Genomic DNA, 57,671 nt, shown 5'->3' on the forward strand with positions numbered 1-57,671 from the left:
TGATGGAAAGTTTTAGGTCGAAACCAATTTTTTTGTACTCAATTTTTGGACAGTGTCCATTTTTTGTGGGTTCCATAGTTTGCTAAAAGTGTTTAATTTTTAGTCAACCTATTTCAGGATTTGTCATTTGGCAACATAGCCCATAACGTCTTGGCGCTTGGCGTGGTTGGGGACTTTTGAAACCGAGTATTTTCGACTTAACGTAAATGTAGTGAAAAAACGCTAATTCCACTAAAACCCCAATCTCGCCAAACGGCTGTTAGGCGTAGTACTTTATTTTATTCATCAACTTTTTCAAAACAATTGTTACAAATATTCTGTTTTATGTAAGCCAAATGATTTATATCTATTGTTTTTGAGCATTTTGGACATTTAATTCCTTGCCCTGTTTCTAAATTAAATTTTTCGAAAAAATCGTCTTCGATAGAAAGTGACCTTGTTTCCCTTATATCTTCTACCGTATTTAAATTTGTAATTAATTCAGAAAAATCAGTATTTAATGTTGTTTTGTTAATATCAAGACTTGTATAGCTACCATAATCAATTGAATAAACATCATATGTTTTATTTGCAATGTGTTTATGAGAAATTCCTTTTTGTCTAAGATGCAATACACGTAAATCTACTAATTTCTTTATAAATTTATTCTCTGAATATTTTTGGGGCAGAAGAAAATGTGTTTTCTTTTTTATTAGTATAACTTGGTTTACAAGTTCTTCAAATAAATGTTTCGTTGTTTTATCTTTGTCAATTTCTTCTTTTTTATCTGAAGTGTACCATTCAGTAGTTGAGTTGCGAATATTTTTTAAAACAATTCTTTGTGTTGTATTATTTCTATTATTATAAGATAAAATAAAAAGGTTTATAAAGTCTCTTGGAATACCAGCTGATGCGATTAGTATTTCTGCTAATGCTTGATTTGCGAAAAAATAATTTATGAATTTTAATTCATCAACACCAACAAATATGTCAGAATTAATTTCTTTTAAATGATTAATAAGAAGCTCATTGTAAAAATTTTTTGTTCCAATTTTATCAACTTCATATATATACCTGTTATCTATAGAAATTGGAAAAATATCCCCTCCTTCTTCAAGTCCAATTTTTATTTCATTATGAATTGTTTCTCTAAATCTAGAACGATAAGGAATTGCGGCTATTTTAAAAGTATAATTTGAACTTATAAAAACTCTTTTAATTAATTCTGCTAAATAAGGTTGCAAGTCAATAGGAATTTCAGACCATTCATCTAATAAAAAAACAATTTTAGTCTCATTCAATTGACAAGATAGTTCCTCTAATAATTTTGAAATTTTATTGAATGATAAATATTGAACATTAGTTTCAGCAAATGCATTTTTTTGTTCTTTTTTACCAGCAATATTAACTTCTGGTTTTTCATTCAATTTCAAACTTCCAGAAATATTTTTTATTTCCTCTTTATTGAATTCAACAGAGCCTAATCGTTTAAATTCTCTTCCATTGAATTCAATATTCAATTCAGCTAAAATTGTTTTTAATTTTTCAAGTCTTTTTTCTTCAAACAAACTAAAAGTACCGTATTCACTAATATCGAATATATATTTTAAGTTGTTGGTAACATCTTCAATTAAATCATTTATCAAAGCTTGGAATATTAATATTGCTGATTCAACATTAATAGAATTAGAACTTGTAAATAGAGGCAAATATTTTCTTAAATCAATATAAACGGAAAATCTTTTTGCTTTATTTGGTGAATTCTTGTCAAATATTAGATTTTGAAAAGCAAATAGTAAATGAGTCTTTCCAGTACCTCTTCGACCATATACAATTTGATTATTGTTATTATCTAATCTATTTATTATCGATTTGTCAGCATAGATGTTAAAAAGATTTTGAACAGAACTTCTTTCAGTTCTAATATTATTTGCCAAATCATTGATTGCATTTCGTACTTGCAAAGAGTTAATGTATTCAATTTCATTCATTTAGTTCTGTTTTTTTAGTATTACGCCTAACGTCTTGGCGCTTGGCGAGGTTGGGGAGTAAAGATGCGAGATTTTTCCATTAAACACAAATTTTACAAGTACAAAACCATCTTTAAATTAAGCCTAAAACCCCAATCTCGCCAAACGGCTGTTACCTGCTGGCTCTTTTATTTTTGCCAATGTTCAATTCTGTAGTTCAATAGAGTTGAGTCTTTTGTCAATTTTATCTTTAATGTTTTCACTTCTACAGGGTCAATATCCAAACCATAATCCGTCATTAATTCATAACTAATTGTATTTTGTTTTTCATCATTTAAGTTTTGGGGTTTTCCCAATAAGGAAATGATTTTTTCGTATTTTATTCCTTTTTTTAAATAATTTTTTGTCAAATCTTCAACCATATTTTCACGGTATAAATAAAATCCATCTTCACTTTTATTCCATTTTATTTTCTCAAATTTTTGACTTTTACTTATACAAGAATTGAATAATGAAATAATTAAAATAAGAAGCAAAATCCCAAGTAATACTAAACAACCATTTTTCTTTTTTGCATCAGATTTCTTGAAATTTTCAATATGTACTTTAGCTTTATTTTCAGTTAAAAAATATCCACGCCACGCATTTTCGGGAATTGAAAGCCACCAATTTATTTTACAATTTTTGCAAGTATAAGCGTAATGACAATCATTTAAATATTTGTGTTTTGAGTTTATAAGCTCAATGAATTTCGATTTTTCTTCGAGTTTTTTTTCAAATGCCGAAAAGTCAGATTCACTTTCAAATCTGAAAATTTCTTTATCAAAACATTTTTCACACATACTTTTATTGTTGTTAATTCTCGGTTTTTCGGTGAGCTTGCAGGTAACGTCTCGTGGCTTTGCGAGGTTGCGAACTTCGGAACCGAGATTTTTCTGCTAAGTTAAGATTTCTTGCGAAAGATAAACGTGAGTTTACCACATATTTCGCAATCTCGCAAAACCGCTGTTAGCGGTAGGCTTTATTCTATTGAACGGGATTCTTTTTCAGGTATTGATAACGTTTTCGCTACTCCATTATTTGTATATTCTATCGTTAGCCTTTTTCTAACATTATTCATTGGGTCTTTTCCATCAACTAATTCATTTCCTGATTTTATTACAAATATATTTTGTTTAATCATTTCTGAAATTTTTTCTGTTACATCAATAAATTGTCCTTTAGCTCCGTAAAGTGCAGATTTTATAATTATATCTTGAGCGATAGTTTTATTTAAATCTTGGTAACGTTCTTCAATAGTTGTCATAAAATCAATTACATCTTCTTTTGATTTGTTTTGTATTTTTCTTTGTTCTCTTCCAAAGAAAAATGCAAATGCACCACAAATTGCTGTAATAAAAAATGCACCCCAGCAAATCCAAGAAGCTTTTTCGGTTTTAAATTCCCCAATTAAAGCGGTTATTAATGCTGGAACTGCTGTTCCAATTAAAATTGAACCAATTGTGTGCCAAAGGTTGGCATTATCTTGTATGCCTGATATTTTTCCTTTAATTAAAACCCATTCAGTTGTTGAAATTGGATATGAACGTTGTTTTTGCGGTGGTATGATTTCATAGTCTTGCGAAAAATTGTAATTGTTAGCCATACTACTTTTTATTAGGTTCTATTAATCCAGCTTTTATAGCATTTACAAGTACTGTATTTCCACAATTTTCACAAGTAACAGGTACTATTGGAATTATTGGTCCTGCACCAATTACCATATTACCTTGATTATATTCTCGTAATTCAAATATCGAATCAGATACGTTCCATTTTCCAGTGCCACACATTTGGCAAGTTCTGCCTTCCCATTTTGAATTTAAATGAGAAATTATTTTATCGAATTCAATTTTTTGCCCCATTATTTTAATTTAAATTTCTTTAGTTTTTGAGTTTTTTCGGAAGCTTACCGCTAACGTCTTGGCGCTTGGCGTGGTTGGGGACTTTTGAAACCGAGTATTTTCGGCTTAACGTAAAAGTAGTAAAAAAACGCTAATTCCACTAAATCCCCAATCACGCCAAACGGCTGTTAGCTACAGTTTATTTTTTTCAGTACAAGCACTGATAAATAATTCTCCTAATTCAGTTAAATTATAGTATTCATAATCTTGGTCAATGCCAATTTCTAAATCTACTTTAATATCTTCTTCATATTCATATTCATTGCGACTTGGGATTGTTATGGGCTGAGAATGAATATAATGCTCAATAATATTTTTAATTAAGCCTAATCTAACAAGGTTTGATATTTCAAACTCTTTTATATCTGAATCATTTAGTGATTCGGGTTCTTTAATTAAGTTTAATATTTTATTTTCAGAATCTTTTAATTCTCTTAACTCTTTTTCATATTTCCATTTACTAAAAATATCTTCTTTATGTTTTTCAATATTTTCAATTATTTCCTTTTCTTTAGAAGGATATTCTATTTTAGAAATTTCAAGTTCTTTTTTTAACTTGTTTACTCTAACTTGTTTTTCTAAAAAGGATTTTTCTAACGAATCATATTCATTTAAAGAAATTTGACTCAATATATAAGGAAATACGTGATTTTCAATATTCTGTTCTGAATCTACAAGATTTGAAATTAGAATAGCCCATTTATCTTGCAACTTTTCATCTTCTTCTAAACTGGCATATTCTAATAAAGGACATATTAATTTAAAAGATATTTCTTTAGGTTTTATATTATGTTTTTCACAAAATTCTTGAGCTCTATTTAAAGTCTTTATTTGATTCTTAAATCTCCACGAAGCTATTTGGTCTTTAATTAATAGACCTGTTTCTTCGATAGCTGGACTTATTAATTTATCTAAAAAATCTTTAGCTAAATCTATTCCTTTTTCAACTGCAGTAGAAGATATGTCAACTTTCATATTTACGATTTTTTTGTTAAATTGTAGCTAACGTCTTGGCGCTTGGCGAGGTTGGGGACTTTATAGCAGAGTATTTTCTGCCGAAACGAAGATATGAATAAAAAACGCTAATTCCACTAAAACCCCAATCTCGCCAAACGGCTGTTGGCAGATGTTTTTTTAGCTAATCCAAGTTTCCCATTTCTCAACTATTTTCCACTTTCCATTAATTTTTTTCAAATAAATACCTTTTCCATTTCCACATAAAACTCCGCAACTATGATTTAATTCTACATAGACCTTCTGTTTATCAAGCGAAAATATAGGAATTGTCATTTCATAAAAAGCATATCCTTTTCCTTTTTTCTGTTTAATCATTTCTTTTTCAAAAGTAGTTGTGTTCAATTTTTCGGTAATACTTTCTTTTAATTTTATTTTTTCAGGATTTAAATTCTGAAGCATTATAGCTAACGAGTCTTTACTTGAAAAAAATAATTTACCATTTACTTTATCATTCAATAAATTGTTTATAAAAATATTTCCTGGAGCTGGAGGAAATATAATTCCATTTTCCTGTTTTATTGGAATTTCTATTGTGATTTTCCTTAATTCTGTACATAACGATATAGATTCCGAATTGCTTTTTAATACATTCAAACTGTCTTGAATTATTATCGCTTGAACAATTTCGTTTATTTCTTCAATATCTTCAATTTGCTCTATTTTAAAATCTTTTTTCGAATCAGATTTTTTATTTTGGCAATTGAAAAAAGTAAATGTGATGATTATTAAAATAATTATTTTTCTCATCTTATTTTGTTGAAAGTGTTTGTTTTACGTCATTTTTTCTCAAAATATCTGCCAACGTCTTGGCGCTTGGCGTGGTTGCGAAATTCGTAACCGAGTTCTTTCGGCTAAGATAGAATATCTTGCGAAAGAAAAATATGAATTAACCACTAAATTCGCAATCTCGCCAAACGGCTGTTAGCGGTAGTGCATCATTCCAGGATATTTTTATAATTCTGTTCTCCTAATTTTCCAAATCGATAATAAGTTCTAAGTTCATCTGAAAACATTTGTATATTTTCTGTTTTAGTCTGAAGGAAAAAATATTTTTTATATTCTCCGTTTTTTTTATAGATCTCGATATAATTCTTAACACCATTTGATTTTTTACGTTCCCAAGCTCTTATATTTCCGTTAAATTTTCCAAGAAAATAATCACTTAGTATTTGTATTTTTTCAATTTCGTAAATTGTATAAACATCTAAATCACAAATAATTTTTTCGGAATCTATTACCAAATATCCACTTAATTCTCCATTAGCGGTTTCGCATTTAAAAAAGTTACTTATGATGAAATAAAGGGAATACACAACAGCAATTATTACAACAAAAACCCCCAATGAACTAAGGACTTCTTCATATCTTGGAAATATTGATTTTGCAAAATTAAATAAAAAGGAAAGTAACCATAAAATTAATGCCGTTAATAAACTCTTATCAATTTCAAATGAATTCTTTGGATTATATATTTGTAGTTTTTTTTCCATATTTTCTAGGCTGTGCGCGGGCATTACCGCTAACGTCTTGGCGCTTGGCGAGGTTGGGGAGTAAAGATGCGGGATTTTTCCATTAAACACAAATTTTTCAAGTACAAAACCATCTTTAAATTAAGCCTAAAACCCCAATCTCGCCAAACGGCTGTTAACTGCCGTTTTTTTTATTTTATTATTGCTTCTATTAAATATTCCTGCATAATTTTTTCAATTTGTTTTTCTCCGTATGGAGTATTGTATGCTGTCGAAGTAATTACAATTACGATAGGTTGGTCTTTGAAAATAAAAATTCTATTTCCACCATTTCCGCTAGAGTAGTAAACTTCATAATCCAATCCATTTATTTTGTAGGTCTTATTCCAAAATAGATATCCATAAAACTCATTTTCCGATATTGTCATTTGATGTGAAAAACTTTTTGTTATCCATTCTTGTGATAAAATTTGTTTTCCATTCCAAGTTCCTTGATTTTTGTATAATTGCCCATATTTGGAATAATCCAATGAACTCAATTGTAAACTTCCTGCCGTATTTACTACTTTTTGCGGTGTAAATTGCCATTTGTATTTTGTTATATTTAATGGACGAAATAGATTTTTCTCAGCATATTTTTCTAAACCATTTGGTACAGATTTGTCAATTATATCGCCCAAAACTATGCAACCTGCTGTAAAATAATCCCATTGTTTATTTAGTTGTTTTGTTTTATCAACAGGAAGATTTAATGTAAAGTCAACCCAATTTTTAGTAGGATACATATTTTCTTCGTGACCAATGGATTCAGAGTTCATATCAGAACCTTCAAAAGTTGAACTCATTGTAAGTAAACTTTTTAAAGTTATGCTGTCTTTTGATATAGAATAATTTTTAAAAGATTTTAAATTATAAAAATCTTTTAAAGTTTGGGTTTCACTTTTTATGTATTTGTCATTTATTGCAATGCCTAAAAGAGTTGAAGCAAATGATTTTCCGACAGAACGTGTGTCGTGAAGCGTTTTTCTATTTGCGCCATTGAAATATTCTTCAATTAAAATTTTTCCGTCCTTTATAGCAACTATACTTGTAACATTTTTATATGTTTGTTTTGCAATCTTTCTATTCAATTCCTCAATTTTAGCAATATCAATTTTATCAGAAGAAATCTGCCAATCTTTGGTTGGTTTAATCAATTGAACTTTTACAAGTTTTTCGTTAATTTTTATTTCAGGAACAATTATTTTTAATTTTCCTTCAGCAATAATATTACCTGTTTGAAATTCGGCGAGTTTTAAATATGGTCTGATTTCGATGTGAAGAATATGTTCTCCTTCAAAAAGTGCATCTTGTCCGCCATTACCAAAAAATCTATTCCAAAGGAATTTACCCCAAGAATCTTCATTTGTAGAATTTATTAACGGAACTCTGAAAATTGTTTTTTGATTTTTACTTTCTGCACTTCCTGCTCCAATATTTAGGTTTTCAACATAAATTTTTTTGTTGTCGACATAAAATGTAAATTGATAATTTCCATTGTTTGTCAATTCTTCAACAGTTGAATTCGGAGATATTAAATGAAGATAATTGGTCAAAGATTTGCCTAAAAAAACTCGAATGTTTAGGTCTGTTTTTTCTTTAAGTTCAAATGTTTGTAAAAAGTCTGTTTGCTTGAAATTTTCTATTGCAATTGTTTGTGACATAAATGCAACTTTACCAATGTTTGAATTATGTATTGGATAAATAATACTATCCTGTCTTACAAATTCGTTTTTTTGTGCAGATACATTTAAGTAAGTCAAAAGACTTAAAACGATGGTTGAGATTTTTGATTTCATTGATTATGATTGATGATTGATACTGTTAGTACAAATAAGTTGTAATTTGTTACATAGTATCTTGTATCCGTCTCGTTTTTTTAAAATGGCAGTTAACGTCTTGGCGCTTGCCGTGGTTGCGGACTTTCGAAGCCGAGTATTTTCTACCGCAACGAATATATGAATAAAAACGTTAATTCCACTAAACCCGCAATCACGGCAAACGGCTGTTATGCGTTCGGCAGTATATGTTGTATATTTGTCCATTCCAATTTATTTCAATTGGCTTTTCCGAATTTAATTATTTTATTCAGTTTTAAACATCTATTTTGACCTTAAAAATCAAAAAAAAATCGCAAAAATTTTACTTTTCAAGTTTCTAATTTCCATTTCAATATTCAGCCAATTTTATTAAGTTTCTGTTTTCCAAAATCTTAATCAGATTCCAATATTCAAGTTTCCACATTCTATAAACTTAATCAAATTCAATTTTCAGGTTTCTGCTTTCCGCAAAGTTGATCAAGTTTCATTTTTCTTTTTTAAAAGCTAAAAAAAACGATAAAAATTACGCTTTCAAAGTTTTGCATTTCCGTTTTCAAGCTTTAATTTCTTCTTTTTCTGTGCGATCCAACCTGCTGACGCATAACGTCTTGGCGCTTGACGTGGTTGCGGATTTTCTAGCAGAGTATATTCTACCGAAACGAAGATATGAATAAAAACGTTAATTCCACTAAACCCGCAATCACGGCAAACGGCTGTTATGCGTTCGGCAGTATATGTTCTATGTTTGTCAATTCCAATTTATTTCAATTGGTTTTTCCCAATTTAATTATTTTATTAAGTTTTAAAAATCTATTTTGATCTTAAAAATCTAAAAAAAAATCGCGAAAATTTTACTTTTCAAGTTTCTAATTTCCATTTTAGTATTCAGCCAATTTTATCAAGTTTTTGTTTTCCAAAAACTTAATCAAATTCCAATATTCAAGTTTCCACATTCTACAAACTTAATCAACTTCTAATTTTCAGGTTTCTGCTTTCCGCAAACTTGATCAAGTTTCATTTTCAAGTTTTAAAAGCCAAAAAAATTCGATAAAAAATTCGCTTTTAAAGTTTTGCATTTCAATTTTCAAGCTTTAATTTCTTCTTTTTCTGTGCGATCCTGTCTTGTCCTGATATAGGTTGACTATTTTTGGTTACTTAATAATTTCAAAAATAGTTTATTATTGACGTAATATTGATAAGTTTAGAAAAAATCTTTGAAGGGATTTTTTTCCAAACTTGTCAACATTCCTACGTAGCTAAAGTAGTATTTTTTTTGTTTTTATAAGACTTGTATTTGTGTGTTTGATTTTGATGTGCATATTGTGGAGTTTTCATTTCAAGGGAGCAATGTCTACGCTCATTATTGTAAATTTCGATAGCTTGTTTAACCATTTTTTCAGCTGTTTTTAAATTAGGAATAGTCTTGTTTAGTCCAAATTCATGTTTTAAAATTCCGTTAATTCTTTCTACTACTGCGTTTTCATAAGGGCTTGAGTTTTGAGTTGTACTTAAAATAATATTCTTAGATTTGGCAAATTCAGCAAAGTCTGGACAGCAATATTGTATCCCTCTATCGGAATGATGTATTAGATTTTCGTTGTTATAAATTCTATTTTTAACTGCCATTTTTAATGCGTCTTTGACGAGTTGAACTCTCATATTTGTATCAATTTTGTATCCCATAATTTTCTTGGAATACACGTCAGTAACCAGGGCTAAATAGGCATGTTGCGAAGCCAGTTTGATGTATGTTATATCACTAACAAATACTTGTTCTGCATGCTTTATTTCAAGATTAATAAGTAAGTCTTTTGACTTATAAAACCCATGTTTTGAATCGGTTGTTATATGATATAGCTTTGTTTTTTTGATTAATAAATTGTGATATTTTAAAAAGTAAAAGAATTTATCTCTCCCTATTTTTATATCATTTTTTAGAAAGTCATCTTGCAAGTCTAGGTATAATTTTTTTGCTCCATATCGTGCCATTTTTTGACGAATAGGAGTGATGAGTTCTTTGATTATATGAGCCTGTGACTCTTGCGTTTTTTGCTTGTTAATTCGTTTGTAATAAGCCTGTTTGCTTATTCCGAAGCATTGTGAGAACCATTTGATTTTAAAAGGTCTTTTTTCTTTTTCTCCACTTCTTTTAGTAATGCTTCGGGTAATGACTTTTTTGCGAAATCAAGATTAGTACTGACTTCAAAATCAGCAATTATCATTTGTTGAAAGTCTTTAACGAACTCGAGTTCTTCGATACGTTCTTTGAGTTTTTTGATTTCATCGTTTTTGCTCATTGTTTTAGAATTTTGTTCAAAGGAACGCAATTTTTTCATCCAATAGGTTATTGAAGAGCGAGAAATTCCATGTAATTTAGAAGCGTGATTTACTGAAATTTGACCGTTTGAAATTTGGTCAATGATGGAAAGTTTTAGGTCGAAACCAATTTTTTTGTACTCAATTTTTGGACAGTGTCCATTTTTTGTGGGTTCCATAGTATGCTAAAAGTGTTTAATTTTTAGTCAACCTATTTCAGGATTTGTCATCCAACCTGCTGACGCATAACGTTTCGCGGCTACAAGAAGTGGCGAACTTCGGAACTGCGTATTTTCTGCTAAGATAAAATTTATTGCGAAAGATAAACGTGAATTTTGCACATTTCTCGCCATTTCTTGTAACCGCTGTTGTGCGTTCGGTTTTTTATTCGTTCCAATATTCTTCCATAATCGGAATTCTATTTATTACATTTTTAGATATGAGTTCAAATTTGTCTTCAACACTCAAATTTTTATTTTGGTCATACCTAAACCAACTCTCTGTGCCATTTTCTTCTGACTTAGAATTCGGATATATTCTTTTTCTCTCAAACAAATCGTGAGCGGTCAATTTATTCAACGGAATCAATTTTCCCCAATGCGTTTTAAATTCCGTTTCTTTCCAATTAGCTAATTCAATTATGAATCCACCACTATTTCTATCAAATTGAAACGTCAACAAATTTGTCTTTCCGTTTTCAGTTTTTCTAAAATGCGGAAAACTACCTTTAAAATTTCTATTTCGTAATTCAGGAATAAAAATTTCATTAAGTGACTTAATCATTTTATCTTTTTCTAAACTCATTATTCCATATAATTTAGTGAATTCTATTTCGTTCCGCCAAACTGACGCACAACTTACATATATGTATGACAAAATCATACTCATACAACCGATTTTTGGTGGATTTGTATGATAACGGTTATACTTTATTAACAACGAATATATAATTATTTTTTTACAAATCGTCAAACGGGCTTTTTATTTGTTGTAAACTTTTTGTACTCACATGAGTATATATTTCAGTTGTTCTGCTGCTATTATGTCCTAATAATTCCTGAATATATCTTAGGTCTGTTCCGCTTTCTAATAAATGGGTAGCATAACTGTGACGCAACCAATGTAGTGTTACTGGTTTTTTTATTTTTGCCTTTTCTAATGCTTGCTTCAATACACTTTGTAAGCTTTGTTCGGAATAAATTGTGCCTAATTCAATTCCCTCAAAGAGATATTTTACCGGTTTGTGTACTTTGTAATATTCTCTTAGGAGTTCTAATATCTTTAGTGATAAAGGGGTTATTCTATCTTTTTTTCCTTTTGCTTGCCTAATATTTACTATGTATCTTTTAGAGTCGATATCAATAAGTTTTAAATTTAATAATTCGCTTCTTCTTAATCCACAACTGTATATTATTGATAGCATAGCTTTGTGTTTTAAGTTGCTATGTGCATCTAAAATTGATTTTATTTCTTGTTTGCTTAATACATTAGGTAGAATTTTTTCTCTTTTTGGCCGATGTATTTTTTCTACATCAATTTTTGTTTCTTGTACTGTTCTAAAATATAATTTTATAGCATTTACAATCTGATTTTGATAAGAAGCAGATAATTTTTTCTTTAACAAATATTCATTGTTGTAGATGATAATGTCATCATTGGTAATATCTTTTATGCTTTTTTCTCTATAAAACACTAAAAATGATTTTAGAGCTTCGGTATAAGTTTTTATTGTGTTTGGACTGTATCTTTTGGAGGATAGCCACTGATTGAATTTATGCATTTGTTCGATTCCTTCAACAGACGGAATCGTATTTTCATATTGGATGATCTTGAAATGATCTCTGTTTTCATGGGTGTCTGGAAGATGCCAAACACTTTTTTTTGTACTCCATCTAGCATCTTCGAATTCTTTAATTCGATTAATTAAAGCACTATTTTTTTCAAATTGTACTGCAATTCTATTTTCTTCTCTATGCTTTATCAATTTTGCTGTCCAGATCATAATAATTTGGTTTTGTAGCTTAAAGATAATTATATTTTTTTTAATCTCAATTTTTAAGACGCTCTATTTGTTCGTGTTACGAGTTTTGCGTAAGGGATAGCAGCGATATCCTTTTATGGAGCTTTGCGTAATAAAAGATTTAGCGTAAAGCCCGACCCCAACTCTATTTCCCCAGAGTAGGGAAATAGAGTTGGGGATACGCCCTAAAGCTTTTTATTAAAAATATTGGATTTAATAAGTGTAAATGAATTTTATGAAATGGTAGTAACTAATTTATTATACATTATAATGTTAACAGTCAGCCATATTTACGGCAATTGCCAATCCACCCTCAGAAGTTTCTTTGTATTTATTGTTCATGTCCTTTGCTGTTTGCCACATCGTATCTACGACTTTGTCTAGCGGTACTTTAGCATTTTTAGGGTCAGTTTCTAGCGCTAATTCGGCAGCATTTATGGCTTTTATTGCGCCCATAGTGTTGCGTTCTATACAAGGAATTTGCACTAATCCGCCAATTGGATCGCAGGTAAGACCTAAATGGTGTTCCATGGCAATTTCTGCAGCCATTAGTACTTGTTCTGGAGTTCCGCCCATTAATTCACATAAAGAAGCAGCTGCCATTGCAGAGGAAACGCCTATTTCTGCTTGACATCCGCCCATTGCTGCGGAAATGGTAGAGCCTTTTTTGAAAATGCTACCTATTTCTCCCGCAACCATCAGGAATTGTTTGATCTCTTTAGGTCCAGCTTGATGATTCTCTATGACTAAATAGTACATCAAAACGGCAGGAATAACACCTGCGCTTCCGTTGGTAGGTGCTGTAACAACACGACCTAATGCTGCGTTTACTTCATTGACTGCAAGTGCAAAACAAGAAACCCATTTTAGTATTTGTCGAAATTTAACTTCGGTTTTTCTAATTTCTTCAAGCCAAGTTTGTGGTGAATCGTAATTGGCTAAACCAATAAGATTTTGATGCATGTCGAAAGCACGGCGGCGTACATTTAGTCCTCCTGGAAGAATTCCTTCTGAATGACAACCAATGTACATACACTCTAACATGGTGTTCCAAATGCGCATTAGCTCATGATCAATTTCGGCTTCTGTACGCATTGACTTTTCGTTTTCTAAAACAATTTCAGAAATGGATTTATTTTCTTTTTTACAGTATTCTAATAATTCTGCTGCCTTGTCAATCGGATAAGGAAAAGCACATTTTATTTTTGTTTTTGTTTTGGCATTATCGCGCTCTTCTTTGATAACAAATCCGCCACCTATAGAATAAAAAGTTGATACATAGGAGGTTTTATCGTTCCTGTATGCTGTAAATGTTAAACCATTAGCATGATAGGTGAGGAAGTTTTTGTTGAAAACTATGTCTTGAGTAGGATGAAAAGGAATGATTTTTTCGTTTCCTAAATTAATTTCATTTTTAGATTTAATAGATTTTATAATCGAATCAATATTCTCAATAGGAATGTATTCTGGATCTTGACCACTAAGTCCTAGCATCACCGCTAAGTCTGTTGCGTGTCCTTTTCCTGTTAAAGAAAGTGACCCATACAAATCTATTTGTATTCTGTCTATGTCCAGCATTAAATTTTCATTTCTCAATTCGCCTAGAAAGCGCTCTGCGGCTCTCCATGGGCCAAGTGTATGAGAACTCGAAGGTCCTACACCAATTTTTAGCATGTCAAAAACTGAGATACATTCTTCCATTTTTAAAGTACATTTTGTTATCCGCAAATATAGTAGAATGTTATTAGGATACGAATGATATCGCCAAGATTATTATTTATTTAATACTCGGAAGGCACAATTTTATAGTTTTAGATTATAAAAAATGTTCGATAAATGGTAGAAATACCTCTAAGTAATTTAGTATTATTCGATTAAATATGTTGTACAAGAATGGGTAAAATGCTATTTTTGAAGCATAACTAACCAAATGAATAATGAAAAAAATATTTTTCTCTTTTTGTATAGTCTTGACTTTGGCTTTGAGTGCTACTGCACAAGTGCAAAGTCCTGCAGAATTTTTGCCTACTTATGGCAAGCAAATAACGCATTACCATCAAGTAGAAAATTATTTTAAGCAGCTTACTGAAAAATCTACTTTTATAAAACAGCAGAAATACGGAATTACACCAGAACAAAGAGATTTAAATGTTTTCTTTATTTCTACTCCTGAAAATTTAGCGAATTTAGAGCAAATTAGAAACAATAACTTGGCCGCTATTGGTTTGTCTAAAGAGGGAAACCAAACCATAGGCGATAAGGTGATCGTTTGGTTGAGTTTTAACGTACACGGAAATGAATTTGCAGGAACCGAAAGTGCTATGACAGTTGCCTACGAATTAGTCAATCCCTCGAATACCGAAACTAAAAAGTGGTTAGAAAATACAATCGTAATTTTAGACCCTTGTATTAATCCAGATGGCTACTCTAGATACGGAAACTGGTTAAGAGAAATATCAGGAAAAAAAACACATCCAGAAGCTACTGATAGAGAACACATGGAGGTTTGGCCTGGAGGAAGATACAATCACTATATTTTTGATTTAAATAGAGATTGGGCATGGCAAACACAACCAGAAAGTAAGCAGCGTATTGCATTGTATAACCAATGGATGCCACAAGTTCATACAGATGTTCACGAACAAGGATATGATTCTCCATACTTTTTTCCGCCATCTGCAGAGCCAATACATAACTATATTGAAAAATACCAAAGAGATTTTCATGCTACTTTAGGCGCCAATATTTCAAAAAAATTTGATGCTCAAAATTGGTTATACAACACCAGTGAGCGTTTTGATTTGTTTTATCCTAGTTATGGTGACACTTATCCTGCTTATAACGGAGCAGTAGGAATGACAATGGAGCAAGGAGGAATTGGAGCTGGAAGAGCCGTAATGATGAATAATGGAAATATAGTTACCATTCAGGATCGTATTCTACATCATGCCACTGCAGTTCTTACGGTTGTAGAATCTGCCGCTAGCCAAGCCGATGTTTTGCTAAAAGGTTTTAGAGGTTTTATGAATAATTCTAGAAAAACGGTTAAGGGAAATTATAAAATGTATGTAATGAAAAACAATCCCAAGTTGATTCAGCTTGCGGATTTGTTGAAAAAAAATAATATCGAATATAGTTATGCTGATGCAAGTGTAAAAACTTCGGGTTATAATTACAGCACCAAAACAGATAAAGGTTTTGCCATAGAACCCAATGATCTAATTGTAAAAGTAGATCAGCAAAAAGCAGTTTTTACGCAAGTTCTTTTTGAGCCTAATCAAAAATTAAATGATAGTTTGTCTTATGATATTACTGCTTGGGCACTTCCTTTAGCATACGGAGTTGAGGGTTATGCACTAAAAAACAGTATTGCTATTAAAACGAAAGCTACGATTGAAGTGGTTGAAAAAAGTGTTCCTGAAAAAGTCTATGCTTTTCATATTCCGTGGAATAATAGAATATCAGCTCAGGTTTTATCCCTATTACATCAAAATAATATCAAAGTGAGAGCTGCGATGAAGAAAGCTGTTTTTGGCGATATTACCATAGAACCAGGTGGGTTATTAGTTACCAAAGGAGATAATCCTAAAATTGCAGATTTCGAAAAAACAATTACAGATCTCATTAAGATTAAAACAGATTATAATTACATTTCTACAGGATTTTCATCAAACGCTAAAGATGTTGGAGGAGAAAACTTTACTTTGTTAACGGCACCAAAAATTGTTTTATTATCAGGAAAAGGAGTGAGTTCGACTGAATTTGGTGCTGCTTGGTTTTATTTGCAAGAAACCGTTGATTATCCTGTAAGCGTTGTCGAAGTAAATAATTTTAACAGAATAAAACTTTTTGATTACAACACTTTGATTTTAGCTGATGGAGATTATAATTTTTCTGAAGAACAACAAAAGAAATTATCAGAATGGATTAAAAGTGGTGGAAAAGTAATTGCAATGAATGGTGCTTTGAGTCTTTTTGATGGAAAAGAAGGATATGCATTAAGTCCATTTGCATCTGAAGAGGATAAATTAAATTCTGAAAAAGAAGAAGAGGATGCAGTTCTAAAAGAACGCTTTTTAGATTACCAAGACACAGAAAGAAGAGATATTTCTAAATCGATTCCTGGAGCAATCATCGAAAATACACTTAATAAAACTCATCCACTATCTTTTGGATTAGGAGATAAATACTTTAGTTTAAAAACAGATGATAGAACGTATTCTTTATTAAAAGATGCCATTAATGTGGCTTATATTCCTAAAGATTATAAAAGTTATGGTTTTATAGGTAATGGAATGAAAAAGAAACTGACTAATACCGTAAGTTTTGCTGTTGAAAGTAAAGGCGACGGTATGGTTGTTTACATGGTTGATAATCCATTGTTTAGAGGTTTTTGGGAAAACGGAAATTTATTATTTAGTAATGCTTTGTTTTTATTAAACTAAAAAATAATTATTTAATTAAAACAAAAAAGAGCCAATTAATTGGCTCTTTTTTGTTTTAAAATAACATTGTAAAACAACTATTTTTATTGATAAAACTGTCAAATAAATATCTCATAACTTAAAAATATTAAATTTTAGGAAGTTTTATACCAACTTAAAAGTATTATTTTTTTGAGAAAATTTTGCTCACGATAAATAGAATTACTGCTATGATGGCAACTACTATAAAAATACCAACTCCCATTCCGGCTTTGAATATTCCTTCGACTACTGAACAACTTGAAAATGAAATTAATACTATAAAAAGCATTAATAAACGTGTTATTTGTTTTTGCATGATTATTATGTTTAGGTTATAGTGTAAAATTATACCATAGAATGCTGTAATTTGTTACACAATTTTCTGGTTTTATTATGTAATTTAGAGTTGCTATATTTAGTATTTATTAATCTCTGTTTCGGTTTCAATAAGTTGCTCTTTATTTGTTATTTTAATTAAAATGGACTAAAGTTGAATTTTATCATTTTTTTTAAATTCAATTAAAATTAAAAAATTATATATAGTAGAGTTTTACAATTAAAATTGAAACGTGAGATTAAGTTATAAAGATAAAAATACAAATAGATGATTATTTCTACCTTGTTAATGATAAAATGATAAATTTGAATTTGTATATTTGCCACACCAAACAATATAAATTACTATGAGTCAAAAAGTATTACTTACTGCAAAAGAAGTTACTATCATATTACATCGTTTGGCCTGTCAATTAATTGAAAAACACTTAGATTTTTCAGATACAATTTTAGTTGGTATTCAACCCAGAGGTGTTTTCTTAGCAGAACGTTTAAAAGAAATTTTAGAAAAACAATACCAAACTCCAGAAATTCAATTGGGTTATCTCGATATTACTTTTTTTAGAGATGATTTTCGTAGAACAGAAAAACCATTAGAGGCTAATAAAACCAAAATTAACTTTATTGTCGAAAATAAAAAAGTCATTTTTATAGATGATGTTTTATTTACAGGCAGAAGTATCAGATCGGCTTTGACAGCTATTCAGTCTTTTGGTAGACCATCAGAAATAGAGTTGTTGGTTTTGATAGACAGACGTTTTAGTCGTAATTTACCTATTCAGCCTGATTATAGAGGAAGACAAGTAGATGCTATTAATGACGAAAAAGTGAAAGTAAGTTGGAAAGAAAATGAAGGAGAAGATGGAGTGTATTTAATTACAAGTTAAATTGTATTAATACTTTAACTATTAAAAATTAATAATCGTAAACAAAAATGAAAGAATTAAGCGTAAATCATTTATTAGGAATAAAATATATCAATAAAAATGATATTGACTTAATTTTTGAAACAGCCGATCATTTTAAAGAAGTCATTAATAGACCCATAAAAAAAGTGCCTTCGTTACGAGACATTACTATTGCCAATATTTTTTTCGAAAATAGTACTAGAACAAAGCTTTCCTTTGAGTTGGCGCAAAAGCGATTATCAGCTGATGTAATTAGTTTTTCTGCAGCACAATCTTCTGTCAAAAAAGGTGAAACATTAATTGATACTGTAAATAATATTCTTTCGATGAAAGTAGACATGGTCGTTATGCGTCATGCAAATCCTGGTGCTGCTTACTTTTTGTCTAAGAATGTCAAAGCAAGTATTGTAAATGCTGGTGATGGAGCGCATGAACATCCTACTCAAGCTTTATTAGACAGTTATTCTATTAGAGAAAAACTAGGAGAAGTAGCGGGTAAAAAAGTAGTAATTGTTGGTGATGTCTTGCATTCTAGAGTTGCATTATCTAACATATATGCTTTGCAAATGCAAGGTGCCGAAGTGAAAGTTTGCGGGCCCAAAACACTTATTCCAAGACATATTGAGTCATTAGGAGTTACAGTAGAACCTAACTTAAGAAAAGCGCTAGAATGGTGCGATGTAGCCAATATGTTGCGTGTGCAAAACGAGCGAATGGATGTGAATTATTTTCCTTCTACTAGAGAATATGCACAGCAATACGGTGTAGATAAAACTCTCTTAGATTCACTTAACAAAGAGATTGTTATTATGCATCCCGGGCCTATTAATCGCGGTGTAGAGATTACCAGTGAAGTAGCAGATTCTCAACAATCGGTTATTTTAAATCAAGTAGAAAATGGTGTTGCTATAAGAATGGCCGTTATTTATCTTTTGGCTTCAAAAATTCAATAATTCCTTTTAAATAAATATTTATTTAACCAGACTTGCTTGTTCTAAGTCATAAATAAAAAAAAATGAAAGTAGATCAAAAAGGTCACACGATAACTATTAGAGATACTCAAGGTAATGTTAATTCATTCTTGATGACGGTTACAGAACAGTATAAGTCGTTTGAAAAAAGTAACATTATAATTGATCTTTTAATGCATAAAGAGCTATCATTGAACGATATTAAATTATTTATTCCGATTTCAAAACAGCATAAAAAAGCAAAAAAATCTTTTGTAGTTGTAGCGGATGACTTTGATTACAATGCTGCTCCTAATAGATTAATTGTTGTTCCTTCTTTATTAGAAGCTCACGATATTATAGAAATGGATGAAATAGAAAGAGATCTTGGATTTTAAAAATAGTTGTGAATAGTAGTATAAAAAAATAGTACTACAGTTTTATTCATTGTTTTTTCAGGTCTATTTTATGCTAATAAAATTTTATTACTAAATATAATTCGTATTGCCTATTTGATTCGCTTTTGATGTTATACTTAGGTATATAATATTGAAAAATAGAATAATAAAGAAATTAACGTTGTTGCTATTTAAGGAAACAACTGTACATATTCAATTTTTATAAATCAAATAATAATTTGAAACTAACAATTCTTGGTTGCTATGCAGCCACTCCTCGTACATTTACAAATCCTACTTCACAGATTTTAGAAATTAAAAACAGGCTTTTTTTGATTGATTGTGGTGAAGGAACTCAAGTACAATTGCGAAGAAATAAAATTAAATTTTCTAAGATAAATCATATTTTTATTTCCCATTTACATGGAGATCATTTTTTTGGTTTAATAGGTCTTATTTCAACCTTTAGCTTACTAAATAGAACAACCGATTTGCATGTACATGGTCCTAAAGGAATAAAGGAAATCATAATGTTACAATTGCGATTATCCAATTCGTGGACAAATTATGATCTGTTTTTTCATGAACTTGATTCTAAAGAAAGTGAAATAATCTTTGAAGATGATAAGGTTACGGTGAAAACAATTCCATTAAAACATCGGGTATATACAAATGGTTTTTTATTTGAAGAAAAAATAGGGGAGAGGAAACTTAATTTGGATGCAGTACAAAATTATGAAATTGATTCTTGTTATTATCAAAAAATTAAGAACGGTAAGGATATCACTTTAGAAGACGGAAAAATTATTGAAAATGAACAATTAAGTTTTGATCCTATTCCTGCAAAAAGCTATGCCTTTTGTTCTGACACAGTGTATCATGAAGATGTTATTACTATTATTAAAAATGCAGATGTTTTGTATCACGAGGCGACTTTCCTAGATTCTGAAGAAAATCTAGCTAGCAAAACACTACACTGTACGGCTAAACAAGCAGCAACAATTGCTTTAAAATCTAATGTAAAACAATTGATTTTAGGACATTATTCTACGCGATATGAAAATATAGAAATGTTTAAAGAAGAAGCAATTACAATTTTTCCAGAAATTCTTTTGGCAGATGATGGTAAAAGTTTTGAATTTTAGTACATAAAGTTTTTTGCATTATTCAATTGCTAGCTATTTTAAACCTCATTTTTTATAAAAATACATTTTAAAAAAATAAAAACATGAATGACTTAAGTAATTACAGAAAATCTTACGATAAAAGTGAATTATTAGAATCTTCTATTCCTGAAGATCCTATTAACTTGTTTAACAGGTGGTTTCATGAAGTAGAAGATTTTGGTGGAGACAGTGAAGTAAATGCTATGACGGTTTCGACGATAGGTTTGGATGGTTTTCCTAAATCAAGGGTTGTCCTACTTAAAAAGTTTAGTGAAGAAGGTTTTATTTTTTATACCAATTACAATTCAGAAAAAGGAAAGGCTATTGCTGCAAACCCACATGTTTGTCTTTCTTTTTTTTGGCACACACTAGAGCGTCAGGTAATTATAAAAGGAATAGCAAATAAAATTCCTGCGATTACATCGGATCATTATTTTGAGAGCAGACCTAACGGAAGTAAGCTAGGAGCAATTGTTTCAAATCAGAGTGAAGTTATTCCTTCTCGCGAGTATCTAGAAGAAAATCTAAAACAATTAGAAGGAGAATATGAAGGAATTGTGATTCCAAGACCAGAATATTGGGGAGGCTTTTTAGTTACCGCTATTGAGGTAGAATTTTGGCAAGGCAGACCTAATCGTCTGCATGACAGGATACGTTACTCCAGTCAGGATGATTTCTCATGGAAAATTGAGAGACTTTCTTCTTAATGTAGGAAAAAGAACATTTAAAAATTATTATGATGTATTTCGTCGATTATTTTTGGCAGTTTAACGATAAAATGATTAGTTTTGATCAAGAAATTAACATTTTATTTACTTATTGAAGTTGTTTGCCCCACAATCTACTTTAATCTTAAACTACTAAAATTATGAAACTAAATTTACTTTATGTATTATTGCTAGGTGCAGTAATGTGTAGTTCGATTTCATGTTCATCAGATAATTCAGAAACTCAAAGTGCTGATGCATCGGTAGAGAAAGTAATTAATTATTCTTATAACTCATTTGAGTTAGAAACGATGAATCTAATTAATGATCATAGAGCTAGTTTAGGATTAAAACGTTTAGAGCGAATTAACCATATGTCATACAAATCAGAAGAGCATGATAATTATATGATTACTAACAATGTTGTTAATCACAATGATTTTGTTGCTCGTTCAGAAAATATAATGAAAACCTTGGGAGCAAAATCAGTAGGTGAAAATATTGCTTATAATTATAGTACTCCAAAAGCAGTATTAGACGCTTGGTTAGCAAGTCCTGGGCATAGAGAAAATATTGAAGGCAATTTTACCCATTTTGGAATTGCAATTAAAGAAAATCCTGCCAATGGTAGAAAATATTATACTAATATATTTGCAAAAATTTAAGTTGAGTTTTTTTTATATTAAAAGGGCTGTCTTCTCCCCAAAAGACAGCCTTTTTTTTTGTTTAAAATCTAAAATAATTATATCATAAGGCAGTTATTATAAACTCACTTCTTCGGTTCATTTGATGCTCTTCTTCGCTACAGATAACATTGTCAGAACAATTGTTTACTAGTTGTGATTCGCCATATCCTTTGCCGGTAAGTCGGTTGGAATTAATTCCATTATGTATCAACCAAGCAATAGTTGCACTAGCTCTTCTGTTAGACAAAGCCATATTATAAACAGCAGTTTGTCGACTATCGGTGTGCGAACGGATGTTTAATTTTAAGGTTGGATTTTGTTTTAAAACATCTAATATTTTTTCTAACTCAAATGCTGCTTCCTGCCTAATACTTGATTTATCTAAATCAAAGTATATCATTTTTATATTAAAACATTTACCTAAATCATCTCCTACAGTTACAATACATTTATCATTTTCTAATGCAATTGGTAAATGTGTTTTTCCGTTTGCTGTACTTATTGCTATTTTTTCTTCTTTAGTTTTATAATTACTTTTCTCTGCTCTAACATAATATGTTTTGCCACATTGAACATTAAAAGAATAATTTCCTTTATCATCAGATTGGGTAGAACTAACTATATTAAATTTGTTATCAAAGAGCGTTATCTTAGTTGCAGCAAGTATACTTGAAGTCTTTGTATCGGTGATTTCACCATATAAAAGTTGCTGACAAGAAAGTCTTTTTAATTCTAAAAACTTATAAATATCATCATAACCTTTTCCGCCTTCTTTGTTTGATGAAAAGAAACCTCGTCTTGATTTTGTATCAATTAGATAGGCAAAATCATCTTTTGAAGAGTTTATATCCGAACCTAAATTTTGCAATTCTCCAAAAGAACCATCGCTTGCTATTGAGCTTACAAAAACATCTAAACCACCTAAACCTGGATGTCCGTCTGATGCAAAATAAATCTCATTTTCATCACTTACGTAAGGGAACGATTCTTTTCCTTCGGTATTTATAGTTGTACCTAAATTTATAGGTATGCCGTAAGTCCCATTGCTTTTTATTTCTACTTTAAATAAATCAGATTGGCCTATACTTCCGGGCATGTCTGAGGCAAAATACAATGTCTTACCATCCGGACTTAAAGCAGGGTGGGCTGTGCTATAATTATCGCTGTTAAAAGGAAGATCGATTACATCAGTCCATTTTTGGTTTTTTAAGGTTGCTTTATATATTTTTACTAAAGTAATTTTGCTGCCATCTTTTCCTTTTTTTCCATCTAAAAAGTTATTTCTAGTAAAGTACATACTTTGACCATCATTGGTAAATACGGGAGTAGATTCGTTAAATCTTGAGTTTATTTTAGAATCAAATTTTTTAGGTTTATTGGGAGTCATATCTTCTCCTAAAGTGGCCGAATATAAATTTGTAAAGTGTTGATTAGTCCATTTGTGTTTTCTCTGACCTAAACTCCCGGTATCTCTAGCTGAGGTAAATACGATTTCCTTGCCATATATTGCAGTACCGTAATCAGAATATTCAGAGTTTATTCCGGCATCTTCAATTTTATATCTTCCAGAATTGGCCTTTATCTCCTCTAGATAGTTTCTGTCTTTGGCAAATAGTTTTCCACGACTATCATTTCCAGATTTTTTATCGAACAATTTTAATAATTCATTGGCTTTTTCATCTTGACCAATAGATTTCAAAGAATTAGCATATCTGTAGTAATATTCTGGTTCTAAATCCGTACTGTTCATCTCAAATAATTCAGCATACCACTTTGCAGCTTTTTCAAAATCAGAATTAAAGTAATAAGAATTGGCTAAATTCTTAAACATTTCTGTCGATTTATATCCTTTTTCCGCAACCCTTTCGTAGGTTTTTATAGCATCTATATAGGCAAACTTATCGTATTTTTTGTCTGCAGCTATCAATTTTGCTTTTTGAGAATATACATTAAATGTCAAAGCATTCAATATAATTATATAGAGGAATATATTGTTTTTCATACTGATCTTTTTTAAAAGAAACGAGGAGTTGTAATTTTGTCATTGTTTTTGAATATTTCATAGCGCAAGAATATTTCATGCGAACCAGAATTATAGTTGTTCAATTTTGTAGTTTCATGATCATAACCATATCCGATGTACATCCCATCAGAAACCTGAAAACCTACAATAGCACTAAGTGCAGCACTCCATCTGTAAGCAACACCTACTGTGAATTTCTCAACAAACATAAAATTGGCTGAAATATCTACTTGTAGTGGTGAGCCAATAACTAGTTTGGAAAGAATAGCGGGTTTAAATTTTATGTCACTCGTCAGATCTGCAACATATCCTGCCATTAGATAATAATTTATCTTTTCTTTAAAAATGGCAACTGTATTATCATCATATCGATTGGACTCTATGAAATTTGGAATAGAAAAACCAATATAGGCTTTATCGGAATGTAAATAAATACCAGCACCTATATTTGGAGAAAATTCATTATTGATATTTTGTATTGAAGGATCTAAAGGATAATCACTAACAGGATTTAGTTTTGATGTGTCTAGATTAAAAATATTAGCCGATGCTTTTATACCAAACGAAAGTTTGTACGATTCGGATGTTGGAATCGTATAGGAAATATCGGCAGAGATAGTGTTTTCCATTGTAGGGCCTATTTTATCATTAACTATAGAGAAGCCTATACCAAGATTATTTCCGTTTAAAGGGGTGTTAATAGAAGCTACATTCGTAACTGGAGCGCCATCTAATCCTACCCATTGGGTTCGATGCATAGCAAAAATACTCATTGCGCCTCTAGATCCTGCGTAAGCTGGATTTACATTTATAGTGTTATACATATATTGTGTGTACTGCGCATCTTGCTGCGCATGACTCACAAAAAATGTAAAGATCAAAATGACTGAAAATATTTTTGTTCTCATAGTAAATTTATTATTATTAATATATTGAACTGTTTTTTGATAAGCGTGCGAAATACTATTTGTATAAACTTAATTTTTAACGATGTTGATTTTTATAAACTAGGAGTTAATCCTGAGTCATTTAGAGAGACTCAGGATTAAAATCATAGTTTGAATCTATTTCGTGAGATATAAAAAACCTTCTTTTTTATTGTTTTGAATAGTACCATTTCCATCTATAGAAGTATAGTTTAGAATATAGAAATAGGTTCCACTTGGTAAACCAGTAGATTCACTAACTGTAGTTCTTCCTTGCGATATACCATCAAAATTATTAGTTTGATTATTGTAATTTTTAGTTCTAAAAATTAAAACACCCCAACGATTATAAATCTCAACTGTATTTTCTGGATAACAATTGGTTTCACTAATATCATCGATTGTAAAAACATCATTAATACCATCGCCATTTGGAGAAAAGGCATTGTGTACTACTATAGATCTGCAACCTAGTACAAATGCTTTATCAATTTCAACGGTGTCAGAGGCTTTTATTTCAGCATTTGTAGGTGTTAATCCTTTTGCATTAGCGATATTAATAACAGAATTATTGTCAAGATCATTTTTAGTTATGGTATAACTTTCATTAAATTCTTGTTCTGTACCTGGCGCCAAAACAGAAATAATTGTATTTAATCCTGTTAATGGATCGGTTACTACAATTTGATGAAGTGTTACATTTCCTGAATTCCTAACTATAATTTTATAATTGATTATTTCTCCAACTAAACTATAGCCTGTGACAGCTGCTGTTTTATAAACCACGAGATTAGCACTTTGATTTAACGTTGTTATTGTGCAATTTTTACAATCTGTTTTTGGTATGCAATTCATACATGGTGTAGGATCTGTAGAAGTAGCAGTTACTTTATCATTGTAAGGTGTTGTGCCAGTAACAGTAGCCAAATTGTATACTAAACCACTATCTATATCAGCTTGGGTAATTGAATAAGTAGCTGAAAAAGAAGTAGCATTAGACTCGCCAATTTGTAATGTAATAGGACTACCTGTTATTACTAGACCTTCTAAATTATCGCTTATATTGACTTGAGTTAAGATAACATCACCCGTATTTATTAGCATGAAGGAGTAGACTATTTTATCTCCTAAATTGGTAATTCCATCTTTGTTAGCGTCTATATAGATGCCATCTTTTGTAATTGCAATACTTGCTTTTTGATTTAGAGGTGTTTCTGTTGCAGTATCATTATTTTGTTGCGTTCCAGAGATATCTTTCACTTCATTTCCTTTCGGATCTTTACCAATTGCAACTGCAGAATTAATTACTTTACCTGCATTAATATCAGCTTGAGTTAAAATATAAATTCCTGTTATAGTTGTATTTTCACCAGCATTAAGAGAAGCTATGCTATTGTTTTTTATTGTTAATCCCTTCATAGGATCAGTTATGACAATAGAATTTATTGTTACATTTCCAGTATTTGTTACTATAAAAGTGTAATTGATTATCTCACCTGCTTGTGCAAAACCATCGGTATTTGAATCATAGAAAATTCCTTTTTTAACAAGAGCTATTCCTGATTCCTGAATTGAATAGGAGTAATTTGCAACACAGCCATTCTTATCTTTGATTTCAACACTATAATTTCCTTTAATTAAATCAGTAATATCTTTTGTTGTTGCACCATTTGACCATAAATAAGTATAAGGTAGTGTTCCTCCAGAAATAGTTTGAGTTATGCTGCCATTACTACATCCTACACAATTAGTATTATCAATGATTATTGCAGTTGCTGTTATTGCAGCATTCGGTTGCTGAATAATAACTTTTAATTCATCAGAGGAACAACCATTGTCGGCAGTTGCAATTACCTTATAAATACCTTGAGAAAGTCCTATCAAATCTTTAGAAGTTGAATAGGCAATATTATTTTTTGTCCATGCATAAGTATAAGGACTTTTTCCTCCTTCAGTAATAATGCTAATAGTACCATTATTTTCTCCAAAGCAATAAGCATCTGTTTGCGAAGAAATAGAAATTACAGGAAGAGTGTTGTCAAGCGTAGTATTAACCGAAGCAATTGCTGAACACCCATTGGCATTTTTTACCGTTACCGAAAATGTTCCGGCAGTTGCAACCGTGATAGCAGGAGTTGTTGCTCCATTTGACCATAAATAGCTGGTTCCACCGCTTGCTGTTAAAGTCGTATTTGGAGTGGTACAACTCAAAGCCAATCCGTTATCCGATGCTATAGCGGCAACAGGAAGAGTGTTGTCAAGCGTAGTATTGACCGAAGCAATTACGGAACAACCATTGGCATTTTTTACCGTTACCGAGAATGTTCCCGCAGTTGCAACCGCAATAGCAGGAGTTGTTGCTCCGTTCGACCATAAATAGCTGGTTCCACCGCTTGCTGTTAAAGTCGAATTTGGAGTGTTACAACTCAAAGCCAGTCCGTTATCGGACGCTATAGCGGCAATAGGAAGACTGTTATCAAGTGTAGTAGTTACCGAAGCTGTAGCCGAACATCCATTGGCATTTTTTACCGTTACCGAAAATGTTCCGGCAGTTGTAACAATAATGGAAGCAGTTGTTGCTCCGTTCAACCATAAATAGCTGGTTCCACCGCTAGCTGTTAAAGTTGTGTTTGGAGTGGTACAACTCAAAGCCAGTCCATTATCTGATACAATAGCCGCAATAGGAAGAGTGTTGTCAAGTGTAGTAGTTACCGAAGCAGTCGCCGAACAACCATTGGCATTTTTTACCGTTACCGAAAATGTTCCGGCAGTTGCAACCGTGATAGCAGGAGTTGTTGCTCCATTTGACCATAAATAGCTGGTTCCACCGCTAGCTGTTAGAGTCGTGTTTGGAGTGGTACAATTCAAAGCCAATCCGTTATCGGACGCAATAGCGGCAATAGGAAGAGTGTTGTCAAGTGTAGTATTGACCGAAGCAATTGCTGAACACCCATTACTATTTTTTACCGTTACCGAAAATGTTCCGGCAGTTGCAACCGTAATAGCAGGAGTTGTTGCTCCGTTCGACCATAAATAGCTGGTTCCACCGCTAGCTGTTAAAGTCGTATTTGGAGTGGTACAGCTCAAAGCCAATCCATTATCCGATGCAATAGCGGCAATAGGAAGAGTGTTATCAAGCGTAGTATTAACCGAAGCAGTCGCCGAACACCCATTGGCATTTTTTACCGTTACCGAAAATGTTCCCGCAGTTGCAACCGTAATAGCAGCAGTTGTTGCCCCGTTCGACCATAAATAGCTGGTTCCACCGCTTGCTGATAAAGTCGTATTTGGAGTCGTGCAACTCAAAGCCAGTCCGTTATCCGATGCAATAGCGGCAATAGGAAGAATTTTGTCAAGCGTAGTATTTACCGAAGCTGTAGCCCAACACCCATTAGCATTTTTTACCGTTACCAAAAATGTTCCGGCAGTTGTAACAGTAATAGCAGCAGTTGTTGCTCCGTTCGACCATAAATAGCTGGTTCCACCGCTTGCTGTTAAAGTCGTATTTGGAGTGTTACAATTCAAAGCCAATCCATTATCCGATGCAATAGCGGCAATAGGAAGAGTGTTATCAAGCGTAGTATTTACCGAAGCAGTCGCTGAACATCCATTGGCAATTTTTACCCTTACCGAAAATGTTCCGGCAGTTGTAACAGTAATAGCAGCAGTTGTTGCTCCGTTCGACCATAAATAGCTGGTTCCACCGCTTGCTGTTAAAGTCGTATTTGGAGTGGTACAACTCAAAGCCAATCCGTTATCCGATGCAATAGCGGCAATACGAAGACTTTTGTCAAGCGTAGTATTTACCGAAGCTGTAGCCCAACACCCATTAGCATTTTTTACCGTTACCAAAAATGTTCCGGCAGTTGTAACAGTAATAGCAGCAGTTGTTGCTCCGTTCGACCATAAATAGCTGGTTCCACCGCTTGCTGTTAAAGTCGTATTTGGAGTGTTACAATTCAAAGCCAATCCATTATCCGATGCAATAGCGGCAATAGGAAGAGTGTTATCAAGCGTAGTATTTACCGAAGCAGTCGCTGAACATCCATTGGCATTTTTTACCGTTACCGAAAATGTTCCCGCAATTGCAACAGTGATAGCAGCAGTTGTTGCTCCGTTCGACCATAAATAGCTGCTTCCACCGCTTGCTGTTAAAGTCGTATTTGGAGTGTTACAACTCAAAGCCAATCCGTTATCCGATGCAATAGCGGCAATAGGAAGAGTATTATCAAGCGTAGTATTAACAGAAGCAGTCGCCGAACAACCATTACTATTTTTTACCGTTACCGAAAATGTTCCGGCAGTTGAAACAGTAATAGCAGGAGTTGTTGCTCCATTTGACCATAAATAGCTGGTTCCACCGCTTGCTGTTAAAGTCGTATTTGGAGTGTTACAACTCAAAGCCAATCCGTTATCCGATGCAATAGTGGCAATAGGAAGAGTATTATCAAGCGTAGTATTTACCGAAGCAGTCGATGAACAAACATTAGCATTTTTTACCGTTACCGAAAATGTTCCCGCAGTTGTAACAATAATGGAAGCAGTTGTTGCTCCGTTTGACCATAAATAGCTGGTTCCACCACTTGCTGTTAAAGTCGTATTTGGAGTGGTACAACTCAAAGCCAATCCGTTATCTGATGCAATAGCGGCAATAGGAAGAGTATTATCAAGCGTAGTATTTACCGAAGCAGTCGATGAACAAACATTAGCATTTTTTACCGTTACCGAGAATGTTCCCGCAGTTGAAACCGTAATAGCAGGAGTTGTTGCTCCGTTCGACCATAAATAGCTGGTTCCACCGCTAGCTGTTAAAGTCGTATTTGGAGTCGTGCAACTCAAAGCCAGTCCGTTATCCGATGCAATAGCGGCAATAGGTAATGCATTTACAGAAACTACTATTGGTACTTTTGATCCTATACAGGAAGTTGTTTTTCCTTCGGCTACATAATAAGTATATTGTCCTAAAGTAGTAGTTAAGGGTGTTATACTTGTTTTTGGAGTTCCAGTAAGAGAATCAAAATAATATATAGTATAAGTTGGTGAAGTATGGCCAGCTGAAAAACTAGCTGTCAATGGTACTGCAGGACTATTTATGCAGTATTCAACATTGGTAACTTTAGGAGTGGAGTTAACTACATAACCAAACCATACTTTTTTATTAGGATCACTTGGAATTGGAGTAACTATTATACTACCTAAATTACAATACAAATTATATAAGATACTGTTAGAAAGATAATTTATATCTGGTACTACAGTATAATTTTGATTAACCTCTAAAGCTGTGCTTCCATTAATTTCGAAATATTTGCTATTTCCCGGTATTAACTTAACGGCATTTTCTTTAGTAACAACAGTTCCAACACTATTTATAGGCTCTCCTGCATCGTTTACGGTATAGTAAATAATTTCTATAGATCCTTTTCCACCGCTGACTTTAGGTACTGTAAAATTGGTTGGTGTTTCTTGATGTGTATTCGTATTACCGTTTACATCTGTATAATCCATAAATGTTTTTTCATTTGCATCATAAAGAATAGTTGGATCGGTATTCGGTGCCATTGTAACAAAATAATACATATTGTCTCCCAATTCAGAAACAGTACCTATATTCCATGTTATTTTCCATTTTACGATGTTACTATTTCCACTTGCGGGATTGTCAGGATCATTTAAAACAAAACCGTTATTACTAAAATTTACACTTCCTTTTGATACTACAACATTTCCAGTAGTGATGGGCAAAACAGTATAGGTTGGTGTAACATTGGCAGATAAAAGTATAAACGTACTCATTGGGTCTGTTAAAACAGCATTAGTCGCAGCGTACGAAATATTTGATCTTATTTGAGAATAAATATTAGATATATTACTAGAATTTGCTGGAAAATAGCCTTTGTTTTGAGAACCCATTAAGGTACTTTCTGCAGCTCCGTTTGCTGGGACTTCAAAACCAATGGTATAAATATCTGCACCATCGCTAATAATCTTTTTAGCTTCATATATCGTTGGTATACCATGATTTCCCGCATTGAAGGTTTTATTGCCACAAGTTGTAGTAAATAAGGTGAAATTAAAATTGTTTCCATCACCAACAACATTGGTATAAATACTTGATGCAACTTTTAAATAATTATTTTCATAATCACTTCTTGAAATATTGAAATTAGATATACTGCCACATCCTACAGTAAAAGCAGGTGGTGCTATATTAGAATTATAACTATAAGTAGGGTCACCATCTGACAATAATATCACCACTTTTTTATCAGCAGTGCTTGATTCTACTAAAAGTCTGGCCGCATAAAAACCTCCTTGAATATTTGTACCACCATTGGCAACAATTGCGTCAATGGCTGTGTTTAATGAAGATGTATTATTGGTAAATACTTGATCGATTTGTGGGTTTCCTGTTGTACCTCCAGAAGCAGGATTTAATGTTACAATTGCTATTCTTATATCGGTAGAACCATTTAGTAATTGGTTAACAAATGTTTTTGCCGCCTCTTTAGCACTATTTATTTTGGTACCGTTCATACTCCCAGAATCATCAATAACTAAAATTACATCGGTAGATTTAGGAATGTTTTTTCCTTCAACCATAAGATTAATTTTCCATTTTCCGCTTTCTACCGCTTCAGCAGTTTTTTCAATATGAACGGCACCTGGATTTGGCCATTCTAGAGAATTAGTTGATGCGAGTGATCTCAAGGCGAATGTGTCTGATTTGAGTTTTTTACTACCAATAGCTGCAGGTAAAGTAAAAGGGGCTACTTGACCAATTAGTACTGGTCCACCAAGTTTGTCTGGATCTTGTTGAGCATATAAAGTACTAACAAATAAAAAAAATGTCAGTACAAAAACAGTAATTTTAGTTTTCATAGAGTTAATTTTAAACTTTTAATAGGTAATTTTTTAGGATTGTTTGTACCCTATTTTCTTTCACAAAAGTGTACAAGCATCTGAAACCAATACAAAAGAAATTTTTAAGATTTCTTAAATACAGTGTATTAGGAATCGGTTTTACTACTTGAGAAGTAATAAAACTGTCAATAAGTTGAGAAACAAAACTGTAATTTTGAACGAGGTCCTTTATTTAAAAGACTGAAATCAGAATTGAATTATCTAAAGTGTAAATCATTTAACTAATTTCCTTCATTAGGTTTAGAAAAATATTTTTTTTAAATACTTCCAAATCAATTTAATCTTATTGGCTAGGTTGTGTTAGGATAGTTTTTAATAAAGGAATTATTTAAATTATGCCTATTTCTTATTTTCCTAATCATAATCTTATTTCTCAGTGATTGGATAGTAAAGAATATTTGAGAAAGATCATGATTAAAAACTTTTAATGTTCTATTTGTAAGAGACATTAAATGCTGAGGTTTGAAAACTAAATACTGAAACTTTCGTTTGTTTTTATTGGAGTCTTTTTGTGGTTTTAAATACCTAGAGCTTCTAATTAATTCCATGTTCTCTATAGGAAAATAGCTTGAAAACCATTTTTCAAAGAAAATAAATAACATGAAGTAAGTAGGAATATTATTTTTTAATTGAGTAAAAGATATATTCATAATTTTATAATTTAAGGTTTTTACTTTTTTTCTAAATAAATTGTTTTTTTAAGAAATAGTAACTAATGATTTTTATGCAAAAACATATTAAAAAGTCATTTGTAAAAATTCAATTTTGATTGCATCTTAATGACAATAAAAAAAGTAATAGTTCGTGTTGTTATTGAATTGTTGGTGGAAAACAAGTCAAATTATTTATACAACAATAATATTTAATTAGAGTCTAATCATCTGTTTAGTAGCTAATTAATTATAAATTTATTAAAATAGATGAGTTGTTGATTTTAAAATCTACAAACAACTTAAATACTCGTTAAAAGGTTCTTTTTTTTAAGTTTTTTTATAATTTAGAAAAAAAACAGGGCTTTTTAGTTTGTAAATTAAGATTTATTTATATGTTTTTAACACAATGTTCTTGAATATTATATTTTATAGTCGACTATGTCTGATTTCTTGTTATCTTTAAAATATGCATTTATAAAAATTAAAAGTTAAAAGAAAATCAGTTTGTATTTATGTTTTGTAAATTGTATCTGAATATTTTAATTTTCTATTAATTGGAAATAAAATTTTATCTATATGAAAAACTTAATATTAGTTAGACATGCAAAATCAAGTTGGGAAGTTCCGATGCATGATAAAGATCGAGGTTTGACTTCTCAAGGTATAAAAGACGCTCACTTAGTTTCAAATTATATTAAGGATTTCATTCCTAAAACATATATTATTTGGAGTAGCTCAGCAAAAAGAGCTACTAATACAGCAATGATTTTTGCTCAAAATATAGCCTATCCTGTAGAAAGTATCATTTACAAAGACGACCTTTATACTTTTGACGATAATAAACTCGAGGAACTTATAAAATCATGTACAAATAGTTGCGAAAATGTTATTCTTTTTGGTCATAACGGGGCAATTACAGATTTTGTTAATAAATTTGGGGATGAATTTATAGAAAATGTTCCTACATCGGGTTTTGTATATTTGAAATTTGAAACAGATAATTGGAAAAAAATAAAAAAAGGTAAAACAAAAAAAATAATATTTCCCAAAAATCTAAGATGAATAAAGTGTTAGAATATAAATACATTGATAGAGAAAAAAGTTGGTTAGCATTTAATGCCAGAGTACTTCAAGAAGCTGGTGATACAACGGTTCCATTATTAGAAAGATTACGTTTCTTAGGAATTTTTTCTAATAATTTAGATGAGTTTTTTAGAGTTCGTTTTGCAGCAATTAGACGTTTAAGCCTTTCTGGAATTTCAGGAGAAAAGTATTTAAGAGGAATCTCGGCTCAACAATTAGTAAAAGATATTACCGAAATTGTTATTCAGCAGCAATCAGAAAGTTTACGAATTTTAAACATTATCGAAAGCGAACTAGAAACAAAAAATATATTTATTATAACAGAAGCTGACATTACTATTGAACAAGAAATTTTTCTTAAAGATTTTTTTATTCAAAAAGTAAGCCCTGAATTAGTAACGATTATTTTAAATGATTTAGCAGAATTTCCTGTTTTAAAGGATACTTCTGGCTATTTAGCTGTAAAATTGGTAATGAATCAAGATGCAGAAGTGCGTTATGCAGTTATCGAAATTCCTAAAGCAATTAATCGTTTTGTTGTTTTACCTTCTAATAATGAAAAACAATATATCATACTTTTAGACGATGTTATTAGACACAATCTAGAAAATATATTCAATATTTTTGATTATCAAAGTGTTTCGGCGCACATGATAAAAATTACTAGAGATGCTCAATTGGATATCGACAGTGATTTAAGTAAAAGTATGATCGAAAAAATATCACTAAGTGTAAAAGACAGACGAATAGGGGAGCCGGTACGTTTTATTTATGATCAATTAATCGAAGAAGATACATTACAATTTTTTCTAGAAAAGATGAAAATCGTTTCTACAGATAGTATTATACCTGGCGGAAGATATCACAATAGAAGAGATTACATGAGTTTTCCTAACCTAGGTCGATATGATTTGCTATATGAGACAAATGTTCCATTACCTATTCCAGGATTAAGTCTAGAGGGTAGCATATTAGAAAAAATTAGTGAAAAAGATTATTTGCTAAATGCACCTTATCAATCTTTTTCTTATTTAACTAAGTTTTTGCGAGAAGCAGCTTTAGATCCTAAAGTGATTTCAATTAAAATCACATTGTATCGATTGGCCAAAAATTCTCAGATTATTAGTTCTCTTATAAATGCTGCCAAAAACGGAAAAAAAGTAACAGTTCAAATAGAATTGCAAGCCAGTTTTGATGAAGCATCAAATATTTCTTATGCTGAACAAATGCAGTTGGAAGGAATTGAATTGATTTTTGGTATAAAAGGACTAAAAGTGCACAGTAAAATATGTGTAATAGAGAGAACTGAAAACGATAAAGTAAAAAGATATGGATTTGTATCGACAGGAAATTTTAATGAATCTACTGCTAAAATTTATACTGATGTTACTCTTTTTACCAGTCACCAACAAATTCTTAAAGATATTGTAAAGATATTTGATTTTTTTGATGTCAATTATAGAGTGCACCGTTACAAGCATCTAATTGTCTCACCACATTACACCAGAACGCGATTTATAAAATTAATTGATAGAGAAATTACACATGCCTTGGCGGGAAGAAAAACTCAAATTAAATTAAAAATGAATAGCTTGTCTGATTATGAAATGATTGATAAGTTATATGAAGCTAGTAAAGCTGGAGTTAAAATTCGTTTGCAAATTAGGGGAATTTGCTCTTTAATTCCAGGGATTCCCGGTATGAGTGAAAATATTGAAGCGATAAGTATTGTAGATCATTATTTAGAACATTCGAGAGTTTATATTTTTGGTAACGCGGGACAAACAGAAGTTTATATTTCATCTGCTGATTTTATGACACGAAACATAGATGGACGTGTCGAAGTAACTTGTCCTATTTATGATCAAGGTATAAAAAATGAACTTATAGACAATTTTGATATTGGTTGGAAAGGAAATGTAAAAGTACGTATGCATTCTCATAAGTTAGATAATAAATACAAAGCTCGAAATCATAATCCTATTTTTAGAGCTCAATTTGAGACTTATAGATATTATGCCAATAAACTTAATGCTGCTACGCAAAAAGAACAAATTCTATAACTATCTGCTAAATTGTGATGATGTGTTATGGTACTAAGAAATAAACCAATTGAAAGAACATGATTAAAATAAAGAAATATGCTGCCATAGATATTGGTTCTAATGCCATGCGTTTACTAATCGTAAATATTGTGGAGCAAGAAGGTAAAGAGCCTCAATTTAACAAGAGCTCCTTAGTTCGTGTTCCTATTAGATTGGGGCAGGAAGCTTTTACCGTAGGAGAAATTTCAGAAGAGAATATCGAGAGAATGTGCGATGCTATGAAAGCTTTTAATCTTTTGATGAAAGTTCATAAAGTAGAACGATATATGGCTTTTGCAACCTCAGCGATGCGTGAAGCTTATAATGGAAAAGAAGTTGTAGCCATCATTAAGAAAAAAGCAGATATAAAAATAGAAATTATTGATGGTAAGAAAGAAGCCGCTATTATTGCATCAACAGATTTACATCACTTATTAAAGACGGATCAAACCTATCTTTTTGTAGATGTTGGTGGTGGTAGTACTGAGTTTACCGTATTTTCAAATGGTAAAATTATAAACTCAAGATCTTTTAAAGCAGGAACTGTTCGCTTATTAAATGACATGGTTTGCGATGTGGTTTGGGAAGAAATTGAAAAGTGGATTAAAGCTAATACACAAGACTATGAAGAAGTTACATTAATCGGTTCTGGAGGAAATATCAATAAGTTGTTCAAAATGTCGGGCAAATTACAAGCCAAACCGCTGTCCTATATTTATGTGAATTCTCAATATGCGTTTTTAAATTCACTTTCTTACGAACAAAGGATTTCTGAATTGGGATTGAATCCTGATCGTGCCGATGTAATTATTCCAGCCACAAGAATATACCTAAATGCGATGAAATGGAGTGGTGCAAGAAATATTTATGTGCCTAAAATTGGGCTTTCTGACGGAATTGTAAAAGCGATGTATTTCAACAAAATATAATTTTTTTCTAAGCATCTATATCTAATCCAAATGTTGTTCGTAAGAGTTCAATATTTGGATTTATTTCATGTAGTCTGTTGTAACGGTCTTGATCGTTAAAACTTCTTTTGTTTTCCACAGCTTCATTTACAGTTATTTCTATAGTAATGTCATGATTGTGTAAATGCCCTTTTAAATGCCCTAAAAGACCGTTTAATTCCTTTTCAAAATCTAATTTAGAACCTTCATTTGGTAACTCTAATGTTATTGCGGTTCCATTAAGTTTGGGATCGTTAATTAATAATAAAGATTCCATAATTTTGTATCCTTTGTCTCCTAAACGCTGGGCGTATTTATTCCATTGCAACAACATTTCTGTTTCGGTAAAAGGTTCGGTAGGCAAATGGGTTGCTTCTTTTACAATTCCTTTACTGCTTTCTTCCAATGCTTTTTTCGCACGAATACTAGCTAGTGAAAAGGCAGAAACTTTTGGTGCAGAAGATTCTGAATTACTATCTTCTAGGATTGGTTTTGAAATAGGATTTGATTTTAAAGCAGGCGCTACTGTATCAATTTCTGTTTTCAATAAAGCAGATTCATTTACTGCTTTTTGTTTTTCGGGTACGGTATTGGTATCAACTATAGAATAATCATTTTTTCTATAATAGGTAGGTGGAATTATAAATTGCTCAACTTTTTTTTTTCTCCATCAAAGGTGATAGAGGCAAGCTGCATTAAACATAATTCTACAAGAAGTCGCTGGTTTTGACTCAACTTATATTTTAAATCGCAATCATTGGCAATTTCAATTCCTTTTAATAAAAATGTTGGATTGCATTTTTGTGCTTGAACTCCATACATTTGTTGGGCTTGTTCTCCTACCTCTAATAACGATAGCGTAGAAGGTGTTTTAGAAACTAATAAATCTCTAAAATGAGAAGCTAATCCGGAAACAAAATGATGAGCATCAAAACCTTTTGCCAATATTTCATTGAAAGCCATCAATAATTCTGGAATTTTATTTTCCAAAATCAATTCGGTAATATTGATGTAGGTTTCATAATCCAACACATTCAAGTTTTCTGTTACTGCTTGGCGTGTTAAATTTTTACCACAAAAAGAAACTACTCGATCAAAAATAGATAAAGCATCTCTCATTGCGCCATCAGCTTTTTGAGCAATTATGTGCAACGCATCATCTTCAAAAATAACACCTTGACTTGTTGCTACTTCTGCTAAATGTTCTTTGGCATCTTTTACCGTAATTCTTTTAAAATCAAATATTTGACAACGAGATAAAATCGTTGGAATAATTTTGTGTTTTTCAGTAGTTGCTAAAATAAAAATAGCGTGTTTTGGCGGCTCTTCTAATGTTTTCAAGAAAGCATTAAAAGCTGCTGAAGATAACATATGAACCTCATCAATGATGTACACCTTATATTGCCCCGTTTGTGGTGGAATGCGAACTTGATCTATTAAGCTTCGGATGTCATCAACAGAGTTGTTAGAAGCGGCATCTAGTTCAAATACATTGAAAGCAAAATCTTCGTTTGGATCATCGTAACCCGGTTGATTTATTTTTCGGGCTAAAATTCGTGCACAAGTTGTTTTACCAACGCCGCGAGGTCCTGTGAATAGTAATGCAGAAGCAAGATGATTGCTTTCTATGGCATTTAGTAAAGTATTGGTAATTGCTTTTTGTCCAACAACATCTTTAAATGTTTGAGGACGATATTTACGTGCCGATACTACAAATTGTTCCATAGGATTTTTATTCGAAAGCAAATATAAGCTTTAATTTAAAGATGGAAAAATTTAAATATTGAAAGATTTTATATTAGCTAAAGCGTCTTTGTAGTAGCTAAATTATAGCCCAGATAAAAGTGAAAATCCTTAATTGCTAGCCCTGGAGTTTTGGGATAGTAATTAAGATTGTAACGTATAGCTGGAAATAGCTCCATAAAAAGAGCAGATGAAATTTTGTTTGCAGATTTTTATTCGGCTCTACCTTTGATAGTTATGTCAATTAAAATACGTGCAGCATTATTTTCAGAATTGGCAGAAAAACCAGTTACAAAAACTCCTTTTTTACCCGATTTAGACTTAATGCCATAAACAGTAGCTTCATCATCTGGATTGCTATCTCCTTCATAACGGTATATGTGCTGAATTTCGCAGTGATCTGGATTTGTGGTTATTTCGCTATCGTCGATGTTAAAATCAAAATTAAATCCCATTTCGGAGAGTTCTTCTAATGCTTGAGAAACGGTGGTGTAGTGATACATATTAGACATAGTGATATTATTTAAACGTTCATTATAAAGATAACTGATTTATGGCTAAGTGGTTGCAAAATTCATGTTAAAGTAGATTGGTTTAAAATGTTATGAGAAGAGAAAAATAGTGTAAATTTGCGACACAGACCGCCTTATCGCCACGTTATATACGTGGAGGAAAGTCCGGACACCAAAGGGAAGCATAGCGGGTAACACCCGTCGGTTCGCCACGGCGAATTAGGACAAGTGCAACAGAAAGTATGTACAGGTAATGCTGTAGTGAAACCAGGTAAACTCTATGCGGTGAAATATCAAGTATATCAGCATTTAAGGGCTTCTCGTCCGTTGTTGAAGGGTAGATAGCTTGAGTCACATAGTAATATGTGATCTAGATAAATGATAAGGCTCCAATTTATTGGAGACAGAATCCGGCTTATAGGTCTGTTTTTTTTTATTTAAATGTATTTGTGTCTAGCTATAGAATTGCAAATTAAATTTAAACTTTAGCTAAATTATTTTGATTCAATAAAGATCTGTTTTTGTAATTGGTGGATTTTTTGCAATTGACAAAATTTTTTTTAAACTACAAAAAACAAAATTATTCTATTGTCATTGATTTTAGTTTTGTTCTATAGGCTTCTAATGCAACAGACTTTGATATAAAACCGTAATATTTATCATTTTTAAGAACGGGCAAAAATGCGACTTTAGATTTTTCAAATTTATTCATCACTGTTTCCATACTTTCATCAGGAGTAACAATTTCGCTAAGAGGTAGCATTATGTCTTTTATTTTTGTGTATTTGACTCTATAAGTGTTAAATATTATTTCTCTTATCGTATTAAAATGTACAATTCCAACCAAATCATTTTCAGTGTTTACAACAGCAAATATAACTTGCGTAGAATGCGAGATTAAATCGACTAATTTTTCTAAATTTTCGTCTGCAGTAACGGTAAGAAAATCGGTCTGTATGATTGAATTAGTTTCGAGTGTAGAAAGTACATTAGAATCTTTATTACTAGTAAACGCATGTCCTTTTTGAGCCAATGTTTTTACATCAATCGAGTGTTTTTCAAAACGACGCGATATTGCAAAACTTATTGAGGAAACAATCATTAAAGGAATCATTAAACTATATCCTCCTGTAATTTCGGCAATTAAGAATATGGCAGTTAGCGGAGCATGAAATAAACCACTCAAAATACCCGCCATTCCAACAAGTGTAAAGTTACTAATGGGTAATTTTGCTAATCCTATTAGATTTATAAATTTAGAAAAGAAAAATCCAAGATAAGATCCTAGAAATAATGAAGGTGCAAAATTTCCACCATTTCCACCACTTCCTATAGTGATACCGCTGGCGAAAACCTTTAGCATCATTGTAAATCCTACAAATAGTAGAAGTGCCCAACTGTTGTTTTGAAAACTACTAAATATGGTGTTTTCTAAAAATTTTCCAGAATCACTGTCTGCTAATGTTTTGATGCTTTCGTAACCTTCTCCAAAAAGTGTGGGAAACATAAAGATAAGAATCGCTAAAATAGAAGATCCAAATAAAGCCTTTTTGTAAGGTGAAAGTTTCATGCTGGAAAAAAAATGTTCTACTCTCTGAAAATTACGAGAATAATAAACGGACATTAATCCGGTACAAATTCCTAAGAGTATATAAAAAATTATATTATGATAATCAAAGTCTTCTTGTTTTTTAAAGGAGAGTAATATGGTCTCATCTAAAGCGACTACAGACACTAGCGCTCCAGTAGCTGCTGCAATCATAATGGGTGTAAATGCTGCAATACTTACATCTACTAGCAATACTTCTATAGCAAACAAAACTCCTGCAATTGGAGCGTTAAATGCTGCGGCAATACCAGCAGCAACTCCGCATCCTATTAACAAGGTTCTATCTTTATACGATAATTTATATTTTTGAGCATAGTTGGAACCAAATGCTGCACCCGTAATAACAATTGGACTTTCTAAACCTGCAGATCCTCCTAAGCCAACAGTTAAGGAGCTGGTTATAATTTGAGCATACATTTGTTTTTTTGGAATTATGCTGGCTTTTTTAGCAACTGCATACAAAATTTGTGAAGTTCCCTTTTGTATCGTTCCACCCAAAACTCTTTTTACTACAAACACCGTTAACATTATTCCAATAATAGGTAAAATACTATTGATAAATCCCAGTTTTGAAATGCTACTCACATAGGTAGCAAATGAAAAAACCCAATGTGCAAAAGTTTTTAATACGATTACGGCCAAAGCAGATGAAATACCGACTAATACAGCTGATAGAAATATAAATTGCTTAGGCGTTAATATGGATTGCGCAATGGCAATTATAATTTGTAATTTAGAAATATATTTTTTGAACATTATGATTTTTTAATGGGACTGCAAAATTAGTATTATTTTAAATTGTTCTTATATTTTTTTAATACATGTTTATAAATCCTAGTTTTAAAAATAGTTCTAATGCATTTCAATTGTTGAGTTCAGTAATTTTGTATTTAAACAAAACGGTCTAAAAACCAACCGCTTTGTTATCTCCTCTTCGGTCTGCACCACCTTCTAATTTTCCGTTTGGTAAAACTAAAACAGCATCAACTTGACCTATTATTTCTTTGTCTTTTTCATTAATGATATAAGACTTTTTCTTTAAATTTTCTAAAACTTCTTTAGAGAACGAGTTAGGTTCAAAAGTGATTTCATCAGGCAACCATTGGTGATGAAAACGAGGAGCATTGACTGCTTCCTGCATACTTAATCCAAATTCATATACATTCAAGATGGTTTGTAAAACAGAAGTGATAATAGTAGAACCTCCAGGAGTTCCAACGACCATATATAATTTACCATCTTTTTCTACAATAGTGGGTGTCATCGAACTTAACATTCTTTTCTCAGGAGCAATACTATTAGCCTCGCTTCCTGTTAATCCATACAAATTAGGAACTCCAGGTTTAGCACTAAAATCATCCATTTGATTGTTCAAGAAAAAACCTAATTCATCACAATACAATTTAGAACCATAATTATCATTTAATGTTGTGGTAGCAGAAATAGCGTTCCCTGCAGCATCAACTATAGAGTAATGTGTGGTTTGGTTACTCTCGTATCCTTTAATTTCACCTGCTGCGATATCTGATGATTTAGAAGCTGCGTCAAATGAAAAATCTTTCATTCTTTTTTCTAAATAGGAAGGGCTTAATAATTCTTTAATAGGCAGTTTTACAAAATCAGGATCACCCAAATAAAAATTTCTATCTGCATAAGCTCTTCGTTCAGCTTCTGTAATAACTTGTATTGTTTTTAAACTATTATGTCCCATTTGCGATAGGTTATAAGGCTCTATCATTTTCATGATTTGATTCAGGCAAATTCCACCACTACTAGGAGGAGACATAGAGGTGATTTTTAATTTTTTATATTGAAAGGTAATTGGAGTACGCCATTTGGCCTGGTATTTTTGAAAATCTTCTAGAGTCGCATTTCCTCCTTTTTTCGCTAAAAATGCTACAAGTTTTTGTGCCGTTTCGCCACTATAAAATTCATCACGACCATTTTTAGCAATGCGTTGCAATGTTGCTGCTAATGCTGTGTATTTTATGGTGTCATTTTCTTTGTAAACTTTAGAGAATAAACTATTTCTTCCGTTTCTTTTGATAAAAGTTTCTCTATTATTATTTAAACTTTCTGCTTGATGTTTAGTGATAATTACCCCTCTTTCTGCTAGCGCAATTACAGGTTTTAATATTTCACTCATAGGTAAAGAGCCATATTTTTTATGTACTTCAAATATTCCTGCGATAGTTCCAGGAATTCCAGAGGCTAGAGCTGTTTGGGTACTTTTTCCTTCGATTACATTGCCGTTTTTATCCAAAAACATATCTTTTGAGGCAGCCATTGGCGCTTTCTCTCTATAATCAATACTTCCTGTTTCACCATTAGCTTTTCTAAAAACCATAAAACCGCCACCACCAATATTTCCAGCCTGAGGATGCGCTACAGCCAATGCTAGTTCAGTAGCAACCATTGCATCAAATGCATTACCTCCTTTTTTCATGATAGCTACCCCGATTTCTGAAGCTTCTTCACGTGCTGAAACTACCATAGCTTTGTTACTTACCAAGCCTGTTGGTGTTACTGTTTTCTCATTGGATTTACAGCTTAAAAAAGCTAAGGCAATTAAGAGTATAAACTTATTCATAAGGTTTTTAATTTTTCGTTCGAAAATAATATTAATTCTTTAAAAAAACGAGTGAATTCATCTTCAAATTCGGAATAAAATTCAGTAAGATCTTGTGTTCCAAATCGCATGTTAGATTGATTTTTAGTGCGCCGATCCATTTGGGTCAAAATATGATTTATTCCTTCAACTGTTTGATAACTAACAAGCCAATTTTCTTGGAATAAAGTGGGCATTATTCGCAACACTCTTTCTGATAGTAGGTTTTTGTTTTCTTCTAAAGATTTATAAAAATGAGCTACAAAATCATCTAATTTTTCATTAGAGTAATTCTTCCAATTTTTGGCTAAAAAATGATCGTATAATACATCAACAACTACCCCTGCATAATGATGGTAATTTTCGTGAAGTCGTTTGGTACTTTGCCTAAAAATTGGATGTGCATCTGTAAAAGTATCAATAGCACGGTGAAGGATAATCCCTTTCTGAATTTCTAAAGGATAAGTCTCAAATTGTTTTCCGCGTATTCCATCGGCCATAAAGTTGCCAATTTTCAGTAAATCGTTATCACCAGAAAGATATATATGGGCTAAAAAATTCATTCGCCTAAATTAGGGTTTTTTATCCTATTTTTTAAATTCTAAGTGACTTTTATACTTCTTCAATTCTTATATTTGTAAATATTTAAATTTTTTTAGAACAAATTAAACCGTATTAAATGACATTAATAAAATCAATATCAGGGATTCGTGGAACAATAGGAGGAACAGTAGGAGATAATCTAACTCCTGTTGATGCTGTTAAATTTGCATCTGCCTACGGAACCTGGCTTAAACAATATAGTGGAAAAGAAAAATTAACAGTTGTAGTAGGTCGTGATGCTCGTATTTCTGGGCCAATGATTCATAATCTAGTAGTAAATACGCTAATTGGTTTAGGAATTGATGTAATTGATTTAGGCCTTTCTACTACGCCAACCGTTGAGGTAGCTGTACCCATTGAAAATGCAGATGGTGGAATTATTCTTACCGCTTCTCATAATCCTAAACAATGGAATGCTTTAAAATTACTAAACGAAAAAGGCGAATTTTTGGATGGCGATCAAGGATTAAAAATTCTAGAAATTGCAGAAGCAGAAGCGTTTCATTTTTCAGAAGTGGATCATTTAGGAGAAATAATGATTAATGATGCTTATATGGACATACATATTGATGAGGTGTTGAACCTAGCACTAGTTGATGTTGATGCTGTAAAAGCAGCCAAATTTAAAGTGGTTGTTGATGGTGTAAATTCTTCGGGCGGAATTATAATTCCTAGATTACTAGAGTTAATGGGTGTAGAAGTAATAGAACTTTATTGCGAACCTAACGGACATTTTCCTCATAATCCAGAACCTTTAAAAGAACATTTAACTGATATTTCTGAACTTGTCGTTAAAGAAGGCGCTCATTTAGGAATTGTAGTAGATCCAGATGTGGATCGTTTGGCATTTATTTGTGAAGACGGAGAAATGTTTGGAGAAGAATATACTTTAGTTGCTTGTGCAGATTATGTGTTAAGTAAAACACCGGGGAATACAGTATCTAATATGTCCTCTTCACGTGCTTTGCGCGATGTTACTAATAAGCACAAAGGAAGTTACGAGGCGAGTGCTGTTGGTGAAGTGAATGTTGTAAAATTAATGAAAACCAATAATGCTGTAATTGGTGGTGAAGGAAACGGCGGAATTATATATCCTGAATTGCATTACGGAAGGGATAGCTTGGTGGGAGTTGCATTATTTTTAACCCATTTAGCCAACAAAAAAATGAGTGTTTCTGCTCTCCGTGCTTCTTATCCTGAATATTACATGAGCAAAAATAAGATTGAATTAACACCACAAATTGATGTTGATGCTATTCTTGTTGCAATGACAGAAAAGTATAAAAATGAAGATATTACCACTATTGACGGTGTGAAAATTGATTTCGAAGAAAATTGGGTTCACTTGAGAAAATCAAATACAGAACCTATTATCCGAATCTATACTGAAGCATCTACTCAAGAAAAAGCTGATGGTTTAGCTTTTCGTATTATTGATGAAATAAAAGCGATTGCGGGTATTTAACTCACTTTAATCTCGACAAATAAAACCTTTCAAAATATTTTTTGGAAGGTTTTTTTATTTCTAAATTCCTTATAAATAGTTTTGCTTTTAAGAACTGTAGTTTAATCTTATATTTAAATCATAAAAGGAGTATTTATCTTGTGATTTTGGTCTCCATAATCCAAAGAAAACAAAGATTCTTTACTATTAACAAAAGTTGAAAATGACTATTTGAGAAAAATCAATACCTTTGAGGTCTAATTAAATATATAATGATTACCAAAACAGCAACTACAGCTTTAGAACAATATTTTCAACAATTTCGCAAAAACATAATTGGAATAGATCAGGATTTTGAATCTCCATACGGTTCAAAAAAAATTGTTTATACAGATTGGACAGCAAGTGGTCGCTTGTATCGCCCAATTGAAGAAAAATTAATGAATGAATTTGGTCCTTTCGTTGCTAACACACATACAGAAACTACTATTTCGGGTACTGCAATGACAAAAGCGTATCATACAGCACGTCATATCATTAAGAATCATGTAAATGCCAATAGCGATGATGTTTTGATTACTGATGGCACAGGAATGACTGGAGTTGTCAATAAATTTCAGCGAATTTTAGGTTTAAAAGTACCTGAAAATTTAAAAAACTTTATTACCATTCCTGCCGAAAAAAAACCAATTGTTTTTATTTCACACATGGAACATCATTCTAATCAAACTTCCTGGTTAGAGACAATAGCAGATGTTGAAGTAATTCCTTCTTCTGAGGATGGTTTGTTTAGTATTGAAAATTTAGAAATATTATTAGATAAATATAAAGAACGCCCTTTTAAAATTGCCTCTATTACTTCTTGTTCAAATGTTACCGGAATTAGAACTCCCTATCATGATGTTGCCAAAATGATGCATCAACATAACGGACTTTGTTTTGTAGATTTTGCTTGTTCTGGTCCTTATGTAAGTATCGATATGCATCCAAAAGATCCAGAAAGTTATTTAGATGCAATTTTCTTTTCGCCACACAAATTTTTAGGAGGTCCTGGTACAAGTGGTGTTTTAATTTTTAATAAAAAGTTATATCAAAATTTAGTACCGGATAATCCCGGAGGCGGAACGGTAAGTTGGACTAATCCTTGGGGAGAACATAAATATATAGATAATATCGAGGATAGAGAAGATGGTGGAACTCCAGGTTTTCTTCAAGTGATTAAAACCGCATTAGCCATTCAGTTGAAAGATCAAATGGGTATTGATAATATCTTAAAAAGAGAACACGAAATTGTTGATTATATTTTCTCTGAGTTAGGAAATATATCTAATATAAAAATACTTGCAGGACAGCATCAGGATAGATTAGGTGTAATATCTTTCTTTGTAGAGGATTTGCATTTTAATTTAGGGGTAAAATTATTAAATGATAAATTTGGAATTCAAACACGTGGAGGATGCAGTTGTGCTGGAACTTATGGTCATTTTTTACTACATGTAGATCAAGAAACTTCTAGTAAATTGATTGATGAAATTACATTAGGTGATTTGATTAGAAAACCAGGTTGGATTAGAATGTCTATTCACCCTACGACAACTACTGAGGAAATAGAATATGTTTGTCAAGGTATTAAATCCTTAGCAGAAAATCATAAAACATGGGCATTGGATTACGATTATAACTCTAATACCAATGAGTTTATCAATAAAAAAGCGAAGCCTCTAGAAGATGAATTGGTTAAAAATTGGTACTCTCTTTAATAATTTGATTGTTAAAAATAAAAAAAAACACTAAGTCTATTTTTTTAGATTTAGTGTTTTTTTTATTTTACTAATAAGTTTATCTTCTGTGTTTCCATCGTTTGTGCGTCCAGAAATAATATTCTGGAGCCTCTAGAATTTGTTTTTCAACTTCTCTTAAAAAAATATCTGTAATTTTAAAATCAGGAATAGATCTCGGGTTGTCAGTAATTGGGATGAAGGTAGCTTCATAGAAACCTCTTTTTACCTTTTTTACTTTAACAAAAAGTACATTTAAATCATATTTTTTAGATAGCATTTCAGCTCCAGTATGAACGGGAACTTCTATTCCCATAAATTTATCCCAATGAAAAGCTCTGTTCATTTTTGGAGATTGATCGCTAGCAAGACCATACATAGCTAGAACACCATTTTTTTCATTCTCGGCCATTAATGGGATTGTCTTTTTAGTTTCTACTAATTCAGCATCGTATTTAGAGCGTATATTGCGAATGAGTTTATCAAAATATTTATTAGCAATTTTTTTATAAACACCTATTCCTTTAAATTTTGTTTTTGCATTTATAGATAACAACCACTCCCAGCTAGCGTAGTGAGAGGCTAATAAGACAGTGCTTTTTCCTTTATCTTCATATTCTTTAACCAATTCAATATTTGTAATATGAAATCTTTTGTTCATTTCTTCTGAAGAAATCGACATGGTTTTAATCATCTCTAAAAATAAATCGCACAAGTGATGATATGATTTTTTTTCAATAATAAGTCGCTCCTTATCGCTTAAATGGGGTAAAGCTAAAGCCAAATTTTCTTTAACTGTTTTCTTTCTGTAACCGATCACGTAATAAACGAGTAAGTAAATAAAATCAGAGAACCAATAAAATATTCTAAAAGGGAGTATGGAGATAATCCATAAAAGCGGGAAGGCTAAGAGGAAAATAAGAAGTTGCATGCCGTTATTTTTTATGCAAATATAAGTCAAAAATCTAGACTGATATTAATTTTGAGTAGTTACTCTGTGCGTATTTGAGAATGACTATATTTACAACACACAATAAACATACTTTATGAATACCCTTTTGATAGCAATTATTATTGTAAATGTTTTGATTAGTTATAAAGGTTTTAACGACCTTTCTTTTTTTAGAAAATATGAGTTTCATGTAGGAAGTATTAGAGCAGGAGAACAAATAAGAATGTTATCCTCTGGTTTTCTGCATGTTGATATAACGCATCTGATTTTTAACATGATGACACTGTTCTTTTTTGCTCCAGTGGTCATTAATTTAATGGGTAGTTTTTCATTTGTTTTAATTTATTTTGGAAGTTTGATATTTGGAAGCTTACTCACCATGGCATTTCATAAAGAGGATTATGGTTACAGAGCTGTAGGAGCGTCGGGAGCTGTAACGGGAGTTTTATATTCTGCAATATTATTGCAACCAGATATGATGCTCGGAATATTTTTTATTATTCCTATGCCAGCGTATCTTTTTGGAATACTTTATTTACTCTATTCTATTTATGGTATGAGAGCAAAAAATGATAATATTGGTCATACAGCCCATTTTGGCGGTGCAGTAGGAGGCTATTTAATCACATTGATAAAACAACCTTCTTTACTTGTCGATCATACTTTGATGGTGGTTTTATTAGCGATTCCTATTGTAATTCTTTTTGTAATGCAAAAGGCAGGAAAACTATAATTGGCATAACTTTTGAAAAGGAATTAGTACAAACACTAAAATTATAAAAAAATGAAAAAAGCACTATTTATATTGTCTATATTATTCGTAACGATGTCATATGGTCAAGAAGTAAAACAGATTCCACAAATCAATGTAAGCGGAGAAGGTAAAATTAAGGTAGTTCCAGATGAAGCAACGATTGCTGTTACTGTTGAAACAAAAGGCAACAACGCCAAAGATGTAAAGAAACAGAATGACGAAAAAATTGACGCTGTTTTGAAATATATTAAAAAAATGAATTTGGCTCCTGCAGATTATAAAACACAACGCGTTTCATTAAATCCTCAATATGATTATGAAAAAAAGAAACACAGTTATAATGCTACGCAAACTATTGAGATCTTATTAAGAGACTTGAGTAAGTATGATGAGTTAATGGGAGGTTTAGTTGATAATGGTATTAACAGAATTGATACTGTAACATTTCAATCTTCTAAAATGGCTCAATATGAATCTGAGGCTAGAAAATTAGCGATGAAAGAAGCGAAAATGAAAGCACAAGATTATGTTTCGGTTTTAGGACAAAAAATAGGACGTGCGATGACCATATCTGATAATTCTCAGACGAATTACCCGCAACCCAGATATGCAGCAATGAAAATGATGGAAAGTAGCGATATGAGTGCTCCAAGAGAAACACTTGCAGTAGGAGAAATAAATATTACCGCTAATGTTACTGTTAGTTTTATTTTAGAATAGCAATCAATCACTAAAATTACATTTAAATTATTAAATGTTTATATACAGCAAAAAAGAGAAATTGGGTAATAGATATATAAACTATTATCCAATTTCTCTTTTTTATTATTTAAAATCCAAGTACTGCTTTATTCTATTAAATGGAGTACTCCAAATGAGGATGGGGTATGAAAATTTGGGGTTTCAGTTTCTGGATTTACCCAAGAAATCCAAACGGGTTCAAAAATTGATTTTTCTTTTTCGTTATATTTAGCTCTAAACAATCCAGTTTCAATTTTATTATCATTAATTAAATGAAGCATTTTAAGTGAGAGGATGCTAATGACTCCTTCGATAGTAAAACTGCTATCATCAATAGAGGATTTTACCGCCATATTATTTTGTGGCCAGTTCCAATCAAAGTCGAATTTTTTATTAGGATAGGCTACAAAATCCATTATTCTTGAAGCAGTATCAATTTCCAAACAATAGTATGGATTCATTGCATGATTAGATCTAAAAAAAAGTTCTACACGATCCGAACTTCCTATGCTATGAATGCTATCATCTTTTCTATCAATGTGTATCATAGTGTCCGATACTGTAAAACAAAAAAATAAATTCTCACGATCCCAAACTGCTTTAAATTCAATTTTTGATGGTTTTTCAGAATCCCAAGGAGAACAAAAATCAGTTAAGACTTGGGCGTTTTTCCATAACGTATTATCACCTTTACCTGTAATTTCAAGTAAATTTTCCTCGACTAAATGTACTTCGTAATTCTTTAATTCTTTAGCCATATTTATTTTTTGAGTTGTTATATGCTTTTATTAATATTATTTAAAAACCTTCGCAGGATTACCAAATTTAGTCATTATAGACTTCATTTTATAACAAACTCAAAATGATTTACAAGTATTTTATAAATCTTATAATAATAGGCAAAGCAATAGAAAAGCTGTTTTATAAAAATTAATAAAAATGATTTTATATTTGAAAAATTACTCTAATAGTATAATCTAAAATCAAGAGCTTTACAGGCCTCATAAAATTTCTGATGCAATTCTTCTACGATTGTTACTAAATCAAATTCTTCTTGACATAAACTAAAAAACACTTTGTCTAAATGAATGCTACTAATATTATTAAAAGTAGCTCCGTAGCCTGAAATTGCTCTGGCTCCAGTTACGTCTAGAAAGTATTGTGCTTCTTCTGAACTTAAATCTAGAATTTTTTCATTGGCAAAATGAACAATTTTTCCTTTCATTTTTCCCTCAAAAAGTTCCGCAATCTCTTCTAAACTATAAAAATAATCATGTATGCAGATAGAATTTTCTTGACCTTGCATTACTAAATATATGATTTCATAATCTTTAAAATTGTGATCGTCATAAAGTAACGCACCCAAACTCTCCTCAAGTCCTTCTATCGTATCACAATTTTTATAAATGCTAGATACACCATGATTTAAAGCAAGTTCTTCTAAATGTTTCACTATTTCTGTGCTATTTTGAACTTCTACATCAGCAACAGCTTCGAGGCAAAAAATAAATTTATCTTGGTCCATTTTCTTTTTTTACAGATTTTACAGTACTTACAAAAATATGTTTTTAGGTTTATAAAAACTTTTAAGAAGTTCAGTTTTGGGAAAATATTCGCATTTTAATAGAAGCGAACACTTTTTAACAAATTAGTAAAAAGAAATTTCAGTTATCCTATTTATAGTCAAACAGTAATTCTTTAAATCTAATTTAAAAAAATATTGATTGAAAATTTTGTAATCTTATATGCAATAAAGGTCTGAATTTTAAAATTTTAAACTTTAGTTTTAAAAACAAGTACAAAACATACTTTTTCTTTTGTAAATTAGCATAAACCTTAATACTATTATTAATTAATAAAGACTATTATGAAAAATCTTGGTGTGTTTTGTTTATTGTTCTCTTGTGTTATTTTTGGAAGTTGTAAAAATAATCAAAGTGAAAAAATTCCTGTAGCAGCTCCAGAAGAAGCGCCTGTAAAGGTTGAGTGTTATACAGCACTTTACGAAAAAGATACAATAGCATTGAAAATGAATACTTTTAAAGATGGACACATAACGGGAAACATGGATATGGTTATGGCAAATACACCTAAGTATGTTGGTGAAGTTGCTGGAGAATTTCGTGGTGATACACTTTTTGTTAGTTACACTTACATTCAAGGGAATAATAAAGAGACTACTTTTAAAAACCCTATGGCTTTCTTAAAGCGTGACAATCAACTTATTTTAGGAAACGGAAAAATAGAAGTTACATTAGGTGCTGGTCATTTTGTTTCCGGCGAACCAATAGATTTTGATCGCGTAAAATACAAACTCAATCCAGTAGATTGTGTGACTAAATAAATTTATAATAGAAAGGGAGAGTAATTTCCCTTTTTTTATTTTAAAAACGATTCGATTTAAAATATAAATAACAATTTATTTTTGATTTAAAAATTACTTTTGTTTAAACAAATATCATATCATTAATGAAAATCTTGCTTGTTGAAGATGAAATAGAAATGCAGAAAAGCATTAGCCATTACTTAGGATTAGAGAAAAATAGAGTAGAGGTGGCAAATGATTTTAATTCTGCTTTTGAAAAAATACAAGTGTATGAATATGATTGCGTTTTACTAGATATCACTTTGCCGAACGGAAACGGATTAGACTTAATAAAAGCGATAAAAAATAAAAGATCAAAAACAGGAATTATCATCATTTCTGCTAAAAATTCCTTTGATGATAAAATTGATGGTCTTAATTTAGGAGCAGACGATTACTTGCCAAAACCCTTTTATTTACCAGAATTAAATGCGAGGATAAAAGCATTGATTAGACGTAATAATTTTGATGGTGAGGCTGCAATAATTGTCAATGAAATTAAATTATACCCTGAGGAAAGAAAAGTGTTAATCAACGAAAAACCACTGAACTTGACATCAAAAGAGTTTGATATATTAGTTTATTTCATCGCTAATAAAAATAGAGTAATTCAAAAAAGTGCTATTGTAGAGCATTTATGGGGCGATAATGCCGATCAGTTTGACAATTTTGATTTTATTTACAATCATGTAAAAAATTTAAGAAAGAAATTATTGACGGCCAATTGTACAGATTATATTCAATCAATATACGGGATTGGTTACAGTTTTAAAACAGAATTATGAAGCTACTCACCAAAACCAGTCGGTATTATATCTTGTATACGATTCCGGTAATTTTATTTTCTTCTTTGTTCATTTATTTTTTTCTTTTAAATGAAATTGGTGAAAGTAATCAGTCTTTATTGTTGACTAGAGTTAAAGTAATTGAAAACCATTTAGCTAAAGGAAATAGTTCGGTTTTAACTGTTTTTGAAGCTAATAATGAAGTTTATGTTCAAGAAATTGACAAAAATAAAATCATCCCGCAAACCGTTAAAGATACTTTGATGTATTCTGATATTGATAAAGAATACATTTCGAACAAAATGATTGAAGTTAATAAAATCATTAACGGAAAAAATTATCATATCAAAGTTTGGAAAAGTAATATTGAACTTGATGAGTTAATGGAGGTTGTATTTGTTGTCTTTATCATTTTGTTATTATTCCTTCTTTTAATAACTGTTTATATAAACATTAGAATTTCAAAACTAATTTGGGCACCATTTCTTAATACATTAACCTATATAAAGAACTTTAATGTTCAGACTAATGATTTTAAAAAATTAGAATCCAATGATATCTCAGAATTCAGTGCATTAAATTCCTCGATAAATGGGATGACTTCAAAAATGATTACTGATTATAAAAATCAAAAGAAATTTGCGGAGAATGCATCTCATGAATTTCAAACTCCACTGGCTATAATTAAAGGAAAAATAGATTTATTACTGCAAGATAATACATTGAAGGAAGAAACAATGCAGCTATTAGTTTCTATTGAAGAGGCAACAAGTCGTTTGAGCCGAATTAATAAATCATTGTTATTACTCTCTAAAATAGAAAACCAGCAGTTTATAAAATTAGATATTGTCGCAGTACTTCCTTTAATCGAGAAAATTAAACATTTTAATGAAGACTTTATTTTAGATAAAAACATAGATTTTGTATTTGAAAATAGTGAGGAATTAGATTTTAAAATCAATTCAGAATTATGTTTTATTTTAATTAATAATTTAATTCAAAATGCAATAAGACATAATATCGAAAATGGAAAAATCACCATTGCTGTAAATGATAAAATCTTAAAAATAAGTAATACAGGAGCACAAGAGCCACTAAATGAAGTTCTTATTTTTGAACGTTTTGAAAAAAAATCTTACAATACCAATTCGATTGGATTAGGATTAGCAATTGTAAAACAAATAGCGGAAGCGAATTCAATTGATATTCATTACAAGTATGAAAACAAAGAACACGTATTTTATTTGCATCAGTTTTAAAAAAATACAGAATTGAAATAGATTCCTATTGGATATTTGCTTAATAATTTAAAAAAAGAGCAATTATGAAAAATCTAATTTTAGTTGCCGCAATGGCAATAAGTGCAGTAGGATTCGCACAAACTAAAGACAAGAAAGAAGTGCCTAAAGTTGTTAAAGAGGCTTTTCAAAAGGAGTATCCAAATACCAAAGTAAAATGGGATGTGGAGAAAGATGGTTTTGAAGCTGAATTTAAAATGAATGGCAAAGAAGCTTCTGCAGATTATGATAAAGCAGGACATAAATTAGCTACAGAAATTGAAATTAGTAAAACTGAATTCCCTGCAAAAGCGTTGGCTTATATCGCAACAACTTATCCAAATAAAAAGATCAAAGAAACTGCTAAAATTACAGACAACAAAAATGTTATTACGTACGAAGCAGAGGTCAAAATTGACGGAAAAGACAGTGATTTAATCTTTGACGCTTCTGGAAATTTCTTAAAAAGAAAATAGTTTTTATTACTACAAATTTATTATTAGAACATCTTGTAAATGAGATGTTCTAATTTTTTATATTTACTAAACTATGCGAATTGTTATACTCTACATAACATTATTTTTTTCAATTGCATCTTTTTCTCAAAAAAGAGATGTAGATTTTTTTATTGAAAAAGCAATTTTAAATACTGCTTTATTGAACGATTTGAATAATCAATCTAGTTCTTTAACGATAGATAGTTTATTGTATAAAGCCAATTTAAAACCACAGCTAAGTGTTAATTTAACCGGTAATTATGAGCCTGTAATTAATAATTTCGGATATGACACCGCCATTACTAATGGTCAAAACGTAAACGGAATAGTAAGTTTTTCTCAGAAGATATTTGGTAAAAGCCAAAAAAATAATCAGCTAGGTGCCATTACTTTATTAAAAGACAAAGTAGATTTTAATAAAAAAATCACGGCAAATGATATTACAAAAGCAATCCGACTTCAATATATCGTTACTTTTTCTGATTATTGTCAGTATCTAAATCTTCAACAACAGTTTGGTTTATTGAATAATGAGTTAGAAATTCTAAAAAAGTTCACTCAGAAATCGATTTACAAACAAACGGATTATCTTCTTTTTTTAGCTACAGTGAAGCAACAGGAAATTATGATGATGCAGATGAAAAACCAATTTGAAAATGATTTGCAAATATTAAATTATCTGTCAGGCACGAATGAAAAATCATATATAGTATTAATTCATCCTCAAATTGAATTAAAAAAACTGATCAATGCTGAGAATTCAATTTACAATCAACAATTTAAAATTGATAGTTTGAGTATTGAGAACCAAAAGCAAAACATTGCAAATACCTATAAACCGTCTGTAACTATATTAGCAGATGCCGGTTACATTTCTACTTTAACGGGACAGTATTACAAGCATTTTGGTAGTGCTGTTGGCCTTAATCTTTCGATACCTATTTACGATGGAAATCAAAGAAAACTGCAGATTACTAAAAACAAATTTGCCTCAGAAACTAACATTGCTTACAAAAGACAATTTGAGCGACAATTCAAACAACAGCAACAGCAGTTAGAATTGAAATTAAGTCAAAACGAAATGATGAATGAGCAATTGCAATCACAGTTAAAAATTAATAAAACATTACTCGACGCTTTTAATAAGCTATTAGTGACTGGAAATGCAATGATACCTGATTTTGTGATTGCGTTAGGTAACTCCTTAACCATTACAAATGCGATTGCTCAAAATAATATGGCAAGATTACTATTGATTAATGAACTTAATTACTGGAACACAAATGAAAAATAAGATAACGATACTTTTTTCAACGATACTTTTTTCAGTTTTGTTGCATTCTTGTAATAAAAAAGAAGCCGCAGTAACGGAGACTGAAACCATAATTCCTGTTACTGTAACTACAATTGACAATAAAGGAATTGATGACTTTGAAGAGGTTTCAGGAACAGTTTCTTACATTGTTAAAACGCCAATAAAGGCTATCATTACGGGATATGTTACCGCTGTCAATGCTACTACGAATGATAAAGTTGCTAAAGGAAAGCGACTGTTTTCGATAAAAACTAAAGAGTCAATTGCACTAGGTAACGATGTGAATAAATTAGATCCGAATTTGCATTTTGGGACAGCAGTTTCAATTACATCAAGTTCCAATGGTTTCATTACTGCTGTAAATGTTGAAAAAGGAAACTATGTTCAAGAAGGAGATGTATTAGCAGTTATTAATGATTCTGATAATTATGGTGTCGTTATAAATGTTCCTTTCGAACTAAAAAAGTATGTTTCTATTAACCAACAATTATCGGTTTATTTGCCTGATGGCACATCAATTTCTGCAACAGTAAAGCAATTCATCCCTTCGGTAGATACAATGTCTCAAATGCAAAGTATATTTTTAAAAATGAATTCCAATCAAGTTTTACCTGAAAACCTTATTGTTTCGGTACGTATCCCAAAATCGAATAAATCGGATATAATTACGTTGCCAAAATCTGCTATTTTAAGTAATGAAATCGAAACAGAATACTGGGTTATGTTACTCAAAAATGATTCTACCGCTATTAAAGTTCCTGTTCAAATAGGTTTGAAAAACCAAGAAAGAACGGAGATTATAACTCCTAAATTTAATGTTACAGACAGAATAGTCACTTCTGGGAATTATGGAGTAGGGGACACTATTAAAGTGAAAATTATAAATGGTAGCAAGTAATGAATAATTTTTTTGTAAAATATAAAAGCGGACTAAGTACCATTATTTTCTTGCTATTGTTAGGAGGTATTTTTGCGTATTCTAAAATGCAAACCAGTTTATTTCCTGAAATAACTTTTCCTAAAATCAAAGTGATTGCTGATGCAGGCCAACAACCTGTGGATAAAATGATGGTTACGGTAACCAAGCCATTAGAAAATGCTATAAAAAAAATACCAAACCTAAAAACCGTTCGAAGTACCACAAGCAGAGGAAGCTGCGAAATTTCAGCTTTTATTGATTGGAAATCTGATTTGGATGTTAGTAAACAACAAATTGAGTCCAGGATTAACCAAATCAGAAGTGATTTACCGGCAAATATCCAAATAACAGTCGAAAAGATGAACCCATCGATTTTGCCAGTTATTGGTTATACTATCGAAAGTAAAAACAGATCTCCTATCGAAATTAAGAAGATAGCTAATTTTACAATTAAACCATTTCTCTCGCAGGTAGATGGTGTCAGTGAAGTCCGAGTTGTTGGCGGTAAAGAAAAAGAATACTGGATTGAACTGAATCTAAATAAAATGATTGCCTACGGAATCACGCCAGACGCCATTTCGCAGGTTTTAAACCAAACTAATTTTATTACTTCCAATGGTTATTTGGCTGATAATCGCTTTTTATATTTAACCTTAACAGACGCTCAAATTGCAACAAAATCGGATTTAGAAAATCTAGTAATTTTAAATAACGGGAAAGGGATTATAACCTTAAAGGATGTCGCTAATGTCGCTTTACAGGAAGCTAAAGAATATATTAAAGTCAATGCTAATGGAAAAGAAAGTGTTTTAATTGCTATTATAAAACAGCCTAATGCCAATTTAATCACCATGTCTTCCGATATTGAATTAAAGCTGAAAGAATTGCAAAAAATAATTCCAAGTGATCTAAAAATAACGCCTTATTATGAACAAGCTA

Annotated in this window: 48 protein-coding genes and 1 other RNA gene (1 of these 49 running past the window's edge); 22 read left to right on the top strand and 27 right to left on the bottom strand. The window is 31.3% G+C overall.

Features of this window, described 5'->3' with window-relative positions; all coding sequences use genetic code 11:
- Window positions 1-278: 278 nt before the first annotated feature.
- From MW871_RS13445 to MW871_RS13510, 14 genes are all read right to left on the bottom strand, one after another.
- Window positions 279-1,970, bottom strand: coding sequence for an ORC-CDC6 family AAA ATPase (locus tag MW871_RS13445; protein WP_188051719.1), 1,692 nt, complete (start codon window positions 1,968-1,970; stop codon window positions 279-281).
- A 167-nt stretch (window positions 1,971-2,137) separates the two neighbouring features.
- Window positions 2,138-2,791, bottom strand: a complete 654-nt coding sequence (locus MW871_RS13450; protein WP_248429001.1) for a hypothetical protein — start codon at window positions 2,789-2,791, stop codon at window positions 2,138-2,140.
- A gap of 179 nt (window positions 2,792-2,970) precedes the next feature.
- On the bottom strand, window positions 2,971-3,594 hold the full coding sequence (locus MW871_RS13455; RefSeq protein ID WP_248429002.1) for a hypothetical protein: 624 nt from the start codon (window positions 3,592-3,594) through the stop codon (window positions 2,971-2,973).
- 1 nt (window position 3,595) lies between these two features.
- Window positions 3,596-3,853 (bottom strand): hypothetical protein, encoded by a 258-nt coding sequence (locus MW871_RS13460; protein ID WP_248429003.1) that lies wholly within the window; start codon window positions 3,851-3,853, stop codon window positions 3,596-3,598.
- Between the two features lie 171 nt (window positions 3,854-4,024).
- Window positions 4,025-4,867, bottom strand: a complete 843-nt coding sequence (locus tag MW871_RS13465) for an Abi-alpha family protein (RefSeq protein WP_248429004.1) — start codon at window positions 4,865-4,867, stop codon at window positions 4,025-4,027.
- A 159-nt stretch (window positions 4,868-5,026) separates the two neighbouring features.
- Complete coding sequence (locus tag MW871_RS13470) at window positions 5,027-5,656, bottom strand: hypothetical protein (RefSeq protein ID WP_248429005.1); 630 nt, start codon at window positions 5,654-5,656, stop codon at window positions 5,027-5,029.
- 188 nt (window positions 5,657-5,844) lie between these two features.
- Window positions 5,845-6,399 (bottom strand): hypothetical protein, encoded by a 555-nt coding sequence (locus tag MW871_RS13475; RefSeq protein WP_248429006.1) that lies wholly within the window; start codon window positions 6,397-6,399, stop codon window positions 5,845-5,847.
- A gap of 170 nt (window positions 6,400-6,569) precedes the next feature.
- Window positions 6,570-8,216 (bottom strand): serine hydrolase domain-containing protein, encoded by a 1,647-nt coding sequence (locus MW871_RS13480; RefSeq protein ID WP_248429007.1) that lies wholly within the window; start codon window positions 8,214-8,216, stop codon window positions 6,570-6,572.
- A gap of 1,269 nt (window positions 8,217-9,485) precedes the next feature.
- The gene (locus tag MW871_RS13485) at window positions 9,486-10,406 is read right to left on the bottom strand and encodes an IS3 family transposase (protein WP_345799466.1); all 921 of its coding nucleotides are present in this window, start codon (window positions 10,404-10,406) and stop codon (window positions 9,486-9,488) included.
- Window positions 10,322-10,732, bottom strand: coding sequence for a helix-turn-helix domain-containing protein (locus MW871_RS13490; protein WP_188051625.1), 411 nt, complete (start codon window positions 10,730-10,732; stop codon window positions 10,322-10,324). Before MW871_RS13490 ends, MW871_RS13485 begins: the two co-directional genes overlap by 85 nt.
- 27 nt (window positions 10,733-10,759) lie before the next feature.
- Window positions 10,760-10,906, bottom strand: a complete 147-nt coding sequence (locus MW871_RS13495) for a hypothetical protein (RefSeq protein ID WP_248429008.1) — start codon at window positions 10,904-10,906, stop codon at window positions 10,760-10,762.
- 31 nt (window positions 10,907-10,937) lie between these two features.
- Entirely contained in the window at window positions 10,938-11,357 is a 420-nt protein-coding gene (locus tag MW871_RS13500) for a DUF4304 domain-containing protein (protein WP_248429009.1), read from the bottom strand.
- A 154-nt stretch (window positions 11,358-11,511) separates the two neighbouring features.
- Window positions 11,512-12,555, bottom strand: coding sequence for a tyrosine-type recombinase/integrase (locus MW871_RS13505; RefSeq protein ID WP_248429010.1), 1,044 nt, complete (start codon window positions 12,553-12,555; stop codon window positions 11,512-11,514).
- Between the two features lie 291 nt (window positions 12,556-12,846).
- Entirely contained in the window at window positions 12,847-14,274 is a 1,428-nt protein-coding gene (locus MW871_RS13510) for an L-serine ammonia-lyase (RefSeq protein WP_248429011.1), read from the bottom strand.
- A 236-nt stretch (window positions 14,275-14,510) separates the two neighbouring features.
- Between MW871_RS13510 and MW871_RS13515 the strand changes: the two genes are divergently transcribed.
- Window positions 14,511-17,018, top strand: a complete 2,508-nt coding sequence (locus MW871_RS13515; protein WP_248429012.1) for a M14 family zinc carboxypeptidase — start codon at window positions 14,511-14,513, stop codon at window positions 17,016-17,018.
- Between the two features lie 163 nt (window positions 17,019-17,181).
- Here the strand turns inward: MW871_RS13515 and MW871_RS13520 are convergent, their stop codons facing one another.
- Window positions 17,182-17,355 carry a hypothetical protein gene (locus MW871_RS13520; protein ID WP_188050866.1) on the bottom strand — a complete coding sequence of 58 codons (174 nt, stop codon included), beginning with the start codon at window positions 17,353-17,355 and terminating at the stop codon, window positions 17,182-17,184.
- A 367-nt stretch (window positions 17,356-17,722) separates the two neighbouring features.
- Here MW871_RS13520 and pyrR point away from each other — a divergent pair, with 367 nt between their 5' ends.
- The 6 genes from pyrR (at window position 17,723) to MW871_RS13550 (ending at window position 22,169) form a co-directional block, all read left to right on the top strand.
- Window positions 17,723-18,262 carry a bifunctional pyr operon transcriptional regulator/uracil phosphoribosyltransferase PyrR gene (gene pyrR, locus MW871_RS13525; RefSeq protein ID WP_210645887.1) on the top strand — a complete coding sequence of 180 codons (540 nt, stop codon included), beginning with the start codon at window positions 17,723-17,725 and terminating at the stop codon, window positions 18,260-18,262.
- A gap of 47 nt (window positions 18,263-18,309) precedes the next feature.
- Window positions 18,310-19,236, top strand: coding sequence for an aspartate carbamoyltransferase catalytic subunit (locus MW871_RS13530; protein ID WP_188050864.1), 927 nt, complete (start codon window positions 18,310-18,312; stop codon window positions 19,234-19,236).
- A 62-nt stretch (window positions 19,237-19,298) separates the two neighbouring features.
- Complete coding sequence (locus MW871_RS13535) at window positions 19,299-19,631, top strand: ribonuclease Z (protein ID WP_248429013.1); 333 nt, start codon at window positions 19,299-19,301, stop codon at window positions 19,629-19,631.
- Window positions 19,632-19,870: 239 nt separating this feature from the next.
- Window positions 19,871-20,776 carry a ribonuclease Z gene (locus MW871_RS13540; RefSeq protein WP_248429014.1) on the top strand — a complete coding sequence of 302 codons (906 nt, stop codon included), beginning with the start codon at window positions 19,871-19,873 and terminating at the stop codon, window positions 20,774-20,776.
- An 83-nt stretch (window positions 20,777-20,859) separates the two neighbouring features.
- Window positions 20,860-21,504 (top strand): pyridoxamine 5'-phosphate oxidase, encoded by a 645-nt coding sequence (gene pdxH / locus MW871_RS13545; protein ID WP_188050861.1) that lies wholly within the window; start codon window positions 20,860-20,862, stop codon window positions 21,502-21,504.
- Between the two features lie 161 nt (window positions 21,505-21,665).
- Window positions 21,666-22,169 carry a CAP domain-containing protein gene (locus tag MW871_RS13550; RefSeq protein ID WP_210645890.1) on the top strand — a complete coding sequence of 168 codons (504 nt, stop codon included), beginning with the start codon at window positions 21,666-21,668 and terminating at the stop codon, window positions 22,167-22,169.
- Between the two features lie 82 nt (window positions 22,170-22,251).
- Here MW871_RS13550 and MW871_RS13555 read toward each other — a convergent pair whose 3' ends face one another.
- The 3 genes from MW871_RS13555 to MW871_RS13565 form a co-directional block, all read right to left on the bottom strand.
- Window positions 22,252-24,192 (bottom strand): OmpA family protein, encoded by a 1,941-nt coding sequence (locus tag MW871_RS13555; protein ID WP_248429015.1) that lies wholly within the window; start codon window positions 24,190-24,192, stop codon window positions 22,252-22,254.
- Window positions 24,193-24,203: 11 nt separating this feature from the next.
- Complete coding sequence (locus MW871_RS13560) at window positions 24,204-25,121, bottom strand: PorP/SprF family type IX secretion system membrane protein (protein ID WP_248429016.1); 918 nt, start codon at window positions 25,119-25,121, stop codon at window positions 24,204-24,206.
- A gap of 156 nt (window positions 25,122-25,277) precedes the next feature.
- Entirely contained in the window at window positions 25,278-32,021 is a 6,744-nt protein-coding gene (locus MW871_RS13565; protein ID WP_248429017.1) for a DUF7507 domain-containing protein, read from the bottom strand.
- Between the two features lie 1,271 nt (window positions 32,022-33,292).
- Here MW871_RS13565 and MW871_RS13570 point away from each other — a divergent pair.
- From MW871_RS13570 to MW871_RS13580, 3 genes are read left to right on the top strand one after another with little or no spacing between them, the layout of a single operon-like run.
- Window positions 33,293-33,778, top strand: coding sequence for a SixA phosphatase family protein (locus tag MW871_RS13570; RefSeq protein WP_188050856.1), 486 nt, complete (start codon window positions 33,293-33,295; stop codon window positions 33,776-33,778).
- Window positions 33,775-35,862 (top strand): polyphosphate kinase 1, encoded by a 2,088-nt coding sequence (gene ppk1 / locus MW871_RS13575; protein WP_223151098.1) that lies wholly within the window; start codon window positions 33,775-33,777, stop codon window positions 35,860-35,862. The genes MW871_RS13570 and ppk1 overlap by 4 nt, the downstream gene beginning before the upstream one ends.
- 59 nt (window positions 35,863-35,921) lie before the next feature.
- Complete coding sequence (locus tag MW871_RS13580; RefSeq protein ID WP_188050855.1) at window positions 35,922-36,812, top strand: Ppx/GppA phosphatase family protein; 891 nt, start codon at window positions 35,922-35,924, stop codon at window positions 36,810-36,812.
- 7 nt (window positions 36,813-36,819) lie between these two features.
- Here MW871_RS13580 and MW871_RS13585 read toward each other — a convergent pair whose 3' ends face one another.
- The 3 genes from MW871_RS13585 to MW871_RS13595 all read right to left on the bottom strand — a co-directional run bounded on the left by MW871_RS13585 (window position 36,820) and on the right by MW871_RS13595 (window position 39,085).
- On the bottom strand, window positions 36,820-37,377 hold the full coding sequence (locus MW871_RS13585) for a DNA polymerase III subunit gamma/tau (protein WP_248429018.1): 558 nt from the start codon (window positions 37,375-37,377) through the stop codon (window positions 36,820-36,822).
- A gap of 92 nt (window positions 37,378-37,469) precedes the next feature.
- Window positions 37,470-38,555 (bottom strand): DNA polymerase III subunit gamma/tau, encoded by a 1,086-nt coding sequence (gene dnaX / locus MW871_RS13590; protein ID WP_248429019.1) that lies wholly within the window; start codon window positions 38,553-38,555, stop codon window positions 37,470-37,472.
- Window positions 38,556-38,785: 230 nt separating this feature from the next.
- On the bottom strand, window positions 38,786-39,085 hold the full coding sequence (locus MW871_RS13595; protein WP_248429020.1) for a hypothetical protein: 300 nt from the start codon (window positions 39,083-39,085) through the stop codon (window positions 38,786-38,788).
- A 121-nt stretch (window positions 39,086-39,206) separates the two neighbouring features.
- Between MW871_RS13595 and rnpB the strand changes: the two genes are divergently transcribed.
- An RNA gene (rnpB, locus tag MW871_RS13600) (RNase P RNA component class A) lies at window positions 39,207-39,519 on the top strand.
- Window positions 39,520-39,665: 146 nt separating this feature from the next.
- Here rnpB and MW871_RS13605 read toward each other — a convergent pair.
- The 3 genes from MW871_RS13605 to MW871_RS13615 all read right to left on the bottom strand — a co-directional run bounded on the left by MW871_RS13605 (window position 39,666) and on the right by MW871_RS13615 (window position 43,865).
- Window positions 39,666-41,450 carry a chloride channel protein gene (locus tag MW871_RS13605; RefSeq protein ID WP_188050852.1) on the bottom strand — a complete coding sequence of 595 codons (1,785 nt, stop codon included), beginning with the start codon at window positions 41,448-41,450 and terminating at the stop codon, window positions 39,666-39,668.
- Window positions 41,451-41,598: 148 nt separating this feature from the next.
- Complete coding sequence (gene ggt / locus MW871_RS13610) at window positions 41,599-43,284, bottom strand: gamma-glutamyltransferase (RefSeq protein WP_248429021.1); 1,686 nt, start codon at window positions 43,282-43,284, stop codon at window positions 41,599-41,601.
- Window positions 43,281-43,865 carry an acyl carrier protein phosphodiesterase gene (locus tag MW871_RS13615; RefSeq protein WP_248429022.1) on the bottom strand — a complete coding sequence of 195 codons (585 nt, stop codon included), beginning with the start codon at window positions 43,863-43,865 and terminating at the stop codon, window positions 43,281-43,283. The genes ggt and MW871_RS13615 overlap by 4 nt, the downstream gene beginning before the upstream one ends.
- Window positions 43,866-43,981: 116 nt before the next feature.
- Between MW871_RS13615 and glmM the strand changes: the two genes are divergently transcribed.
- Window positions 43,982-45,370 carry a phosphoglucosamine mutase gene (glmM, locus tag MW871_RS13620; RefSeq protein WP_248429023.1) on the top strand — a complete coding sequence of 463 codons (1,389 nt, stop codon included), beginning with the start codon at window positions 43,982-43,984 and terminating at the stop codon, window positions 45,368-45,370.
- A gap of 251 nt (window positions 45,371-45,621) precedes the next feature.
- The gene (locus MW871_RS13625) at window positions 45,622-47,109 is read left to right on the top strand and encodes an aminotransferase class V-fold PLP-dependent enzyme (protein ID WP_248429024.1); all 1,488 of its coding nucleotides are present in this window, start codon (window positions 45,622-45,624) and stop codon (window positions 47,107-47,109) included.
- Between the two features lie 79 nt (window positions 47,110-47,188).
- Here the strand turns inward: MW871_RS13625 and MW871_RS13630 are convergent, their stop codons facing one another.
- Window positions 47,189-48,058, bottom strand: coding sequence for a lysophospholipid acyltransferase family protein (locus tag MW871_RS13630; protein WP_210645901.1), 870 nt, complete (start codon window positions 48,056-48,058; stop codon window positions 47,189-47,191).
- 115 nt (window positions 48,059-48,173) lie between these two features.
- Between MW871_RS13630 and MW871_RS13635 the strand changes: the two genes are divergently transcribed.
- A complete protein-coding gene (locus tag MW871_RS13635) occupies window positions 48,174-48,812 on the top strand; it encodes a rhomboid family intramembrane serine protease (RefSeq protein WP_248429025.1) in 639 nt (212 codons plus the stop codon).
- A gap of 51 nt (window positions 48,813-48,863) precedes the next feature.
- Window positions 48,864-49,553 (top strand): SIMPL domain-containing protein, encoded by a 690-nt coding sequence (locus MW871_RS13640; protein ID WP_210645903.1) that lies wholly within the window; start codon window positions 48,864-48,866, stop codon window positions 49,551-49,553.
- A 128-nt stretch (window positions 49,554-49,681) separates the two neighbouring features.
- Here MW871_RS13640 and MW871_RS13645 read toward each other — a convergent pair whose 3' ends face one another.
- Together MW871_RS13645 and MW871_RS13650 are read right to left on the bottom strand one after the other, a co-directional pair.
- A complete protein-coding gene (locus MW871_RS13645; RefSeq protein WP_248429026.1) occupies window positions 49,682-50,332 on the bottom strand; it encodes a sugar-binding protein in 651 nt (216 codons plus the stop codon).
- A 206-nt stretch (window positions 50,333-50,538) separates the two neighbouring features.
- Window positions 50,539-51,099, bottom strand: a complete 561-nt coding sequence (locus MW871_RS13650) for a DUF6642 family protein (protein WP_248429027.1) — start codon at window positions 51,097-51,099, stop codon at window positions 50,539-50,541.
- A 342-nt stretch (window positions 51,100-51,441) separates the two neighbouring features.
- Here MW871_RS13650 and MW871_RS13655 point away from each other — a divergent pair, with 342 nt between their 5' ends.
- The 7 genes from MW871_RS13655 to MW871_RS13685 all read left to right on the top strand — a co-directional run.
- On the top strand, window positions 51,442-51,918 hold the full coding sequence (locus MW871_RS13655) for a hypothetical protein (RefSeq protein ID WP_248429028.1): 477 nt from the start codon (window positions 51,442-51,444) through the stop codon (window positions 51,916-51,918).
- 125 nt (window positions 51,919-52,043) lie between these two features.
- The gene (locus tag MW871_RS13660; protein ID WP_210645906.1) at window positions 52,044-52,724 is read left to right on the top strand and encodes a response regulator transcription factor; all 681 of its coding nucleotides are present in this window, start codon (window positions 52,044-52,046) and stop codon (window positions 52,722-52,724) included.
- Complete coding sequence (gene porY, locus MW871_RS13665; RefSeq protein WP_248429029.1) at window positions 52,721-53,983, top strand: sensor histidine kinase; 1,263 nt, start codon at window positions 52,721-52,723, stop codon at window positions 53,981-53,983. Before MW871_RS13660 ends, porY begins: the two co-directional genes overlap by 4 nt.
- 65 nt (window positions 53,984-54,048) lie before the next feature.
- Window positions 54,049-54,477 carry a PepSY-like domain-containing protein gene (locus tag MW871_RS13670; protein WP_248429030.1) on the top strand — a complete coding sequence of 143 codons (429 nt, stop codon included), beginning with the start codon at window positions 54,049-54,051 and terminating at the stop codon, window positions 54,475-54,477.
- 73 nt (window positions 54,478-54,550) lie between these two features.
- A complete protein-coding gene (locus tag MW871_RS13675; protein ID WP_248429031.1) occupies window positions 54,551-55,792 on the top strand; it encodes a TolC family protein in 1,242 nt (413 codons plus the stop codon).
- Window positions 55,782-56,711, top strand: coding sequence for an efflux RND transporter periplasmic adaptor subunit (locus tag MW871_RS13680; protein WP_248429032.1), 930 nt, complete (start codon window positions 55,782-55,784; stop codon window positions 56,709-56,711). Before MW871_RS13675 ends, MW871_RS13680 begins: the two co-directional genes overlap by 11 nt.
- Window positions 56,711-57,671 carry the beginning of an efflux RND transporter permease subunit gene (locus MW871_RS13685; RefSeq protein WP_248429033.1) on the top strand. The gene runs 2,078 nt beyond the window's last position, so the window shows 961 of its 3,039 coding nt (coding positions 1-961); it begins with the start codon at window positions 56,711-56,713; its stop codon lies beyond the right edge, outside the window. Before MW871_RS13680 ends, MW871_RS13685 begins: the two co-directional genes overlap by 1 nt.

Source organism: Flavobacterium pygoscelis (genome assembly GCF_023162025.1).
In the GTDB taxonomy this organism is placed as follows: Bacteria; Bacteroidota; Bacteroidia; order Flavobacteriales; family Flavobacteriaceae; genus Flavobacterium; species Flavobacterium pygoscelis.

Coding starts and splice junctions, on each gene's coding strand:
- MW871_RS13650 (WP_248429027.1), bottom strand. CDS start 51,099: ATGGACCAAGATAAATTTATTTTTTGCCTCGAAGCTGTTGCTGATGTA.
- MW871_RS13535 (WP_248429013.1), top strand. CDS start 19,299: ATGAAAGTAGATCAAAAAGGTCACACGATAACTATTAGAGATACTCAA.
- MW871_RS13615 (WP_248429022.1), bottom strand. CDS start 43,865: ATGAATTTTTTAGCCCATATATATCTTTCTGGTGATAACGATTTACTG.
- MW871_RS13645 (WP_248429026.1), bottom strand. CDS start 50,332: ATGGCTAAAGAATTAAAGAATTACGAAGTACATTTAGTCGAGGAAAAT.
- MW871_RS13560 (WP_248429016.1), bottom strand. CDS start 25,121: ATGAGAACAAAAATATTTTCAGTCATTTTGATCTTTACATTTTTTGTG.
- MW871_RS13495 (WP_248429008.1), bottom strand. CDS start 10,906: ATGGCGAGAAATGTGCAAAATTCACGTTTATCTTTCGCAATAAATTTT.
- MW871_RS13605 (WP_188050852.1), bottom strand. CDS start 41,450: ATGTTCAAAAAATATATTTCTAAATTACAAATTATAATTGCCATTGCG.
- MW871_RS13530 (WP_188050864.1), top strand. CDS start 18,310: ATGAAAGAATTAAGCGTAAATCATTTATTAGGAATAAAATATATCAAT.
- MW871_RS13520 (WP_188050866.1), bottom strand. CDS start 17,355: ATGCAAAAACAAATAACACGTTTATTAATGCTTTTTATAGTATTAATT.
- MW871_RS13450 (WP_248429001.1), bottom strand. CDS start 2,791: ATGTGTGAAAAATGTTTTGATAAAGAAATTTTCAGATTTGAAAGTGAA.
- MW871_RS13635 (WP_248429025.1), top strand. CDS start 48,174: ATGAATACCCTTTTGATAGCAATTATTATTGTAAATGTTTTGATTAGT.
- MW871_RS13675 (WP_248429031.1), top strand. CDS start 54,551: ATGCGAATTGTTATACTCTACATAACATTATTTTTTTCAATTGCATCT.
- ppk1 (WP_223151098.1), top strand. CDS start 33,775: ATGAATAAAGTGTTAGAATATAAATACATTGATAGAGAAAAAAGTTGG.
- MW871_RS13655 (WP_248429028.1), top strand. CDS start 51,442: ATGAAAAATCTTGGTGTGTTTTGTTTATTGTTCTCTTGTGTTATTTTT.
- MW871_RS13555 (WP_248429015.1), bottom strand. CDS start 24,192: ATGAAAAACAATATATTCCTCTATATAATTATATTGAATGCTTTGACA.
- pyrR (WP_210645887.1), top strand. CDS start 17,723: ATGAGTCAAAAAGTATTACTTACTGCAAAAGAAGTTACTATCATATTA.
- MW871_RS13490 (WP_188051625.1), bottom strand. CDS start 10,732: ATGGAACCCACAAAAAATGGACACTGTCCAAAAATTGAGTACAAAAAA.
- ggt (WP_248429021.1), bottom strand. CDS start 43,284: ATGAATAAGTTTATACTCTTAATTGCCTTAGCTTTTTTAAGCTGTAAA.
- MW871_RS13640 (WP_210645903.1), top strand. CDS start 48,864: ATGAAAAAAGCACTATTTATATTGTCTATATTATTCGTAACGATGTCA.
- MW871_RS13470 (WP_248429005.1), bottom strand. CDS start 5,656: ATGAGAAAAATAATTATTTTAATAATCATCACATTTACTTTTTTCAAT.
- MW871_RS13595 (WP_248429020.1), bottom strand. CDS start 39,085: ATGTCTAATATGTATCACTACACCACCGTTTCTCAAGCATTAGAAGAA.
- MW871_RS13550 (WP_210645890.1), top strand. CDS start 21,666: ATGAAACTAAATTTACTTTATGTATTATTGCTAGGTGCAGTAATGTGT.
- pdxH (WP_188050861.1), top strand. CDS start 20,860: ATGAATGACTTAAGTAATTACAGAAAATCTTACGATAAAAGTGAATTA.
- MW871_RS13505 (WP_248429010.1), bottom strand. CDS start 12,555: ATGATCTGGACAGCAAAATTGATAAAGCATAGAGAAGAAAATAGAATT.
- MW871_RS13500 (WP_248429009.1), bottom strand. CDS start 11,357: ATGAGTTTAGAAAAAGATAAAATGATTAAGTCACTTAATGAAATTTTT.
- MW871_RS13465 (WP_248429004.1), bottom strand. CDS start 4,867: ATGAAAGTTGACATATCTTCTACTGCAGTTGAAAAAGGAATAGATTTA.
- glmM (WP_248429023.1), top strand. CDS start 43,982: ATGACATTAATAAAATCAATATCAGGGATTCGTGGAACAATAGGAGGA.
- MW871_RS13510 (WP_248429011.1), bottom strand. CDS start 14,274: ATGGAAGAATGTATCTCAGTTTTTGACATGCTAAAAATTGGTGTAGGA.
- MW871_RS13515 (WP_248429012.1), top strand. CDS start 14,511: ATGAAAAAAATATTTTTCTCTTTTTGTATAGTCTTGACTTTGGCTTTG.
- MW871_RS13580 (WP_188050855.1), top strand. CDS start 35,922: ATGATTAAAATAAAGAAATATGCTGCCATAGATATTGGTTCTAATGCC.
- MW871_RS13565 (WP_248429017.1), bottom strand. CDS start 32,021: ATGAAAACTAAAATTACTGTTTTTGTACTGACATTTTTTTTATTTGTT.
- MW871_RS13570 (WP_188050856.1), top strand. CDS start 33,293: ATGAAAAACTTAATATTAGTTAGACATGCAAAATCAAGTTGGGAAGTT.
- MW871_RS13625 (WP_248429024.1), top strand. CDS start 45,622: ATGATTACCAAAACAGCAACTACAGCTTTAGAACAATATTTTCAACAA.
- MW871_RS13445 (WP_188051719.1), bottom strand. CDS start 1,970: ATGAATGAAATTGAATACATTAACTCTTTGCAAGTACGAAATGCAATC.
- MW871_RS13480 (WP_248429007.1), bottom strand. CDS start 8,216: ATGAAATCAAAAATCTCAACCATCGTTTTAAGTCTTTTGACTTACTTA.
- MW871_RS13475 (WP_248429006.1), bottom strand. CDS start 6,399: ATGGAAAAAAAACTACAAATATATAATCCAAAGAATTCATTTGAAATT.
- MW871_RS13455 (WP_248429002.1), bottom strand. CDS start 3,594: ATGGCTAACAATTACAATTTTTCGCAAGACTATGAAATCATACCACCG.
- MW871_RS13670 (WP_248429030.1), top strand. CDS start 54,049: ATGAAAAATCTAATTTTAGTTGCCGCAATGGCAATAAGTGCAGTAGGA.
- MW871_RS13660 (WP_210645906.1), top strand. CDS start 52,044: ATGAAAATCTTGCTTGTTGAAGATGAAATAGAAATGCAGAAAAGCATT.
- MW871_RS13680 (WP_248429032.1), top strand. CDS start 55,782: ATGAAAAATAAGATAACGATACTTTTTTCAACGATACTTTTTTCAGTT.
- porY (WP_248429029.1), top strand. CDS start 52,721: ATGAAGCTACTCACCAAAACCAGTCGGTATTATATCTTGTATACGATT.
- dnaX (WP_248429019.1), bottom strand. CDS start 38,555: ATGGAACAATTTGTAGTATCGGCACGTAAATATCGTCCTCAAACATTT.
- MW871_RS13460 (WP_248429003.1), bottom strand. CDS start 3,853: ATGGGGCAAAAAATTGAATTCGATAAAATAATTTCTCATTTAAATTCA.
- MW871_RS13630 (WP_210645901.1), bottom strand. CDS start 48,058: ATGCAACTTCTTATTTTCCTCTTAGCCTTCCCGCTTTTATGGATTATC.